The 57,671-nt window shown below is 34.4% G+C and carries 60 protein-coding genes and 1 pseudogene (1 of these 61 running past the window's edge); 16 read left to right on the top strand and 45 right to left on the bottom strand.

Annotated elements, in window-relative coordinates; translation table 11 throughout:
• The 4 genes in view from EM808_RS12925 to EM808_RS12910 are tightly spaced (at most 26 nt apart) and all read right to left on the bottom strand, a layout consistent with a single transcriptional unit that may run on beyond the window.
• Nucleotides 1–672 carry the start of an ABC transporter permease/substrate-binding protein gene (locus EM808_RS12925; RefSeq protein WP_127738615.1) on the bottom strand. Its footprint begins 846 nt before the window's first position, so 672 of the gene's 1,518 nt are visible here — the first part of the coding sequence; it begins with the start codon at nucleotides 670–672; the stop codon falls past the left edge of the window.
• On the bottom strand, nucleotides 669–1,619 hold the full coding sequence (locus tag EM808_RS12920) for an ABC transporter ATP-binding protein (RefSeq protein WP_127738614.1): 951 nt from the start codon (nucleotides 1,617–1,619) through the stop codon (nucleotides 669–671). Before EM808_RS12920 ends, EM808_RS12925 begins: the two co-directional genes overlap by 4 nt.
• A 20-nt stretch (nucleotides 1,620–1,639) precedes the next feature.
• Nucleotides 1,640–2,608, bottom strand: a complete 969-nt coding sequence (locus tag EM808_RS12915; RefSeq protein ID WP_127738613.1) for a zinc-binding alcohol dehydrogenase family protein — start codon at nucleotides 2,606–2,608, stop codon at nucleotides 1,640–1,642.
• 26 nt (nucleotides 2,609–2,634) lie between these two features.
• Nucleotides 2,635–3,885 (bottom strand): multidrug effflux MFS transporter, encoded by a 1,251-nt coding sequence (locus EM808_RS12910; protein WP_235856609.1) that lies wholly within the window; start codon nucleotides 3,883–3,885, stop codon nucleotides 2,635–2,637.
• A gap of 192 nt (nucleotides 3,886–4,077) precedes the next feature.
• On the opposite strand from EM808_RS12910, the gene EM808_RS12905 reads away from it, so the two are divergent.
• Nucleotides 4,078–4,434 carry a winged helix-turn-helix transcriptional regulator gene (locus tag EM808_RS12905; protein WP_127738781.1) on the top strand — a complete coding sequence of 119 codons (357 nt, stop codon included), beginning with the start codon at nucleotides 4,078–4,080 and terminating at the stop codon, nucleotides 4,432–4,434.
• A 218-nt stretch (nucleotides 4,435–4,652) separates the two neighbouring features.
• Here the strand turns inward: EM808_RS12905 and EM808_RS12900 are convergent, their stop codons facing one another.
• The 11 genes from EM808_RS12900 to EM808_RS12850 all read right to left on the bottom strand — a co-directional run bounded on the left by EM808_RS12900 (nucleotide 4,653) and on the right by EM808_RS12850 (nucleotide 15,488).
• Nucleotides 4,653–5,621, bottom strand: coding sequence for a transketolase family protein (locus tag EM808_RS12900; protein WP_164849658.1), 969 nt, complete (start codon nucleotides 5,619–5,621; stop codon nucleotides 4,653–4,655).
• A complete protein-coding gene (locus tag EM808_RS12895) occupies nucleotides 5,618–6,469 on the bottom strand; it encodes a transketolase (protein WP_127738612.1) in 852 nt (283 codons plus the stop codon). Before EM808_RS12895 ends, EM808_RS12900 begins: the two co-directional genes overlap by 4 nt.
• Before the next feature lie 87 nt (nucleotides 6,470–6,556).
• Nucleotides 6,557–7,933 carry a PTS ascorbate transporter subunit IIC gene (locus EM808_RS12890; RefSeq protein ID WP_127738779.1) on the bottom strand — a complete coding sequence of 459 codons (1,377 nt, stop codon included), beginning with the start codon at nucleotides 7,931–7,933 and terminating at the stop codon, nucleotides 6,557–6,559.
• 43 nt (nucleotides 7,934–7,976) lie between these two features.
• Nucleotides 7,977–8,258 carry a PTS sugar transporter subunit IIB gene (locus EM808_RS12885; protein ID WP_127738611.1) on the bottom strand — a complete coding sequence of 94 codons (282 nt, stop codon included), beginning with the start codon at nucleotides 8,256–8,258 and terminating at the stop codon, nucleotides 7,977–7,979.
• 30 nt (nucleotides 8,259–8,288) lie between these two features.
• Nucleotides 8,289–10,355: a BglG family transcription antiterminator gene (locus EM808_RS12880; RefSeq protein WP_127738610.1), complete on the bottom strand. Its 2,067-nt coding sequence runs from the start codon at nucleotides 10,353–10,355 to the stop codon at nucleotides 8,289–8,291.
• Between the two features lie 379 nt (nucleotides 10,356–10,734).
• On the bottom strand, nucleotides 10,735–11,367 hold the full coding sequence (locus EM808_RS12875; RefSeq protein WP_235856608.1) for a LysE family transporter: 633 nt from the start codon (nucleotides 11,365–11,367) through the stop codon (nucleotides 10,735–10,737).
• Between the two features lie 322 nt (nucleotides 11,368–11,689).
• On the bottom strand, nucleotides 11,690–12,439 hold the full coding sequence (locus EM808_RS12870) for an ABC transporter permease (RefSeq protein ID WP_127738609.1): 750 nt from the start codon (nucleotides 12,437–12,439) through the stop codon (nucleotides 11,690–11,692).
• A complete protein-coding gene (locus EM808_RS12865; protein ID WP_127738608.1) occupies nucleotides 12,440–13,201 on the bottom strand; it encodes an ABC transporter ATP-binding protein in 762 nt (253 codons plus the stop codon).
• Nucleotides 13,202–13,355: 154 nt separating this feature from the next.
• The gene (locus EM808_RS12860; RefSeq protein WP_127738607.1) at nucleotides 13,356–13,697 is read right to left on the bottom strand and encodes a DUF1048 domain-containing protein; all 342 of its coding nucleotides are present in this window, start codon (nucleotides 13,695–13,697) and stop codon (nucleotides 13,356–13,358) included.
• 50 nt (nucleotides 13,698–13,747) lie between these two features.
• On the bottom strand, nucleotides 13,748–14,068 hold the full coding sequence (locus EM808_RS12855) for a PadR family transcriptional regulator (protein ID WP_127738777.1): 321 nt from the start codon (nucleotides 14,066–14,068) through the stop codon (nucleotides 13,748–13,750).
• A 286-nt stretch (nucleotides 14,069–14,354) separates the two neighbouring features.
• Entirely contained in the window at nucleotides 14,355–15,488 is a 1,134-nt protein-coding gene (locus EM808_RS12850) for a polysaccharide deacetylase family protein (RefSeq protein ID WP_127738606.1), read from the bottom strand.
• A 781-nt stretch (nucleotides 15,489–16,269) separates the two neighbouring features.
• Between EM808_RS12850 and EM808_RS12845 the strand changes: the two genes are divergently transcribed.
• Nucleotides 16,270–16,746 carry a hypothetical protein gene (locus tag EM808_RS12845; RefSeq protein WP_127738605.1) on the top strand — a complete coding sequence of 159 codons (477 nt, stop codon included), beginning with the start codon at nucleotides 16,270–16,272 and terminating at the stop codon, nucleotides 16,744–16,746.
• Nucleotides 16,747–16,806: 60 nt separating this feature from the next.
• Here the strand turns inward: EM808_RS12845 and ahpF are convergent, their stop codons facing one another.
• Together ahpF and ahpC are read right to left on the bottom strand one after the other, a co-directional pair.
• Nucleotides 16,807–18,336, bottom strand: a complete 1,530-nt coding sequence (ahpF, locus tag EM808_RS12840; RefSeq protein ID WP_127738604.1) for an alkyl hydroperoxide reductase subunit F — start codon at nucleotides 18,334–18,336, stop codon at nucleotides 16,807–16,809.
• Between the two features lie 12 nt (nucleotides 18,337–18,348).
• The gene (gene ahpC / locus EM808_RS12835; RefSeq protein ID WP_127738603.1) at nucleotides 18,349–18,912 is read right to left on the bottom strand and encodes an alkyl hydroperoxide reductase subunit C; all 564 of its coding nucleotides are present in this window, start codon (nucleotides 18,910–18,912) and stop codon (nucleotides 18,349–18,351) included.
• A gap of 1,041 nt (nucleotides 18,913–19,953) precedes the next feature.
• Here ahpC and EM808_RS12830 point away from each other — a divergent pair.
• Nucleotides 19,954–20,592 (top strand): pentapeptide repeat-containing protein, encoded by a 639-nt coding sequence (locus EM808_RS12830; protein ID WP_127738602.1) that lies wholly within the window; start codon nucleotides 19,954–19,956, stop codon nucleotides 20,590–20,592.
• A 768-nt stretch (nucleotides 20,593–21,360) separates the two neighbouring features.
• On the opposite strand, the gene EM808_RS12825 is transcribed toward EM808_RS12830, so the two are convergent.
• The 5 genes from EM808_RS12825 to EM808_RS12810 all read right to left on the bottom strand — a co-directional run bounded on the left by EM808_RS12825 (nucleotide 21,361) and on the right by EM808_RS12810 (nucleotide 24,510).
• The gene (locus tag EM808_RS12825) at nucleotides 21,361–21,891 is read right to left on the bottom strand and encodes a cysteine hydrolase family protein (RefSeq protein ID WP_127738601.1); all 531 of its coding nucleotides are present in this window, start codon (nucleotides 21,889–21,891) and stop codon (nucleotides 21,361–21,363) included.
• A gap of 121 nt (nucleotides 21,892–22,012) precedes the next feature.
• A complete protein-coding gene (locus EM808_RS12820; RefSeq protein WP_127738600.1) occupies nucleotides 22,013–22,783 on the bottom strand; it encodes a class I SAM-dependent methyltransferase in 771 nt (256 codons plus the stop codon).
• A gap of 60 nt (nucleotides 22,784–22,843) precedes the next feature.
• Complete coding sequence (locus EM808_RS12815) at nucleotides 22,844–23,467, bottom strand: chloramphenicol phosphotransferase CPT family protein (RefSeq protein WP_127738599.1); 624 nt, start codon at nucleotides 23,465–23,467, stop codon at nucleotides 22,844–22,846.
• 340 nt (nucleotides 23,468–23,807) lie between these two features.
• Complete coding sequence (locus EM808_RS29530) at nucleotides 23,808–23,942, bottom strand: hypothetical protein (RefSeq protein WP_263642189.1); 135 nt, start codon at nucleotides 23,940–23,942, stop codon at nucleotides 23,808–23,810.
• A gap of 208 nt (nucleotides 23,943–24,150) precedes the next feature.
• Nucleotides 24,151–24,510, bottom strand: coding sequence for a MerR family transcriptional regulator (locus tag EM808_RS12810; protein WP_127738598.1), 360 nt, complete (start codon nucleotides 24,508–24,510; stop codon nucleotides 24,151–24,153).
• 131 nt (nucleotides 24,511–24,641) lie between these two features.
• Here EM808_RS12810 and EM808_RS12805 point away from each other — a divergent pair, with 131 nt between their 5' ends.
• A complete protein-coding gene (locus EM808_RS12805) occupies nucleotides 24,642–25,484 on the top strand; it encodes an SDR family NAD(P)-dependent oxidoreductase (protein WP_127738597.1) in 843 nt (280 codons plus the stop codon).
• A 123-nt stretch (nucleotides 25,485–25,607) separates the two neighbouring features.
• On the opposite strand, the gene EM808_RS12800 is transcribed toward EM808_RS12805, so the two are convergent.
• The gene (locus EM808_RS12800; protein WP_127738596.1) at nucleotides 25,608–26,096 is read right to left on the bottom strand and encodes a hypothetical protein; all 489 of its coding nucleotides are present in this window, start codon (nucleotides 26,094–26,096) and stop codon (nucleotides 25,608–25,610) included.
• A 341-nt stretch (nucleotides 26,097–26,437) separates the two neighbouring features.
• On the opposite strand from EM808_RS12800, the gene EM808_RS12795 reads away from it, so the two are divergent.
• Complete coding sequence (locus EM808_RS12795) at nucleotides 26,438–26,851, top strand: helix-turn-helix domain-containing protein (RefSeq protein WP_127738595.1); 414 nt, start codon at nucleotides 26,438–26,440, stop codon at nucleotides 26,849–26,851.
• Nucleotides 26,852–27,272: 421 nt separating this feature from the next.
• On the opposite strand, the gene EM808_RS12790 is transcribed toward EM808_RS12795, so the two are convergent.
• From EM808_RS12790 to EM808_RS12765, 6 genes are all read right to left on the bottom strand, one after another.
• Nucleotides 27,273–27,728, bottom strand: a complete 456-nt coding sequence (locus EM808_RS12790; protein WP_127738594.1) for a S1 domain-containing RNA-binding protein — start codon at nucleotides 27,726–27,728, stop codon at nucleotides 27,273–27,275.
• A gap of 388 nt (nucleotides 27,729–28,116) precedes the next feature.
• Nucleotides 28,117–28,539, bottom strand: a complete 423-nt coding sequence (locus tag EM808_RS12785) for a hypothetical protein (protein ID WP_127738593.1) — start codon at nucleotides 28,537–28,539, stop codon at nucleotides 28,117–28,119.
• A 404-nt stretch (nucleotides 28,540–28,943) separates the two neighbouring features.
• Nucleotides 28,944–29,891: a sensor domain-containing diguanylate cyclase gene (locus tag EM808_RS12780; RefSeq protein WP_127738592.1), complete on the bottom strand. Its 948-nt coding sequence runs from the start codon at nucleotides 29,889–29,891 to the stop codon at nucleotides 28,944–28,946.
• A 165-nt stretch (nucleotides 29,892–30,056) separates the two neighbouring features.
• The gene (locus EM808_RS12775) at nucleotides 30,057–31,247 is read right to left on the bottom strand and encodes a Ger(x)C family spore germination protein (protein ID WP_127738591.1); all 1,191 of its coding nucleotides are present in this window, start codon (nucleotides 31,245–31,247) and stop codon (nucleotides 30,057–30,059) included.
• Between the two features lie 581 nt (nucleotides 31,248–31,828).
• Entirely contained in the window at nucleotides 31,829–32,743 is a 915-nt protein-coding gene (locus EM808_RS12770) for a CPBP family intramembrane glutamic endopeptidase (protein WP_235856607.1), read from the bottom strand.
• Nucleotides 32,744–32,784: 41 nt separating this feature from the next.
• Nucleotides 32,785–33,039, bottom strand: a complete 255-nt coding sequence (locus EM808_RS12765; RefSeq protein WP_127738590.1) for a hypothetical protein — start codon at nucleotides 33,037–33,039, stop codon at nucleotides 32,785–32,787.
• A 432-nt stretch (nucleotides 33,040–33,471) separates the two neighbouring features.
• Between EM808_RS12765 and EM808_RS12760 the strand changes: the two genes are divergently transcribed.
• Nucleotides 33,472–34,482: a DUF3231 family protein gene (locus tag EM808_RS12760; protein ID WP_127738589.1), complete on the top strand. Its 1,011-nt coding sequence runs from the start codon at nucleotides 33,472–33,474 to the stop codon at nucleotides 34,480–34,482.
• A gap of 502 nt (nucleotides 34,483–34,984) precedes the next feature.
• On the opposite strand, the gene EM808_RS28590 is transcribed toward EM808_RS12760, so the two are convergent.
• Nucleotides 34,985–35,149 (bottom strand): hypothetical protein, encoded by a 165-nt coding sequence (locus EM808_RS28590; RefSeq protein WP_164849657.1) that lies wholly within the window; start codon nucleotides 35,147–35,149, stop codon nucleotides 34,985–34,987.
• 258 nt (nucleotides 35,150–35,407) lie between these two features.
• The gene (locus EM808_RS12755; RefSeq protein WP_127738588.1) at nucleotides 35,408–35,587 is read right to left on the bottom strand and encodes a hypothetical protein; all 180 of its coding nucleotides are present in this window, start codon (nucleotides 35,585–35,587) and stop codon (nucleotides 35,408–35,410) included.
• A gap of 348 nt (nucleotides 35,588–35,935) precedes the next feature.
• On the opposite strand from EM808_RS12755, the gene EM808_RS28585 reads away from it, so the two are divergent.
• On the top strand, nucleotides 35,936–36,109 hold the full coding sequence (locus tag EM808_RS28585) for a hypothetical protein (protein WP_164849656.1): 174 nt from the start codon (nucleotides 35,936–35,938) through the stop codon (nucleotides 36,107–36,109).
• Between the two features lie 79 nt (nucleotides 36,110–36,188).
• On the opposite strand, the pseudogene EM808_RS12750 reads toward EM808_RS28585, so the two are convergent.
• Nucleotides 36,189–36,587: pseudogene (locus tag EM808_RS12750) on the bottom strand (NDxxF motif lipoprotein); the annotation flags it as partial.
• 465 nt (nucleotides 36,588–37,052) lie between these two features.
• On the opposite strand from EM808_RS12750, the gene EM808_RS12745 reads away from it, so the two are divergent.
• The gene (locus tag EM808_RS12745) at nucleotides 37,053–38,456 is read left to right on the top strand and encodes an MFS transporter (protein ID WP_127738586.1); all 1,404 of its coding nucleotides are present in this window, start codon (nucleotides 37,053–37,055) and stop codon (nucleotides 38,454–38,456) included.
• 167 nt (nucleotides 38,457–38,623) lie between these two features.
• Here EM808_RS12745 and EM808_RS12740 read toward each other — a convergent pair whose 3' ends face one another.
• Nucleotides 38,624–39,232, bottom strand: a complete 609-nt coding sequence (locus EM808_RS12740) for a transglutaminase-like domain-containing protein (RefSeq protein WP_127738585.1) — start codon at nucleotides 39,230–39,232, stop codon at nucleotides 38,624–38,626.
• Between the two features lie 404 nt (nucleotides 39,233–39,636).
• Between EM808_RS12740 and EM808_RS12735 the strand changes: the two genes are divergently transcribed.
• A complete protein-coding gene (locus tag EM808_RS12735; RefSeq protein WP_127738584.1) occupies nucleotides 39,637–39,831 on the top strand; it encodes an aspartyl-phosphate phosphatase Spo0E family protein in 195 nt (64 codons plus the stop codon).
• Nucleotides 39,832–39,926: 95 nt separating this feature from the next.
• Here the strand turns inward: EM808_RS12735 and EM808_RS12730 are convergent, their stop codons facing one another.
• The 5 genes from EM808_RS12730 to EM808_RS28580 form a co-directional block, all read right to left on the bottom strand.
• Entirely contained in the window at nucleotides 39,927–40,139 is a 213-nt protein-coding gene (locus EM808_RS12730; RefSeq protein WP_127738583.1) for a hypothetical protein, read from the bottom strand.
• A 78-nt stretch (nucleotides 40,140–40,217) separates the two neighbouring features.
• Complete coding sequence (locus tag EM808_RS12725; protein ID WP_127738775.1) at nucleotides 40,218–40,712, bottom strand: hypothetical protein; 495 nt, start codon at nucleotides 40,710–40,712, stop codon at nucleotides 40,218–40,220.
• Nucleotides 40,713–40,737: 25 nt separating this feature from the next.
• Nucleotides 40,738–41,220, bottom strand: a complete 483-nt coding sequence (locus tag EM808_RS12720; RefSeq protein ID WP_127738582.1) for a hypothetical protein — start codon at nucleotides 41,218–41,220, stop codon at nucleotides 40,738–40,740.
• Nucleotides 41,221–41,434: 214 nt separating this feature from the next.
• The gene (locus EM808_RS12715; RefSeq protein ID WP_127738581.1) at nucleotides 41,435–41,911 is read right to left on the bottom strand and encodes an FUSC family protein; all 477 of its coding nucleotides are present in this window, start codon (nucleotides 41,909–41,911) and stop codon (nucleotides 41,435–41,437) included.
• Nucleotides 41,912–42,390: 479 nt separating this feature from the next.
• The gene (locus EM808_RS28580) at nucleotides 42,391–42,555 is read right to left on the bottom strand and encodes a hypothetical protein (protein ID WP_164849655.1); all 165 of its coding nucleotides are present in this window, start codon (nucleotides 42,553–42,555) and stop codon (nucleotides 42,391–42,393) included.
• 363 nt (nucleotides 42,556–42,918) lie between these two features.
• Here EM808_RS28580 and EM808_RS12710 point away from each other — a divergent pair, with 363 nt between their 5' ends.
• Nucleotides 42,919–43,599 carry a DUF421 domain-containing protein gene (locus EM808_RS12710; protein WP_191965183.1) on the top strand — a complete coding sequence of 227 codons (681 nt, stop codon included), beginning with the start codon at nucleotides 42,919–42,921 and terminating at the stop codon, nucleotides 43,597–43,599.
• Nucleotides 43,600–43,938: 339 nt separating this feature from the next.
• Here EM808_RS12710 and EM808_RS12705 read toward each other — a convergent pair whose 3' ends face one another.
• From EM808_RS12705 to istA, 5 genes are all read right to left on the bottom strand, one after another.
• Nucleotides 43,939–46,257 (bottom strand): xanthine dehydrogenase family protein molybdopterin-binding subunit, encoded by a 2,319-nt coding sequence (locus EM808_RS12705; protein ID WP_127738580.1) that lies wholly within the window; start codon nucleotides 46,255–46,257, stop codon nucleotides 43,939–43,941.
• Between the two features lie 1,181 nt (nucleotides 46,258–47,438).
• The gene (locus tag EM808_RS12700; protein ID WP_127738579.1) at nucleotides 47,439–48,530 is read right to left on the bottom strand and encodes a hypothetical protein; all 1,092 of its coding nucleotides are present in this window, start codon (nucleotides 48,528–48,530) and stop codon (nucleotides 47,439–47,441) included.
• 24 nt (nucleotides 48,531–48,554) lie between these two features.
• Nucleotides 48,555–49,028, bottom strand: coding sequence for an Hsp20/alpha crystallin family protein (locus EM808_RS12695; RefSeq protein WP_127738578.1), 474 nt, complete (start codon nucleotides 49,026–49,028; stop codon nucleotides 48,555–48,557).
• Nucleotides 49,029–49,289: 261 nt separating this feature from the next.
• Nucleotides 49,290–50,015, bottom strand: a complete 726-nt coding sequence (istB, locus tag EM808_RS12690) for an IS21-like element helper ATPase IstB (protein WP_127738577.1) — start codon at nucleotides 50,013–50,015, stop codon at nucleotides 49,290–49,292.
• Nucleotides 50,016–50,017: 2 nt separating this feature from the next.
• Nucleotides 50,018–51,427, bottom strand: a complete 1,410-nt coding sequence (istA, locus tag EM808_RS12685; RefSeq protein ID WP_127738576.1) for an IS21 family transposase — start codon at nucleotides 51,425–51,427, stop codon at nucleotides 50,018–50,020.
• A gap of 58 nt (nucleotides 51,428–51,485) precedes the next feature.
• On the opposite strand from istA, the gene EM808_RS12680 reads away from it, so the two are divergent.
• From EM808_RS12680 to EM808_RS12665, 4 genes are read left to right on the top strand one after another with little or no spacing between them, the layout of a single operon-like run.
• Nucleotides 51,486–51,806 (top strand): hypothetical protein, encoded by a 321-nt coding sequence (locus EM808_RS12680; RefSeq protein ID WP_235856606.1) that lies wholly within the window; start codon nucleotides 51,486–51,488, stop codon nucleotides 51,804–51,806.
• Between the two features lie 34 nt (nucleotides 51,807–51,840).
• Nucleotides 51,841–52,098: a hypothetical protein gene (locus EM808_RS12675; RefSeq protein ID WP_127738575.1), complete on the top strand. Its 258-nt coding sequence runs from the start codon at nucleotides 51,841–51,843 to the stop codon at nucleotides 52,096–52,098.
• 11 nt (nucleotides 52,099–52,109) lie between these two features.
• Entirely contained in the window at nucleotides 52,110–52,343 is a 234-nt protein-coding gene (locus EM808_RS12670) for a hypothetical protein (protein ID WP_235856605.1), read from the top strand.
• 22 nt (nucleotides 52,344–52,365) lie between these two features.
• Nucleotides 52,366–52,602, top strand: coding sequence for a hypothetical protein (locus EM808_RS12665; RefSeq protein WP_127738574.1), 237 nt, complete (start codon nucleotides 52,366–52,368; stop codon nucleotides 52,600–52,602).
• A gap of 575 nt (nucleotides 52,603–53,177) precedes the next feature.
• Here the strand turns inward: EM808_RS12665 and EM808_RS12660 are convergent.
• The gene (locus tag EM808_RS12660; protein WP_127738573.1) at nucleotides 53,178–54,647 is read right to left on the bottom strand and encodes a glutamate decarboxylase; all 1,470 of its coding nucleotides are present in this window, start codon (nucleotides 54,645–54,647) and stop codon (nucleotides 53,178–53,180) included.
• 576 nt (nucleotides 54,648–55,223) lie between these two features.
• Entirely contained in the window at nucleotides 55,224–55,550 is a 327-nt protein-coding gene (locus tag EM808_RS12655; RefSeq protein WP_127738572.1) for a hypothetical protein, read from the bottom strand.
• Nucleotides 55,551–55,623: 73 nt separating this feature from the next.
• Here EM808_RS12655 and EM808_RS29120 point away from each other — a divergent pair, with 73 nt between their 5' ends.
• Nucleotides 55,624–55,935 (top strand): manganese catalase family protein, encoded by a 312-nt coding sequence (locus tag EM808_RS29120; RefSeq protein WP_225314834.1) that lies wholly within the window; start codon nucleotides 55,624–55,626, stop codon nucleotides 55,933–55,935.
• Nucleotides 55,936–56,160: 225 nt separating this feature from the next.
• On the top strand, nucleotides 56,161–57,381 hold the full coding sequence (locus EM808_RS12645; RefSeq protein ID WP_127738571.1) for a Ger(x)C family spore germination protein: 1,221 nt from the start codon (nucleotides 56,161–56,163) through the stop codon (nucleotides 57,379–57,381).
• Nucleotides 57,382–57,671: the final 290 nt, after the last annotated feature.

Here is a 57,671-nt window from a genome sequence, read left to right as displayed (position 1 = left end):
GATAATTAAGAAAGCAATTACGATCACAGATACGATCGAAACAAATGCTTTCTTAAAAGAAAGCTTTTCAAATTGTCTTAATAAGAAGTCAAAAAACAGAGCTAAAAGAGCAGCTGGAATGGCACCTAATAGGATAAGACTAGTGTCATTTCTGCTAATCCCCACTGTAATTAAGTCTCCCAATCCTCCTGCACCAATAAGTGCAGCAATGGTGGCTGTACCTATGATAAGAACCATCGCTGTTCTAATCCCAGCCATAATAACTGGCATGGCAAGAGGTAGCTCTACCTTAAAAAGCAGCCTTCGGTTATTCATTCCTAACCCTTTAGCTGCCTCAATTAAATTTGGATCAACCTCTTTAATTCCTGTATAAATATTCCTTAAAATTGGAAGCAATGCGTAAATAACTAATGCAATAATTGCTGGTATTGTTCCGATTCCAACAATCGGAATTAGTAAACCTAATAAAGCTAAAGACGGTATTGTTTGAAAGACAGATGTAATGCCGATGATGATTTCGGCAGCCTTTTTCTTTCTTGTTAAATAAATCCCGAGCGGAACTGCAATAATTAATGCAAAAAAGAGCGCAATAAATGATATTTCGATATGCTGAATTAAATCCTTTAGTAACTCCCCTTTTCTTTCTAAGAAGGCTTGATATAGATTATTCACTCTTTTCCACCTTCCTTCATGCCATTTAATTGATATTGGATAAGCGATTGCCTATCTATTAAGCCAATGATTGCTCCATCCTTTTCAATTCCTATTTGATCGTTTTCAGACAGTGCTTCTAAGGTTTCTTGGAAAGAGCTTGTTACCGGAATAATCAGTCCGGCGAAATGACTGAGGGTTAATGGAGACAGAATATGTTCCAGATTAAAGGAAATATTTTCATGACTTACCCTTCCAATAAAATCTTTTACAAAATCATTCACAGGATTATTTATTAATTCCTCTGGTGTTCCAATTTGGACAATCTCCCCATCTTTCATTATGCAAATTCTATCACCTAATTTTAAGGCCTCTTGCATGTCATGTGTGACGAAAACAATCGTCTTTTTTATCGCTTTTTGCAGGCTTATAATATCATCTTGAAGCTTTTCTCTGCTTATTGGATCAAGAGCACTAAAGGGCTCATCCATAAGGATAATTTCTGGGTCTGCGGCTAATGCTCTGATTACTCCTATTCGTTGTTGTTGTCCGCCAGACAGCTCATTAGGTTTTCTGTTTTTATATGTTTGCGGCTCTAATCCGACCATCTCAAGCAATTCATCAACTCTTGCAGCTATCTTCTCTTTCGTCCACTTTTTCATTTCAGGTACTACTGCAATATTTTCTGCAATAGTCAAATGAGGAAATAAAGCAATTTGTTGCAATACATAGCCAATATTCCAGCGCAATTCATGAATATCGTATTCACTTATTTTTTTCCCATCAATGAGAATGGTTCCATTTGTTATATCTATTAACCGATTTATCATTTTTAATGTGGTCGTTTTACCACTCCCGCTTGGCCCAATCAGAACAAATAGCTCTCCTTTATTGATAGTTAGATTTATTGAATTAACAGCTGTCGTACCATCCTGGAATAGCTTTGAGACATTTTCAAATTGAATCATATGTAATCTCCTTACATTTTTTATGTATTTACTATTACAATCTTTCCATTTGCACCATTACTTTCCATTAAAAGATGTGCTTGGCTAATCTCCTCTAAAGTAAATACCCTTGCGATAGGGACTTCTATCGCAAATTGTTCGATATGTTGAAATAATTTAGTCAGCAATTGGGGTTTGAAGTTGACTCCACTGTCAAATTGGGTAAAATACGTTCCAGAAGGGATATCTACCATTGGCTCAAAGCTTTCCATTTCCCATTCACCGCCCAATATGCCAGTCATACAAAGGATTCCCTTTTCATCAAGCATCCCTAGCGAATTCTTTAATGTAACAGTGCCAACTAGCTCTAATATCTTATTAACGCCATTTGGGAAAGTACTATAAAGCTGTGGCTGTATATCGCCTTCATCTAGTAAAACGTGATCAGCACCAAGCTTGTTCAATTGTTCCACCTTTTGTTTATTTCGTGTTGTTGAAACAACTGTTACGCCAATACTTTTAGCTAACTGGAGTGCAGCTACCCCTACCGAACTTGTGCCGCCACGGATTAGAAGGGTATCCCCTGCTGTCAGCATTAAACTATCAAATAATGAAGAGTAAGCTGTATAATACATTTCGGGAATTGCCGCAAGCTTTACCCAATCCAGCTCATTGTTTATGGCATATACTTGGCCGGAAGGTATTAGTGCATATTCTGCATAACTTCCATTAAATTCACGACCCAGCCCTCCCATCAAGGAAACAACCCTTTGCCCCATTTTCATAGCACTATCAGATGGATCTGCAATCTCTCCAACACATTCGATCCCAATAATTCGTGGCAGCTTCACAGATGGTGAATGCCCTTGTCTTGTATAAATTTCCGAACGATTGATTCCGAAGGCTTTTATTTTAACTAGTACCCATCCTGGCTTCACTTTAGGCATTGGTACTTCCTTTACATATAAATCCTGTGGTGCACATGCTTTTTCTAAAACAACTGCTTTCATTCAAGCACACTCCTTTCTTTATCAATTTATGAATGAATCTGACTTTTAATAGATTTCGCCTTTATAGCATTTTTAATCAGTACGAAGTATATAAGCACAGCAACAAGGCAACTGCAGAAAATAATGGACCCAAATGGCATGGCAGAATTTTCACCGGCTATTCCTACAAGGGGGCCAAAAATGGCACCTAATAAAGTCGGACTAACACCAAGTAAGGCAGATGCACTTCCTGCAATATGACCTTGCCTTTCCATCGCTAACGTAAAAGATGCGGAGCTAATGATACCAGTTGACCCAACAAACATGAAAAGCGCGATAACTAGAACATATAAAGGGCCTTGAATAAATACTATCAACATTACTGCTGTCCCAGAGATAAATGCGACAGCTAACCCTATTAAAACAATTTGTTGTTCTGCGATTTTGCCAGCCATTTTTTTAACAAATTGAGAGCCAAGGATTAAGCTGATTCCATTTAAAGAAAATAAGAGTGAATAAAGCTGTGGAGAAATACCGTAAATCTTTTGGTAAACAAAGGGTGATCCAGAAATATAGGCAAAGACCCCCACAAATATAAACCCTTGCATTAAGGTATATCCCAAAAACGTCCGATCTTTCATCAATATGGTAAAATTACTAAAAAATTCTCTTACATTATTAGGAACACGCTTCTCGGCAGGAAGGGTTTCTGTTAATCTCCATGCTGTTAAACTTGTTAATAATATTCCCAGCACCCCTAAGAACAGAAACACACCTGTCCATAAAGAAAAAGCAAGAACTGCACTGCCTGCAAGTGGTGCAAGCAATGGAGCCAAATTGGTAAACATCATAAGCAAAGAAAAAAATTTAGTTAACTCTATTCCACTATACAAATCACTGACTATTGCGCGTGAAATTACAACACCCGCCGATGCTGCAAACCCTTGAATAAAGCGTAAAGCAATTAGCACCTCGATATTCGGCGCGAATACACAGGCAAAAGAAGAAACTAAATAAATAATCATCGAAATTAATAATGGCTTACGTCTGCCATGAATATCACTTATGGATCCCATTACAAGCATCCCAATACTCATGCCAATCATACACGCGGTCAAGCTCACCTGTATCATCGAGGCGGTTGTTCCGAAGTATCTCATCATTTGCGGAAATGCGGGAAGATAAGTATCAATAGTAAACGGCCCTAAGCTAGAAAACACAGCTAACAATATGGCAAGCCTTACTGAATTTTTTTTACTTTTATTTAGATTAGGATATTTATCGCCCATATTATTCATTTTGGATACATTCCCCTTTCGTTTTAAATGCTTAGGAAGATTTTTAATTTTAAAGAAATATACTGTATTTACATCTAAATTGACAATGCAATAGTTAAATCATAAAATCATGATAAATGTCATTGTTACTTTTGAAAAGTAGGCACCTTTAGGTTGTATAGTAACCTTTTAGTAACTATTGGAGGTCTTATGATGGAAACAAAAAAAGAACTGCCAGCTTGCCCTGTTGCAACAACAGTAGGACTGATAGGCAACAAGTGGAAGCTATTAATCTTGCGGGAATTATTAACTGGTACAAAAAGATTCGGTGAACTCAGAAGTGGCATTGAGGGAATTAGCCAAAAAGTCTTAACTCAGAATCTACGCTCTATGGAGGAAGATGGCATTATTAAACGCCAAGTTTTTGCAGAGGTTCCACCACGGGTCGAATATTCACTTAATGACTTGGGAAATAGCCTTAGACCAATAATTAGTGTTATGGAAGAATGGGGATTAGGTTATAAAGCATTGATAAACGGGGAATCAAATCAACTGATAGGCAATAAATGAAATATAGCTTGGAGCTATGTCTTAGCAATAAATGTTGGTTGATGGTTTCACTATGTAAATTGTTCAAAAAGACAAATTCCATCTGTTAGGTCGGCTTAAAACATAATAAAAATATAAAAAAACTGAACTATTAATTGATAAAATAGTTCAGTTTATCTTAAATTTAAATACCAATGACACGACCTCTTTGTTCATCCTAAATCAACTAACAGCAAATATTAATCTTTCTTTGTCCTTACAACTTCTTCAACAGCACTAGTAATATCCTTTGCGGTTAACTGATAAAATTCTTTTAAATATTCAAGCTTACCAACCTGACCGAATTGCTCTTTGACGCCAATACGTTTCATTGGTGTAGGGCAATGTTCACTTAAGACCTCTGCCACAGCACTTCCCAGTCCTCCGATGACATTATGATTTTCTGCTGTAACAATTGCTTTTGTTTTTTGAGCGTACTTCACAATTAAGTCCTTATCAATTGGTTTAATTGTGAACATATCAATAACTGCTGCTTTTATTCCTTGTTGTTGAAGTATGTCTGCTGCCTCTAATGATTCAGCCACCATAATACCGCTCGCAATAATCGTTACATCCTCCCCCTCACGAAGGACCTTCCCTTTTCCCGCTTCGAAGACTTCATTTTCCGGGTAAAGCTTTACTGCGTTCTTACGGATTGTGCGGATATAATGGATGCCATGCTCTTTTTCCACCTTTAGAAGCAGGTAGCGAAGCATAGTAGAATCACTTACTTCATAAACATGACAATTTGGGATGAGCCTAACTAGACCGAGATCTTCAAATGCCATATGTGTTCCACCGTTATGCTCTGCTGTTACTCCTGAATCAGATCCTAATATTTTTATATTTGTTTTAGCATAGGCACCTGAAATGAACAGTTGATCGAAGGCACGACGGGTAGCGAACTGACCAAATGTATGAACAAAGGGAATTCTTCCTGTTAGCGATAAACCTGCGGCAACTCCCATCATATTTGCTTCCATAATTCCTGTATTGATCAGTTGATTAGGTATTTCCTTGATAATTTTATTCGTTGAAATGGCGCTCATTAAATCTGCTTCTAAGCCAATCACCTGTGGATTTTCCTTAGCCATTTCCATTAGAGTATTGGCATATACCTGACGCATTTCCACGCTTTCTAATTCATAGTTTTTAGACGCTGTAATCATCCCTTCACCCCCTTTCCAAGTTTCGTTTCTAATTCGGCAACTGCACTTAAAATAGCTGCTTCATCTGCTTCACTAGGACGGATATGATGGTTATCGGCCTTCTCCTCTAAATAAGGAACCCCTTGCCCTTTGACTGTATCTAGTATAATCGCTATCGGCTTAGCATTTTGCGCTTTTCCCTTTTCAATTGCTTCAAAGATTTCTTGCACGGAAGCACCATCCACCTTCCTAACATAAAAGCCAAAGGCATTAAATTTCTCCACGAAATCTAGTGGATCAATAATATCCTTCGTTAACCCATCTAGCTGTTTTTTATTGTCATCAACAAGTACAACAAGCTGATTCAGCCTGTGATGTGCTGCAAATTGAAATGCCTCCCAGCACTGCCCTTCGTTTAATTCACCATCTCCCACTATACAATACGTATAGTTGTCTTTATGAGCGAGTTTATGAGAAAGTGCTACTCCAACAGCCGCTGAAATTCCTTGCCCGAGAGACCCTGTTGTCATATCGACACCAGGTGTTAAATTTTTGTCTGGATGTGAAGGCAGCTTCGTACCATTTTGATTTAATGTATACAAATGCTCTTCTGGGAAATAGCCTTTAGCCGCTAAAGTTGCATATAAACTCGGCCCACCATGACCTTTTGATAGAATAAAATAATCACGCTCTTCCCAATTTGGATTTTCCGGATCTATCCTCATCACTTCTCCATATAGTACGGCCAATGCTTCAACTATTGACAAGCTTCCGCCATAATGACCAAAACCTACGTTATATAACTCTTTTAATGTTTTTAAGCGTATCTCATCTCGGAACAGCTCTAACTTTTGTGTATCCAAACTCATACTAATTCCTCCTTTTGTAAACAAATGACCTGCTATATCAAACATCTCTTCACAAGCAGCGTTAGCGTTCCATATACATTCTTAGCATCATACACCAAGCTTTTGTGAATTATTGCTGTCTTTATTTTTCTTAAAGAAGCCAAATACCACAGCAAGTAAGACAAGACCAACAACCGTAATGGTAACACCAGTAGCTCCAAACGATTTAGCGACGTTTCCAAGAACAATTCCAGATACAGCGAAGTCTGCATCAGAAAATGTTGTGCTAACAAAGCCTAAGTCTCCAAGTACAGGCATTAAGAATACAGGCAGGAAGGTTATTAATAATCCATTAACAAATGATCCGACTGTAGCGCCTCGAACGCCACCTGTAGCATTTCCAAAAACCCCAGCTGTTGCACCAGTAAAGAAATGCGGAACTACACCTGGCAAAATGATTACGGAGCCTGTCAGTGCAAGGATTACCATGCCGACAATTCCGCCAGCAAAGCTTGAAAAGAATCCAATTAAAACTGCATTTGGTGCATATGGAAACACAATAGGGCAATCAAGGGCAGGCTTAGAATTCGGAACTAGTTTCGTAGAAATCCCTTTAAATGCTGGCACGATTTCTGCTAATACGAGACGAACTCCTGAAAGGATGATAAAAACTCCTGCAGCAAAAGTAACTCCTTGAATAATAGAGAAAACAAGATAATGACTGCCATTACTTAGTTCCTTCTCCACATAGGAAGGACCAGCAAAAAGGGCAATGATTACATAAAGAACCACCATTGTTAACGAAATAGTCACAGAACTATCACGCAAGAAGCCTAATCCTTTCGGAAAGTTTATCTCTTCTGTTGAGCGTGATCCCTTTCCAACAAGCTTTCCAATAAGACCTGACGCAACATAGCCTAAGCTCGAAAAATGGCCAAACCCAACATTATTGTTGCCTGTAATTTTCCTCATAATCGGCTGACAAATCGCAGGAAACACTGCCATGATTAAACCTAGGGCAAGGGATCCAATAATTATAAGGGGTATTCCTTTTAAACCAGAGACAACTAAGATAACAGCAAGCATACATGCCATATATAAAGTATGATGACCAGTTAAAAAGATATATTTCAACCTTGTAAATCGTGCAATTAAAATGTTGGCAATCATTCCAAAGAACATAATAAAGGCTGTGGTACTGCCAAATTCGTTAAGTGCCACTGCAACAATTGCCTCGTTATTCGGAACAACACCTGTTACATTAAAGGCGTGCTGAAACATTTTTCCGAACGGATCGAGAGACTGAGTTATGATTCCAGCGCCTGCTGAAATCACTAGAAAGCCAAGAAACGTTTTAGTTGTACCCTTTACGATTTCACTTGTTGGTTTTTTCTGTATAATAAGTCCTACTAATGAAATTAATGCAATTAAGACAGCTGGTTGGCTCAAAATATCCATCATCAATTTGAGAATTCTTTCACCCATCATATATGCCTCCCTATAGTTCACTTAATCTAGCATTTAATTCTTACAGCAAGCCCTTTTGTTGTAACACTTCTTGTAGTTTCGCTCGTAGTCCATCCATATCTATGATGCTATCAATCACAATAACCTCACCTAAATGGCCCATTCCTGTGGCAATGTCCTTTGCCGCTATAAACAGATCTGCTGAATCTGGCGTTGCTGAGCTAAGGTCACAATGATCTACCTCAATCCCGCTGATCCCAAGCTCTGACAAAATTTGCTGCACGTTCATCTCTAACATAAAACTGCTTCCTAAGCCTGTTCCACAGATTGCTAATATTTTCATCTTTATTCCTCCTAGTAATTGTTTTTTATATTAAACCGCTTCCGAATATAACTTGAATAAATGAAGAATGCTCTCCAATGACTCTGTTTCTTTTAACATTTCAATATTGTTTTTATCGCTCAGCAGCTTCGTCAATTGGGATAGTGCTTTAAGATGTGTTGTATTATCGCTAGCCGCAATACAGAAAAACAAGCGCACAGGGTACCTTTCATCATTTAAAATATATACAGGCTCATTAAGCTTAAGAAAGCTCATCCCTACTTGATTCACTCCCATTTCAGGCCGTGCATGCGGGATGGCAACTTCAGGACCAAGTACTACATATGGACCTAATGTTTTAATATTGGCAATCATCGCTTCTATATAAGAGGACTCAATTGTGCCTTTTTCTAACAACGGATTTGCTGCAAATTTTAAAGCTTCCTCCCAATCGGGCAGTTGTTCTACAACTTGAATGGTGTCTTCTTTTAATAAATCGCTTAACACAGGTTGGTTCCTCCCCCTCTGAATATCTGTTTTTCGATGAAAAGTCAGTTGACTTAAAGCACTTGTTAATCCCTTTTCATCATATATATTTGCATACCGCCCAATTGTTTGGACAAGCTCTTTCAAAGATATATCCTGGTATTGAATATTAAAAAGCTGCTGATATACTTCATTAACTAAGCTGTTTTTTTCATTTGGCGTCATTAATGGCTTAACATAATAACAAGGCAGCTTTGACTCGATCTTTACTGTCGAAAAAACAAGGTCGTATTGATTAACATCCTCTTTCTGATATCCTTGTAACGATAATGTTTTTTCTACAGTTATTTCTGAAAAAAGCGACTCGACAAGATGTCTTACCATTAACGAAGAGCTAACACCACTTGGACATACGACAATAGCTCGTTTCTTTTTCGGCATAGCCTGCTTTGGTTTTGCTAATAATGCGCCAAAATGAATCGTAATAAAGCCGATTTCTTCCTCTGGGATATTTATTCCTAATAGTAAGCCAATCGGCTGAATCAGCTCCTGCACAATGGTATAAAGCTCTTTATGCTCATTTTTAATTTGCTTGATTAACGGATTATTAATAGGAATGCGATATTTCATTCGATAATAAGCTGGCTTTAAATGTTGATACAAGGATTGAACAACTTCATCCTTTTTTTCAAAAACGATGGCCGCTTTATATTCAAAATCAAATACTAGCTGTTCACATAAGTTGAAGAGTACATCCCTCCTGCTACCTTGAGGAAAATGACTTCCTAATGAGAGACCTAATAATTGAATCGTAAAATAGCATAACTCATTTTCATCTGCCTCTAAATCAAGAAAACGACATAATTCCTCTGCGACTAACCACATAGGGTCTTTTTTTAATAATGCGATCTCATCATAATGAAAACGAATTAATTTCTGCTCTTTAAGCCGATAAGAATAAAAGATGAGAAAATAAGCAAATTGATGCAATCGTTCCTCTACAAAATGTAAATCAAACACTTTTTCTATTTGAATTAAAGCACGGTGAATCCAATCTAATTGAATTGGATCTTTTCGGTCGTTTCCCAAATATCTGATAATGGTTGAGAAATAAGGAACTTGCAGCATCTTAGCTACATGATGTTGGAGTAAAATTCTCTTATCAGACTCTGTTCCAGAAAGATGGTAGCCCTTCTGCCTGGAATAGCGAATCTCGACCAATGATGACTGATTTTTTTCATTGGCCTTCTTCACATCGGATATAACCGTATTTTTACTAACCTGTAAAAGCTGTGTTAAATGAACAGATGAAATGGCTTCTTGCCGAATAAAAAGATAAAAATAAATGAATATTAACCGTTCCTCTTCTGTTAAATAAATAGATTGTTCCTTATTTTCTGTTTGCTGTTTTTTATAATGGAACACCACCTCTTCTGGGACTTGAATATAATTAATTCCTTTGTACGTAATACTAGGCAGCTTTCTCTCTTTTAACCAATAATTGATTTTATCCATATCATAGGCAATTTGCCGTTTGGATAATTGAGTTTGTTCGATAACCTGATTCATAGTTGTACTCTTCACTTTTAAAAGGTACTCAAGTAAAAGTGCAGGTCTTTTATCAATCATCATTGGAACTACCTCCTGAAATAATCTTATAATAAAACGCTTACATTTAGAGATGTCATTGGGAACAAACAATGGTATGCACGCATTAGCAAAATTGTGATGAACCCCTGTCGAGACAAAGCTTTGTTTCCTCCTTAACCTTTGCTTGTCTCTATCTTTAAAGTACATTTGAGTATAACCATTTAATCATCCAGCCTCAAGAGGATTTTTTATTTGATGGATTAATAGCCATTTGCATTTAAATAATGTCAAAGCTTTATATAATGGAAAGGACAATTGAAAATCTTATACCCACCAAATAAAAAAGGCATTTTCCAATGAAGGAAAACACCTGTTTAAACTGCTATACAATATTTTTTAGAATTACCTTTTCATATATACCTTATAATAATGCTTGAAATCCGATATAAAACTCATATAAGAAATAGAAGCCGAATCCAAACAATAAAATACCTGCAATTATCGATGTCCATTTAATCATTTGGCGGTTCATAATTTTTCTTGTAAACGACACGATCGTTAACAACCCAATATCGTGTAATAATATGCCTGTAATAATACCTAATGCAACAATGACAAAGCTGTTTGATTCACTGCCTTTATAGGAATCTGCTAACACTGCTCCAAATACAGAAACCCAAAACACTAAATTCCCAGGTGATACCGCGACAAGCAGGCCATTACGATATGTTTTGAAAAAGGATTTGTTGACTTTTTCGCCTGCCATAGTAATATCCTTATCTGCGTTTTTAATAGAATCATAGGCAAGGAAAAATAAAAAAATGGCTCCCACAATCCATAATGGCATTTGTATAAATGGAATAGCTAATATTTTCGCTAAGCCTAAATACAGTGCTATTATCAAGATTAAATCAACAGTCATACCTCCGATACCTACTGCCCATCCATGCAAAAACCCATTCTTTAAGCCTTGCTTCGTCATCTCAACTGTAATTGCTCCAACCGGCATTGCAATCGCAAGCCCAACCATTACATAAGCAAAATACAAACTCACATAAACACTTCTTTCAAATCATAAGATTCCTTCTTACGTCCGTTTATATGAATTATTATACATTATATTTTATAAAAATGAAATATTATCCAATGATTTGTCTAGTAATTTATTAAGTCACTTATACTATTTCACTGCTATAAGAATTGAACTTGCCTGTTTTCAGCCTAATAAGGATGGGACAAAATATAAAATATAAGCTATCTACACACCAGAAAATACAAACGCACAAACCATACTATTAGTCAAAGACTTAAATATTTCGGTGCGTGATTAGACTTAATTGCTTATGTCCCAGCCTCATTTCCATCTGATAAGGTGCTTACCCTAATTTACGCTTAAACTCTTTACTAGCGAATACGTAAGCTATTATCGTTATTCCCACACACCAGGCAAGCGCAATCCAAATATCATTTCCAACAGAACCTTCATATAGGAGGGCACGTATACTGTTCACGATTGACGTTACGGGCTGATTCTCAGCGAACACACGAACAATTGCAGGCATCGTTTCTGTCGGAACAAAGGCTGAACTTATAAAGGGCAGGAATACTAGCGGGTATGAATAGGCTGTTGCCCCTTCCATTGAAACGGCTGTTAATCCAGGAATGATCGCCAGCCATGTTAATGCCAGGGTAAACAATCCTAATATCCCAGCAACCGCAAGCCACTCAACGATATGAGCGCTTGTGCGGAAACCCATTAAGAGCGCAACAAGTATAACAAGCACGACAGTAAGTGCATTCGAAACAAGTGATGTTAACACATGAGCCCATAATACTGCGGAGCGCTTGATAGGCATAGTAATAAATCTTGCCATTAGACCGCTCTTAACATCATTGAACAGCCTTACAGATGTATAAGCGACACCAGATGCAATCGCCATAAGCAAAATTCCCGGCAATAAATAATTAACGTAGTTTTCCGCGCCTGTCTTGATGGCACCTCCGAATACATAAACAAACAGCAGCATCATCATAATCGGCGTAATCGCTACTGTAATAATCGTGTCAGGGCTACGCATAATATTTCGCATTAAACGCCCAAGCAGTACCCCAGTATTTCTGTTCATTTATTTCTCCTCCTTTTTGCTAATGATTGCGAGGAAGATTTCCTCTAATGTCGGCTGCTTCTCGATATATTCCACTTCCGCTTTTGGAAACATCTTTTTAAGTTCTGTTAGAGTGCCTGTCGTAATGATATTTCCACCATGCAAAATGGAGATACGGTCTGCCAGTTGTTCAGCTTCCTCCAAGTACTGGGTTGTCAGCAATATCGTTGTGCCGCCGCCTGCAAGCTCCTTGACAGTATTCCAGACCTCAAGTCGCGCTTCAGGATCTAGACCTGTTGTCGGTTCATCGAGAAAAATGACTTCAGGGTTCCCAATCAGGCTCATGGCAATATCAAGCCGGCGCTTCATCCCGCCTGAATATTTATCTGCACGAAGGTTCGCCGCTTCTTGCAGACTGAATTTCGTAAGAAGGTTATCGGCGACTTGTGCTGGATTGGGTACTCTCCGCAGCTTGGCAATCATCAGCAGATTTTCTCTTCCTGTCAACATACCGTCTAAAGCAGAAAACTGTCCTGTCAGACTAATGCTTTTGCGAACAAGCTCAGATTGAACCATAACATTATGGCCACAAATAGTAACCTCACCACCATCAAGCTTCAGCAGCGTTGACAGGATATTTACCGTTGTCGTTTTACCAGCTCCATTTGAACCAAGCAGGGCAAAAATTTCACCACGCTGCACTTCAAAGTTCACCTCTTTTAATACCTCTTTGTCTTTAAAGGCTTTTTTTAGCCCCTTAACGGAAATTACTGGACTGCTCATTTTTTTGCCTCCTAAAGGATAATTTTAATATTCTTAAAATCAGCTATATAGTCTGACTGATATTCATTATTACTTAGTACCGAATTAAAAATATAACTGAATAACGAAGGAAAACAACAATCAGCTATTCAGTCTTTATTTAATCTATTCCATTTCACTTTTTTCCTAATTCATCCATAATACTCTTATTCAAATCTTCACGGTATTTAGCAACATAAGTTTTTGCGTTTGCGACAAGCTCATCAGCAAATGTGGAGACATCTTCACCAGTTATCTCCAGCACTTGTCTGCCTTCTGCTGCACCACCTTCAAATAGCTCTATTAATTCATATTGAATATGCAGCATATCCATTCCGTTGCCTGCAGAGAATTGCCACATATAGTTTTGGATTTTCTTAAAGACAAACTGGTAGTCCTCTGGCAATGCTTCAACACGTGCCATCATCATCTTATATTCTTTTTTATCACCAAGCATTTTTTTAAACATTTCCAACATATTATTTTCCTCCTTGTTTTAAAAACTAATCAGCAGCATCTCTCATCAAGCTATGTTGACTTTAAGACACCAATTTTCGAAGATACGAAATCCCATTTCTTCCAAAACAATTCAAGCTCCTGCCGACCAGCCTCATTAAGTGAATAAAACTTTCGCGGCGGTCCCATATCTGATGGTTTCTTTTCTATGTTGACTAGTTTTTTCTTCTCAAGTCGCACAAGAATGGTGTAGACTGTTCCTTCCACAACCTCGGTAAAACCAAGCTCATTTAAGCGACGGGTAATCTCATAGCCATAGGTTTCTTTACGACTGATGATTTCCAGTACACAGCCCTCTAAAGAACCCTTTAGCATTTCAGTTAAATTTTCGATGTTCAGCGCCTCCTCTATTTTGTGTGACTTATATTCAGTGTTACTTAGTACTATAATAAAAAGGATACCGAACAGCATTTTGTTAGCTATTCAGTATTACTGATTACAGCTATATTGTAGCACCGAGTAGCAAAGGAGTCAATGGGAGCTTTTAAATAATTAAAAAATAGTCAGCTACCCATTTTACACACCTATAAAAAACCCTTAATCACATAATGCAAACAACCACTACCTTAAAGGCAGTGGCTTTGCATAAGTATTTAATATTCAAACTGCATGAAGGATATTATTGAGCTTTGCTGCTATTATGTGGATAACAACGATCATGACACTCAAAACTATATGACTCAAGCTCGTTATCAATTATTTCTGTTTGATAGTTGTTTTTTTGTAAATAATTTAATAACTCAGGGAGTTGTGCGACAGTCCCACTTCTATCATGCATTAAAATAATCGGAGCATGTTTAGACGGATCTAACGTTTTTAATTGGTCAATTACGTCTTGGACATAATTTTTATTAGAAGCACTCCAATCATCGCTGTCCACATTCCAATCCCATAAGATAAATTTATTATCACGTAAAACCTTTCTAAATGAATCTGTTAAATAAGGGATGCTGCCATATGGTGTGCGGATTAGATTTGTTTTAACACCTGTTATGCTCAGTAATGTTTCTTGAGCAGTTTGCATTTCCTTTAAAGCAGATTCTGGTGATTGATAAAATTTGCTGACATCATGTGTAACACCATGCAAACCAACTCCATGCCCATCCTTCACAGTCCGTTTTACCGCGTCAGGAAATGCCTTCATTTCCGGCTCTAACATAAAGAATGTTGCTTTAACCTTGTACTTGTCGAGAATATCCAATATTTCTAAAGAAGAAGCGGTAGGTCCATCATCGAAAGTAAGATAAACGGTTTTTTCATTCTTTTTATTTTCTGTTGCATTGTTACTCTTATTAGTCTCAGCTGGTTTTTCAACCGCTTTGTCTTCTGTTACTTTTTCTTCCTGCTTTGTATCATTTGTAGTCTTATCTTCCTGTTTTTCTTCTGTTACCTTTTCGTCCTGTTTATTTTCTGTCGTCTTTTCATTCTGCTTATCCTCTATTGTCTTTTCTTCCTGCTTATCCTTTGTTATTTGTTCATCCTGTTTTTCTTCTGCTGTTTTTTCTTTCTGATTTTCTTCTGTGGGCTTTACATCCTCATTTTCTTCCTTTGTATTTTCAGCACTTTTATTTTCAGTCGTATTTTCAGCGTTATTAATTCCCTCTATTTGTACTTCATCGTGTTTACTTGTCATTGTGTCTTCTTCCATTTGTTTTGGCGCAGTGTCACTTGATAATATTCTATTCTTTTCGGCCATGACTAAAACTAATAATATGGCTAATATACAAAATACAATAACTTTGATTTTTTTCATTTTACTGCCCTTCTCTTTCTATCTTTTAACTTATGACAATATGTATCTTTTCTCTTTTCCCTTTCCCATTAACAAAAAACACCAAAATAAAAAAAGGCAAACAACTACTCAAAATAAGAAATTGTTTGACCTTCTTTTAAAATTAACTTTAATTTATAAAGATAAAAGTAAAAACAAACACTTCATTCTGTTTCTTGCAGCATACATTTTTTAAAATTTAATGGTACTTGCCTTAATTCTTTCTATGTATCTAAAAATAACTTAACTCCCTTATGTTTATGTAATATTTTAGCATATTTTAGAAATAATTTCTGTATCACCAATGGACTATTCTTAAACTAAAGTATTTAGTTTAACTAGTAGAAGGTTGTTGTTTGTGGAAGTAAAAAACAATTGATTACCTATTAATAGTATTTCTTGTACTGAAGTTCCATCTTTTTTTAAAAGTGTGTATATAAAAATCTACTCTTTAATAGCAATAAACGAATGAAATACTCTCCTACAATGTGTGTGATATAAGAGAGAAAAATAAATGGAATACTGCCTGTATCTATATTATAAAAAACGAGTTTTCTTAAAGAAAAGTTTCATTTTTTTTTTAAAAATTTCATTATTATATCTTTTTTAGATATGATTTCATTTAAACAATGTCTCAACAGAAAATTTTAATGTTAAGCCTCCCATTTGTATCGATATTATTTCTCATCTTACATGATCTTTCCATGCATAATAAAGGCAAAAAAAAACAATCCTAATAATAAAAAGATGTGAGGATTTAACTATGTCATTTAAGATTCAAACAATATTTAATATTTGTATGGTTACAATCTCCTGGTTGTCACTGTATTTTATTGGTATTAAAAATATAAAAAGATTTCTTCCGGCTACCATAATAATCGGTATTATGGAAATTTTGCACGCGAAGGTTGGAAAAGATCGCAAGTGGTGGGTGTTTTATAATAAGCCAAACACTTATGTTGTGGATGAATTGCCCTTTAATACTGGTCCATTTATTTTTATTAGCATGTGGACATTAAAGATTTCCTATGGGAATTTCAAGAAGTTTATGTTAATCAATGCGCTTATACATGCGTTTTTTGCATTTCCATATACTTTTGCTGCAAAAAAACTGAAATACTACACATTAGTTCGCTTTAACAATATCCAGTTTTTTATCTATTTCTTTATGAAAGCACCGCTATTGTATTTGTTACAATACCTTGTTGAAAGAAGCAAAAATAGTATACAAAAGCAGTAAAATGGGGAAAATAGCAAAAAAACTGTCGACAAACGTAATTTGTCGACAGTTTTTTATTGTTTAATTGCGGATTAGATAATCAAATGCTCCTAATGCAGCAGTAGCACCTGATCCCATGGAAATAATTATCTGCTTATATGCACTGTTTGTACAATCTCCAGCAGCAAATACTCCAGGGATGTTTGTAGATCCGTGTCTATCAACAACGATTTCACCGAATCGAGTACGTTCAATCGTGTCACCTAACCAGTCAGTATTTGGCACAAGACCAATCTGAACGAACACACCTTGAAGCTCAACATGGTGAACCTCTTCTGTATCGCGATCGATATAAGAAATGCCGTTAACTTTATCAGTACCGGTAATTTCTTTTGTTTGTACATTCTTTAATACTGTTACATTTGGTAGGCTGTATAAACGATCCTGCAATACTTGATCTGCTTTTAATTCAGGCATGAATTCAAGCACTGTAACATGCTTAACAATTCCTGCTAAATCAATTGCAGCCTCAATACCTGAGTTACCGCCGCCGATAACAGCTACGTCTTTTCCTTCGAACAATGGTCCGTCACAGTGAGGGCAGTAAGCAACACCTTTGTTTTTGAATTCAGCTTCTCCAGGCACGTTAACATTTCTCCAACGAGCTCCTGTAGATAGAATGACAGATTTACTTTGAAGAACAGCTCCATTTTCTAGCTCTAATTCAATTAAATCTTTCTTTTCTAAACGTTTAGCACGCTGTAAGTTCATAACATCGATGCCATATTCCTTCACATGCTCCTCAAGGCTTGCTACAAGCTTCGGACCTTCCGTATGCTTCACACTAATGAAGTTTTCAATGCCCAAAGTATCCATAACTTGTCCGCCAAAGCGCTCAGCTACAATACCTGTGCGTATACCTTTACGTGCTGCATAAATAGCTGCACTTGCACCAGCTGGACCGCCGCCGACAACTAATACATCATAAGGGTCTTTATTAGAAAGCTCTGAAGCATCTGGACCACTGCCGATTTTATTAAGAATTTCTTCTAATGTCATACGGCCGCTGCCGAATGGTTCGCCATTAACGAAAACAGTTGGCACTGCCATAATATCCTTGCTTTCAACTTCCTCTTTAAAAGCTCCACCGTCAATCATTGTATGTGATATTTGAGGATTAAAAATACTCATCACATTCAATGCTTGGACAACATCTGGACAGTTGTGGCAAGTTAAGCTGATATATGATTCGAAATGGTATTCGCCTTTAATGTTCTTAATTTGATCAAGCAAGCTTAGGTCTACTTTAGGAGCTCTCCCGCTCACCTGCAGCAGTGCCAAAACTAATGAAGTAAATTCATGGCCTAATGGAATCCCAGCAAAAATGACACCAGTATCTTCTCCGATACGGTTAACACTAAAGCTTGGTGTTCTTTCTAAAGTAGTATTTTCCACTTTAATTCTTGACGACATTGTAGCCAATTCATCTACTAAGGAAAGCATATCACTAGATACTTTATCAGTGCCTGCACTAACCTTTAGTAAAACGTCGCCTTCCATCAGCTGAAGATATTGTTCTAATTGTGCTTTAATCTCCCCATCTAATATCATTGATGACACTCCTTAGATTTTCCCTACAAGATCAAGGCTTGGCTTAAGTGTTTCAGAACCTTCTTGCCATTTAGCTGGGCAAACTTCACCTGGATTGTTACGAACATATTGTGCAGCTTTAATTTTGTTTACAAGTGTGCTTGCATCACGGCCAATTCCGTCTGCATTGATTTCAACTGTTTGGATAACGCCGTCTGGATCAATGATGAAAGTACCGCGATCAGCAAGGCCTTCTTCTTCATTCAACACATCAAAGATGCGAGAGATTTTTTGAGATGGGTCACCGATCATTATGTATTCGATTTTTCCGATAGCATCTGAATGATCGTGCCATGCTTTATGAGTGAAATGAGTGTCAGTAGAAACAGAATAAACTTCTACTCCAAGATCTTTCAAAGCACCATATTGATTTTGAAGGTCTTCTAATTCAGTTGGGCATACGAATGTGAAATCTGCTGGGTAGAAGCAAACTACACTCCATTGACCTTTTAAGTTTTGTTCAGAAACATCGATGAATTCACCGTTGTGGAATGCTTTTGCTGAGAATGCTGCGACTTCTTTACCGATTAATGACATAAAAAAATTTCCTCCTTAAAATAGGTTATTGAAAAGTTGATATATATTAATTTAAAAATTAATTTCCACTCAACAACACCAAGTTATAATTAGTATTATAAAATAATCACTATTTATAATCAAATAAAATATTCTTTAATAATTAATTTAATTATAAATTACTCCTAATATTACGGAGACGAGTAGCCCTCAACATAGGAAATCCCTATATTTTTAAATGATATTTCGCTCTTCTTCTTCGGCTAAAACATTTAATTACAGCAATTTAATGCCAATAATTTCTTCCGTGATTTTTTCAATTACATTGGCTTAAATAATAATGTGTTTCACACGTAAGCTGGGTTATCATTTTAGAGAACCTTTTTATTTTTCCCCTATGCAATTATTATCATTCATTCTTGATATCACTTAAGGTTATATAATAAACATAACATGCAGATATTACTATTCTTTGCATGGTAAACACAGCTCTTAAGAACGACATACTTATCATGCCATACTTAAGTACCCTCTATATGTTGTTCTTGTAAAGATAATAATACAAAAAAATAACAAACGGCTTGAACAGCGGAAAATTCAGGGTTCAAGCCGCATCAGCATACTATTTATAATGATATTCCCAAGGCAAGCAGCAAGGCTCCATCATAAAAAAAAAATTATCGTATCCGTTTCTGCTCGTTTCATCCATTAACCGCCACATTCTAGAGGCATATAGTAATATATCCATATTAAAATGAGGTGATGATACATTGAGATTGTTTAATCTTTTTTTTCGTAAATGTACCATTTGCAAACGAAACACAAAGCCATTACGAGCCTATTATAATAAAGAAGGAAAATTAATTAATGTTTGTCTCCCTTGTTCGGAATATGCTGAACGGAGAGCGTATAGACTTAAAAATTAATGGGATTTCGGGTCATAGTTACTATTATTGAAAACCTTCCCAAACAAAAATATCATTAGCTAGGTAATTTTGAATATGCTATACTTTTCGCTAGTTAACTTCTTAAATATTAATGAAGAGAAAGAAGGTTTACTTTATGAAAATTACAGCACCCAAAATTTCGTTAGAGTTATCTGATAAGAAATTTAGTGATATATTTTACGAAGAAGATCCAATCCTTGAAATGTGTACAATAACAAACTCAGAATTTACAAATGAATCCCTTTATCGCGTCCGCCTTGAGAAAGCTATCATAAAAAATTGCAAATTCAATCATACTGATTTTAGTAATATTAGCATTACCGATGTTCGTTTCGAGAATTGCGATTTCTCTAATGCTAATCTAAGTGGATCTTCTATTCACAGAGTAGAATTCATAAACTGCAAATTATTAGGCACCACATTTTCAGAATCTAGTATTGGCAATGTAAAATTTGAAAACTCGATATTAAATATGGCTGCTTTTGGACATTCAAAGCTAGAAAAAGTAGTTTTTCTAGAAGCAGTTTTAAGAAGTACTGATTTATATGAGTGCAAACTAAAGAACGTGGAATTCGAACTATGCGATCTTAATGGTGCGAATTTTGAACAAACATTGCTAAAAGGAATAGATATAAGTTCATCTAAGTTTGAATCACTTATCATTTCCATAGATAATTTAAATGGCTGTATTGTTTCAACTGAGCAAGCTATCCAGTTTGCATCCTTAATGGGACTAGTTGTTATAAAAAATTAGGATGCTTTAACCTTAAAGAGCCATAAGAAGAATACACTGGTAAAATATTTCACCTTTATAATTTACTATTAAATCCCTCTGTAAAAACGTCATACTCTTTTAATGTAGGAGCAAACGCTGGCTAGCTTTTAGAACTTGCGTGCGTTATAGCTCCTGGCAGTATGGAGGTTCTTTCCTTAATCTATTTTGTACCGTTTCTATTAAGGAATCCCATGATCCATCACTTATTACAAATCACCAAAACCGTTACCAACTATTCACAAATATAAAAGTAGACTCGACATGAACTTTCTACTATACCCACACACTAAATATTAGTGAATAATTTTTTTGGAAAATTTATCAATAATTACTTATTCTTCTCCTTCTTTTTACTAAATAAAAATACTTTTGCAAAACGAATAGGAATATGTAATTCTATTAATAAAAGAGAGAGGGAGAGTGCTCATATGCTTAAATTAGGAGAAAAGGTACTACATTGTTCCGAGAAATACGAAATTGTATACATTTATGATAGCGGTTACGTAGAGATTAAAAAGAATCCGTTTTCTATTAAATTAGTTCATGTTTCTGAAATCACTCCTAGTGGAACTTGCTAGTACATGTGTATTGTTCTTTTTTAAGGAGCTACTTACAACCATTTTTATTTACATAAAAAAAGCTGCTAAAGGCAGCTGCTGAAGGATTTAATACAAAATGCAAGGTTTCAAAAAGTTAATATCCTTTTGCCCATTTTGTTAACGCTAATCGAAAAATATATCGCACACACTAAAATTCAATCTGGTTTGTATCCATAACATTTGCAAACCAATCTTTAAACACTTTATTATGATGCATAATAATTTGCTCCGCAGCGATATTTTGACTGTCATATGTACTATGACCATCTTTAACAATAGTAACGGCAAATCCTTTACTATACGCTTGACGACAAGTTGAGTCGACACATATTTCTGTTTCAAGACCAGCAATCACAAGATGATTAATATCTTTTAACATTAACTGCGCTTCTAAGTTTGTTTGTTGAAAGGAGTCCGGATAATTCTTTTCTATAATAATTTCATCCCCCTTTAGCTCCAAAGAAGGATGAATGGACCAGCCAGGTGATCCTTTTTGACTTGGGCTGCCTAATTTACCATTATGTTTCGTTAGAAAAATAGGGATGTTTTTTTTACGGGCACTTGTTACCAATGACTTAATATTATTTTTAAAATCCTCACTTTTATATAGTGCTTCGGTTCTATTAAAGTCTACAACTTGGTAATCAATAATTAATAATGCCGTTTTGCTTTTTTCCATATGTATCACACTCTAACATCTTTTAATACCCTTATAACAATGGCTTAATGTTAGTATGTAACGAACCTTTGATGTTTATTACTGTATGAAAAGTAAAATATATCATTACATTAATACCCTTTTAATTTCTACCAATTATTATCATGGCATTACCTAATACTTTTTTGTTTAATAAGAGCTTTGGCAAGTTCATTTCATCAGCAAGTTTATAGCTTTCCCATTCAGATATACCATTTTTTCTTAAGTCATTTAAGAGCTTTTTTTGATCTCCAAATATTTTTTCATCTGCAAACAAATCTAAAAAGATAAATTCACCACTTGGTTTTAACACCCGCAACGCCTCTTTTAATACTTCCGTTTTATTGCTTTTATCTTTTACTTCATGAAATGTAAGACAACTTACGAGTAAATCAAATTCAGCATCTTTAAAAGGAAGTACTGCAGCACTTGCTTTTATAAATTCAATTCTATTATAGACCCCTTCTATTTCAGCATTCTGCTGGCATTGTGCTTTAGAATACTCCCAATTACCGCCCCAATAATCAATTCCGGTTAAACAGGATTTAGGAAAGGTCTTTGCAAGCTTAATAATTAGCGCACCACTGCCTGTTCCAATATCTAATATTTTCCCTTCTCCGTCCCAATTCACCTTGGCAACCATTAAATCATGTATTTTTGACTGATAATTTCCTCCGAACGCTGAAAATTGATATAGAGAATAAGTAAGGATAAAGGTAATATAAAAAAACGGCAAGGCTAAAATCCCTGACAGAATTCGCAAAAAAAAAGAAATAGGTAATAATGTACCCAAAAGAAAAAGAAGTGAAATAATTAAAAAAATAAGAAGCTTATAAATTCGAATCCAGGTTTGGTATTTTGCTGTTTTTTTCATGTTATCAGCTGCCTTTACAGATTTCATTTTTTTTAAGGAATAACAGCTTTATTCGATTTCTTAACAGTTCATTTCTGCAATTTTCTTAAATGCTGTTCCATTTGGATTTTTTTCCAAACACGCACCGATTGCAGAAGCACATTCTTCCGAGCTTAATATCGATGTATCCAGTTCCATATCATAAATACCAGGCACGTGAACAGAATCCTGCCATCGGTTTACCGCTTCTGGCACAGCGCCAGCTTCTGTATAACCAGTACCCCAAGTTGCCATTCTTCGTTCCATGATAACATTCACATTACATTTAACACCTATAAATAATACAGGAAGGTGCTTCAAAATCTTAGCACATTTATCCAGAATCCCTCTACTAGTTGCATAATAATCATGGTGCCCAACATCAACGACAACATTAAGCCCTAATTGGCTATGTGCAGCTATAGACTTATACATAGCTTGATACAAAGTATCAATAAGCGGCTCAAGATCAGGACGCTCTCCCCCAGGTCTTAATCCAATCCCTGGTTGATAACGCTCTGGAGTCATTTTCATGAAGTTATCAACACCCAAATTCATCCAGACTCCTTCAAAGGAGTTTTGGATAATCGCTGCTATGCTTGATTTCCCCGACCTTGGAGTTCCATTGAGTATTACGATTTTACCAAGTCTTTTTGAATTTTCCACTGACTACTACCTCCATTTTCAAAGTAATATAGTGAGCTTTTTACGGTATAACTCATAATCAGTCATGCGGATAGTTGAATTGAATAAAGGTTTACACTTCTTTAATTATATTAAATCAGTGGTACAAAGGGAAACCTTGGTTCTATAGCTATAAATTGCAATATCCTGAACCAGATGTTATATTCGCAGGTAACCTCCATTATTGTAACTGGCTGATAAAAAGGGTGTACCATTTCCGGCACACCCTTAGTTTATATAACTACATTCGTTAGCTTATTAATTGTAAAAATTGTAGAGTTAACGTCGTCACAAATTTCAACAACGGAGGTATTTAAACTTTTTAGTTCGTAACAACATCTTTAAAACATATTAAAAGTAATGGTTTATCATCACTACCATTAATAATCATGTGAATCTCAGATGTATGATACTGCTTTAATGTTTGCAGCATCGTTTTTGTATACTCTAAAGACATTTATAGTATCCCCCTTCCCGATTATAAAGGGAAGGTGACTAAGGAAAGTCTGGTAGGACCCCAAATAATATAAAATTTTCTTATTACTTTCACCTTAACATAGGACATCTTAGGAAGTAAAGCAGGTTATGTACCTATTAAGCTGGTCTTTCTAGAGATAGTTCTACTTCCAGCCAAACCACATCAAAAGTAACTTGAGGCAACAATATTATGCTTTCCTCTTAAGCCATGTTCCTTCAGCTAATTTTTCATCAATAAAATCTAAAACAGTCTGTAACTGAGCCATTTGATTTTTTACTTTTTCCTTATGCTGGTGCATTCCAGCTACCATTTCAGGACTCATATTACTAGTTTTTGCAATATCAAGATATAATTTCACTTCATCTAAACTAAGATTTGCTTTTTTCATGCAGGTAATCATTTGCAGCCGTTCAATGTCAGGTTGTATAAAGACTCGATGTTTATTAGGCAGCCGTTTTATCTTGGGAAGTAACCCGGCTTTTTCATAATATCTAATCGTATCAATGCTTAATTTGGTAAGCGTACTTGCCTGTTTAATTGTATACATACGTTTGTCTCCTTTTTATAATGCAATTATAAAACATGGAGTTGACTCCAGGTCAAGCAGAAATCTTTTTATTGACCTGAAGTTAACTCCATGTTCTATACTACATTCATTCACAAATAGGAGGCTATAAAATGATCATTTCAAAAAGAAAAACAGCACTTGTTACAGGGGCAAACAGCGGAATTGGACTTGAGCTGACGAAAAAATTAATGGAAAACGGGTGGGAGGTAGCTGCTTTAATTCGCTCCGAATTCCCACAGGAGGAGCTTAATATCCACCAAAAAATCCGCCACGGAAGCATCCGCATTTATCGTGCCGATTTATCTGATTTCGCAAAAATTAAATCTGCATTGATGCAAATTAAGAAGAATGAAGCGAAGCTAGATGCTCTCTTCAATAATGCTGGAGGCAGTTTCCCTAGTCTTCTCTTTTCCCCGCAAGGACGTGAGCTGCATTATGAAATCCAAACAGTGGTTCCCTATATCATCACAATGGAATTGCTTGATCTTTTGAAACAAGGCGAGCACGGGATAGTTATACAGACTAGTTCAGACGCATTTAAAATGAAGAAGTCCTTTGTAGCGGAGGAGTTGGCGAATCCGTCTAAATTTCAGAAATTAATTGGTCCATATGCAACTACGAAGCTAGCAATCACGTTGTGGACACATGCATTTGCACCAAAACTAAGACAAGAAGGCATAACAACTGTCAGCATTGATCCAGGAAATAACAATACCATGCGAAAAGGCAGAAATGGTGGATTGCCGCTGCTTATCCAGCCGTTCATTAAATTATTTGGTCCCCATCCAAGTGTTGGTGCAAGCCGATTATACGCCGGATTAGAAAGTTCACCTGAAGACGCGGGATTGTATTTCTCAAAAGGAAAGCCTTCGGTATTTCCATTTAAACAGCACGCAGACCAAGTACTTATGCAGGTACAATCTATATATGAAAAGGAATATTTGCCTTTATAATTAAGAAAAACAAGCTTTCTCTACAGCTTGTTTTTCTTGTTGGACGAATGTTTTACTCATAATTAACCACTAAACAAGTTCAACTGTTAATACAAGCTCTTATTATTAATCACGCTTGATTATTTAAAATACTTGATCTTCGAATGTTGAAGTCTCTTGCCAATCTTTTGTGATAACTAGTTCATTTTCATTTGAAACGGTTATTTCCCCTTTTTTCTCAACATTCTCACTGGAGGAATTCTTTATATCTGTTAATTTTAAAGATAAATTGTATGTATAGATTACTGTACCATCATCATTTTCTTTCTTTTTGCTTATATCAGCATTTGTTAACTCAATAGAATGATTAGTATTCTTTGTAAGGTCTGGAGCCAATTGAAAAGTTCTGTTTGCTTCTTGGTCTTCTAAAGCATCCTCAGTAAGATATTCTTTAACCCTTGTTGCAATTTCATCTCCTGTTGGCGTTACTTTAGGGTCTTCTATCTTGTATTGCTCTGTTTTATATTCCTTTAGTAAAGAAAGGACATCCTCATCTTTAATTTCCTCGGTTTTGCTACAGCCCACTAAACTGATAATGAATAAAACTAATATAATTCCTACCCATTTCTTCATATGTTTCACTCCCTTTCCAATTAATGTATACGATCCACTAACAAAATAGTTTCATGGATAAAAGATGGACAAAGGTCATCACTACTAGCAGTGGGACTCAAATATATAAGTAAACAATACGAGTTAACTATTATACAAATTATTCAAACGTGATCTGCCTTAGCCGTTTCAGTTTAAGATTGGACGAGAAAGTTTATCTGCTTCCACTTTTATCATAAATTCGAATAATTAACTTCAAGAAATAAATATTTAGTTCTGTGAAGCGTTAAATTATGTATGAAATTTAACCTGTTATAATATTCTAAAAAATTCTCAATTAAGAACTTTTAGAGGGGGACAACATGAAAAACAAACAATTTGCGGAAGAGCTTGTAAATCGTCTTAAAGAACTTCGGCTCAAAAGGGATTGGACTATCAAATATACAGCTGAAAAGATAGACATAGGAGCATCTATGTATTCTGGATACGAGTCTCAACTTCGTCTACCGCCAATGGAATTATTACCTAAGATGGCGGAAGTTTTTGATACTACAACTGATTATCTATTAGGATGTTCAAAAAAAGATGAAACAACAAGGTTCCCAACAGATATAGATTGGATTCTTTCACAAGAACTTATTAACTATAGAGGAGTTGAGTTAACATATAAAGATAAAGAAAACGTGAAGGTACTATTGGAAATGTTGTTAGGAAATAGAGTGGAAACAATTAATGATGTAAGTTGCCGCAAAGAAGCTAATCAACAATATGATTAGATAGATGATTAATTTACTAAGGAGTCAGGCAGCTATTCACATAAAAGTTGGTATTTGTTAACACTTGCCTATGTGGATACGGAACTTGTTCAATTTCTGATGTTTTTAGTCATTTGCAGACAATTAATTTTCGTTGACTTGAACTGATTGGATTATAAAAGTTTTTGTTTTCTTACTATGTTGTGAATCTCCATCTTATTTATTGCTCAACTCTCCCTAAAAAAGAAAAACCTTTACTTTTCCAAGCAAAAAAAGGTGTACTACCAGTCAGCGGTTGGTTATACACCTTTTCATTTCTTATTTTTACAAGTATCTAGTTTGTTTAGTAACATTTAGCAGGTTTAACTTGTTCTTAAACCTACAAAAGGCATTTAGGATGAATAGTTCACTTTAAAAGAATAGTGAATAAACCGTAACAAGCTTATCCACGTCTTCCTCCTCTTCCCCCTCTTTTACCTTCCGCATTACGTTTAATAGTTGATAAGCTCTCCTCACTACTCTTTAAGAATTGAGAAATCTTATCTTCAAATGTTTCTTTTGGTTTGAAATTCCCTTTAGAACGATCATTGCCTCTTCCGTTAGTTGGACGTGGACGTGGTTTAGAAAACGAAGTTCTTTCTGGTCTTTCAGGTCTTTCTGGTCTATCTACAGTTTGCTTAATGGATAAAGCAAGCTTTCCTTCTTTTTCACTTAAAACCTTAACTTCAACCATATCACCAATTTTAAGATGATCATTAACATCTTTTACATAGTTATCAGCAACCTCACTGATATGCACTAGACCTGTTTTTCCTCCGGGTAATTCAACGAATGCTCCAAAATTAGTGATACCAGTTACTTTACCTTGTAATTTACTACCTACTTCAATTGTTGACATTAATATAATGTGCCTCCTCCATTTATTAAAACAGTTTATTATAACAAAGAAATAGTATAACGTCAAACTCCTCGCATCATGATTAAAAATTCACTATTGCTTAAAACGTAAAAAGAATCGTTACAAAACGAGAAGTTATTTTATTTTCATAAAAAATATACCCTTTCATCGGATTTAATAATCAACTAAAACAAACATACATTAAAGACAAAAAATATTCTAGATAAAAATGCATTTTTCGCCACTTTAGATAATGCCGGTTTATTTATAATCTTGATTTGTAACTAACGCATTGAAATATACATAACAGTGAATGAGATGGAAAGCGAAAATTTTATTCATTTTCAGACCCTAACTACCTAAAAACTGCTACATAATTGCAGCTGTCTTAAGTATACATTTTATATTGATTTAATTTCACTTTAGATAACATCAATGATACATGAAAATAAATATTTGATGCAATGATTCCTATGGTAGAAAATATAATAATCTCTTTAATAAGGAAAGATTGAGTCGAAATAATGAAAAATGTTACACCAGCAAGAATACCAGCTATTGAATACATTCCAAAAGAGAGATGATATTTCACCTTTTTTGATTTGATTTCTATGTTTTTCATACCAATATCAATCAGGAGTGATATCGGTATTCCTATAAAGTAATAAATAGGACTTGCAAAAATAGAAGCAAATAAAATGGACCAAAAGAAACCAAAATCGGGTGTATAGAAAATACAAGAATATATAATTGCAAATAAGATAACAGATAGTGTTGCAGTTAAAAACCTTTTCTTTATTTCACTCTCCATGAATCAAAAACTATTACAATAAAAAATCCGATAAAAAGTTACATAACTATTGTATCAGACTAATGATTCTATAGTAAGTGGCTGTTTTAAACTCCGCCATCTATAATCCTGTCCTGTTTGTGAAAGCAGACTGGTCTTTATTTACAGGATTGCTGTCCTGTTTCAATCCGTAAGCTAGTTTTTCATTTATTATATATTGATGATACGATAGTAATACAGGTTCCTTAAAAATTTTATGTCTTACACTTACTTTAGGATTAGTCTCCCATATACTAATCTAATCAAGGGAGAAATATATGTTATACGGCTCCTCAGAAAATGACTTACGAAAAAACCCAAGCGAAATAAGCCCCCAAACAGGGACTTTTTCCGAGCAAGTCATAGAAACATTTGAATATAAAAAGTTAAAAGTACCGATATGTATTTTTACCACTTGCTTTTGCCCGATATAAAGCATTATCGGCTTTTTTTAACAGGTCATCGAGCGATTGCTTTTCCCTTGAATATGTAACTATGCCGATGCTTACGGATAAGCGGAAATCCTTTATGTGAAAATCCCAAGAGGATAAGTTCCGAATAAGCGCATTGGCTATATCTTCTACAGTTTCTTTGTTAATATTACTTAAATTAACAATAAACTCATCCCCGCCTAAACGAAAGACAGCCCCATTTAGCGTGCTCTGCTGAATGACATTTTCTATTCTTAGTGAAACTTCCTTTAAGACAAAATCGCCAGCCTCATGTCCTAGCTGATCGTTAATCTTTTTAAAACCATCTAAATCCATAAAGAAAATGGTTCCCTCTTTTTTTGTATATTGATTAAAAAATCTTTCCAGAAAATATCTGTTATAACAACCAGTTAAATGGTCTCTGTAAGCCATACTTTCTAATTCTAAGTAGTACGAAAACATTTTTGCCAGCTTTTCGATTAACTTTATGCTATTACTGTTAAACGTTGTAGCACTCTCCTGAACGGCACATATGGTTCCAAAGACTTCTCCATTTCTTAGAATTACCGGTACGCCCAAATAAGCATTTACATTTGTCGATTGATAAGTATTTTTTATATCCCCTAAACTCTCTTCTTTGCTTATATCTTCATAAACTAAAGCCTTTCCCTCGGTAAAATTAATCCTTGTACAAATTGCGGATTGGAGCGGAATAATGGCTCCTTCATTTATATGAATTTCCTCCTTATTTTCAGCAACTTTTAAGATGTGCTGTTCCTTATCTGTAAATGCACTTAAGAACAAAAACCCCTCGGGTAATATCTCTTTTGCTAATGCAAGAATGTCTATAGCAAGCTCATTAAAGCTATCGTAGAACTGATATTCTTTTAGAATTTTTTTCATGTATTTAAACTACCTCTTACCTTCACACAAAAATGAAGGGTCCTCTTTGTTTTTTTTATATACTTATCATAACTTTTGGATGAATCTTTGATAGCAATCAGAAAGTCACCCTTTCCTTCTATTAAAAACTCATGATGTAATTATTCCCCAAAAATAATATATACTTTATTTATTCTCTATATAACGTTCTTTTCTTAATCCGCTTCTTTTAATTTCTGAATTGAAATCAACATGCATTTTCGCTTTTGCATATCCATCATCCCAAGTATCTTTATATTTTTTGAAGTTTTTATAATCCTGTTCTCTTAATAAGTCACCTAATCCAAAGATATCCGCGTTAAACTCTTCTTTCGTTTTTTTTATAAATTCTTTTATCTCTTTTTCCATTGTTTTATTTATTGATAATTCAAAGCTTTCGAATGCACCTGCATTACCTAACTTTGTTAAACATTCAGTACCATCCAGTATTCCTTCTGTCTTTATCTTTATGTAAAAATTCGGTATACCTTTTACCTCTTTAGCAGTAATCTTAGTAGTAGAATGGGTTACACGATATTCAAACTTTTTTTTCTCATCTACACATTTGGCGTCAATAGATGTACTTTTTATTTTACCTTGGACAAAGAGTAAATCGCGTACTTCATATAGTGATGCATACCCTGCTAGCTTTCCATTTTTAAATGCTGCCAAAGAATTTACCTTTACTTGATTATCAGGGGCTTCACTTTTTAAATTTTCAATATTCCCCCCCTTTTTGGGATCCCCAATTAATTGGACTGCAGGTAGCACTGGAGCCTGTCCTTCTGAATTATAAATTCGAGTATAATCATTTAACTTAATATCTGGAGCTCCTCCCCAGTCCTTTTGCATTGTAGTTAATTGAGTAAATAATTTAAGCGAAGGACTTTTTTTATACATATTATTTACGTTCAAAATATCGCCTGCTTTTCCTGTTCTTGCAATAACGATAAGAAAGTCATCTCTAATTTGGCGATTTCGATCAAAAAAATCCATAAAATCTAACATTCCATCCTTGGCCAGTTCTTCACTAATAACTAAAACTCTCATATGAGAATATATTGGAATAGTTGCATTTACAACGTTAAATTTAGAAACAAGTTCCCCGATTGTATTCCCTTCTAAAGAAGCAACATTCGATGAGGCTAAACCAGTTGCTGTTAGAGCCGTCATCTCTCTTGCCTCTGTAGTTTCAATAGTAAGCTTATATTTAAATGACTCCCCTTTATCAACTGCCATGCCTGTAACAATAGAAGTCTTCGCGAGTTCATTCCTGTCCCAGCAACCAGTTAAAAGGAGTAAGAGACATAGTAGTAAAATACATTTTAAAAAGTTCATTTCCAAACTCCTCTAGGATAAATAGTAAGCTTTATACTATTATTTGAAACTTTGGTGAAGACTACTCCCTTATAAAATTACTTCTTACATAGAATCATGAGAAAATTGTTCTTCATTTGTGTCCTTATAAGTTTTTTTATATACCTGTATATAAGTTATCACCCTTTCATTAAACGAAAAGTAAGTAAAAAACCTTACTCAACTGAGTTAGGCTTTTCATTCTATTTTATTTATTCATGTCGAAAAGGGCACAGCTTTAAGGTACACCAATATTACTCCTTGATGGATCAACAATCAATAAAAGCAAAACTTATTATGCATTACCAACGCCTTAGGGTTATAAATCCTGAAAGGTATAAAATTTCTCTTAAAGCAAATTATAAAAAAAGATGCTTAAATTGGAGGTTAATCATGTTCCCTAACTACAAAGGAAAACTTATTACAATTATGCTGACCTGTTAGTGTCAAAGCCGCGTACTATGTTTTGTTTTTTTAAATTGATGGCCACACCTCATAATGAAAGCCTTATTACCTATAAATCAAGAAAAGCTAATTTCCACATACCTTTTCCAGTCTCCATATTACACTCGAATAGAGGCTTTGTTCTTTTTCCCGGAAAATAAATGAGTGCAAATAAAGCCAAAGGAGATTAATAAAGTAGCTAACAGCCCTCCTTCTAAACCAAAAGGACCACCCGTTACTATATCATTTCCCCCACTCACATCTATTGTATATACACCATATGGCGTCGTTCCGCTAACAGGAAAGCCGAAAACATTTCCTTGAAAATAGTTCCATGTAATATGATATCCAATTGGCGTCCACAAGCTCTGTGTTTTGTCATACATATAAGCAAATAGTATTCCTACTAGGAAGATATTGAAAATTCCTAGCGGAGTTACATTTTGATTAGCCAAATGGGCAATTCCAAAAATCAGGGCTGAAACAATGTAAATGGTAACCTTTCGACGACCTCTATCTGCAAGGGTAGACATGATATAGCCTCTAAATACAAGCTCTTCAAACAAACCAACCAAGATAAAAAAGATTAAGTAAGTAACTGAATAAGTTGTAAAGTTTGGGTTGGAAAGTGAGTTGATTAATTCAATATTATCGGTAAGCAGCAGAATAAAGAAAATGATTGCAATAGATACTGCTCCTAATAATAAACCAAATATTATATTTTTCAGGAATAAACCAAAACCTAAATCCTGTATTTTCTTTTTATTTAAAAATTTCCATAATAAAAGCAATGAAATTAAAGCAGCTACATAACCACAAGCATAGGAAAATACATCTAACCATGGACGACCTGACATAATATCACTTCTATCCATTTTAAATACACCTGTACTGTCTGAACTCATTGTAAATAATGCGTACATCTCAACTGGAAGCATAAAAATTGCTTGAATTATAAAAGTAACTATTAGCGTTACAAAAATGAGCCAACCTGTCCTTACCTGGCCCTTACTGTTTTTAAACAAATCTTTCACTCCTTCTCCTGTAAGCCATAGACACATTCTAGAAAACTAATCTAATAGAAATAGGCGCAAGAATTCCCTTTATCCCTTAAAGGAACATAAATGCTTCTCAACTCTTTTTTATCTAATCTTACCGATTTTTTTGTTCCATCAGTACATGCCGTAACTCCAGCAATTTCACCATTTGATATAGCTACAAAAAACTGATCTAAAATAAACATATGAGCAAAAGCCTTTGCAATAACGTTCTTATCTTTAGAAAAAAAGACAAGCCATTGTGTAAATCCCTCCGCAAAAATTCTAGACATTTGCGTTCCTACAGCTAAATCAATTTCATCAGCCTTTACAATTAGAAACTTATTACCTTAGGAATCATATAGCATAGTGAATGAATATTTCTTCTAAAAAAATTCACACTATCCATCGTCAAATTATATTCAACATTCCCGTCAAATACTCCAAAAAAGTGATATCTTTTTTCTCAAGAAGTTCTCTTCTCTTTTAGTGCACTACTTTAAAGTTGCTTTTTTGGGTTCATTTATTACAAGATTGCTGCCACCTTAGTTCCATTTTATAAAATAAGCCGGTCATTATACTGTAAACCTATTTGTTAAAGTGCCTTTTCATTTTACATTTAAGTGTATATGTGTTGGATTTTTCTGCATTAATCACTGTATTGTTTACCTTCTGTTTGCAAACATTATTAGTAATATAAGTATACATAACTGGAGGTATGACCCTTGTTTCAAAACAATTCTATAAGCGCTTCTGAAGTAGGAGCAATATGGCAAACTTACCAGGAAAAAACATTAATTATGAGGATTTTGGAGTATTTCATTGAAAAATCTGATGATTTACAAGCTAGAAATATTTTAGGTGGCCTCTGGCAAGAATTAAATTTTTATGTTTCAGAAATGGAGGAACTATTTTCCGAACAAGGAATGGTTAAACCAATAGGTTTTACCTCAGAGGATGTAAATTTAACAGCACCTAAATTGTACGATAATGGATTTGACATTATGTTTATCCGGGTACTAAAGGAAGTCAGCATGGGATTGTATACCTTAAATATGAATATGGCATACAGTAAAAGAGTCATGCAAATTTATGAGGGATTAACGACAATTACACAAAAAATATACAAATTATCAACTTGTTACTTGCTAGAAAGAGGAAATCTTGCGCTTCCACCTCAAGTTTCCTTACCGAAAAAAAACGAAATTATTGAAAGTAAAAAGTATATGGAAGGCTTTAAACTAACTGGTGATAAAAGAGCGCTTAATGATTTAGAAATTGGTATCCTTCATCATAACCTTCAATCCAATAACATTGGGCTACAACTTATTACAGGGTTCGCACAATGTGCACAAAGCAAAGAAGCTACAACATATTTTTTAAAAGGAAAAAAGCTTGCAAAGAAACAAATTAAAATGATGGAAGATATTCTTCGAGAAGGGGATGTCCGGTTTTCCAGCTCTTCAGTAGGTACTGTAACAACCTCAAATGTTTCCCCTTTTTCAGACAAACTGATGATGCACTGTATCTACATTCTTAATGGATTTGGACTTGTCGGTGCTGGGACGGGGGCATTCTTTAGTTTAAGAAATGACCTTTCTATGAAGTCCATTTTGTTAGCGAAAGATGTATATTTTTATGCTCAAGAAGGCATAAAAATTAAAATTAAAAATGGCTGGTTTGAAGAGCCTCCTCAAATGGAGGATCGCAATCAACTAATCAAGGATAAAAACTGAATATCTATAAAATTTCAGAATGTGATATAAATAAAGAAATACAAATTCAAACTACTTAAGAGGACTCCTATGAGTCCTTTTACAAAGCAGATAGAAATTATTTTGCATTAGTTCCGTACTGCTTCAACCTCAAAAACAGAACCTTGTCAGAAGATAAAAATATACAAGTCACTTATTAGTCACTAAGTATACAAACCAGGAAAAAAATCCTTTGTGCTTTAATAACAAACCTACTTTTATTATCTAAGCTAACAAACTTAATTTATACACCAGTGTTATTGATTAACACCTCAGACTACATAGTCATTAAAAAGTACAAAAAAACATTAACCATTGGATTAATGTTTTAAAAATTCCTTTATGGACTTATGTTTGAAACTAATTGTAAAAGCAGAACCAACATTCCTATCCAAGTCCCAGTTTGGTGAATCCCTCAAACATTTGATAGTATACGGAGTCCGCTTTACCATTGACAGACACCATAAAGGAAACTCTCACTACATTAATGGCCAATATTATCGTTATTACCACTAATTGGTTCAATAACTTTCCCATTGCTATCTGTTATAACACTTTCTTTTTTTTCAACGGGTTCTTTCGCAGTTGAATAATAACTAAAGGACACAATTATGATAGCAACCAATACAATAGAAATGATTTTCTTCATCGGAACTCCTTTCAAACGTTTCTTAGAAATTCACTTTTAATTTCAACTGTATTTTACGATATTTACAATAATATCTCCAATTCTAATCGTCAATAAGTCGCATCGAATTTACTATAAACTTTTCCACTCATTGGTTTTTATTACCTAGGAAAGAATAAAATTATGATAAAGAGAATTTCCACCATTAAAATGGACTAAATTAGCTGCAGCTGTTATCGGGCTCTTTTAAATAAGCCTTCTACGTAAAAATCTATTTACTTAATAATGCTTACTATCACCACCCTTTACTTCCTTATAATCTTCATCTGACCATACAAAATTACTGATAGTAAAGACATTAAAACTGTCATTCTTTAATAAATCTAACGCTTCATTTGTGAAGCTATAACCAATGGCTATTTTATTTGCGTCAGTATCTTGATCTATTCTTTTCATCATTTTTTTCACATCATTAGCTAGGATAACTTTATCTGGAAATATTAAGCCACTAACACATTCATTACTTTTAGGAATTATTTTCCTATACTCTGACGAAACCATTTTTTGTAGTTGTTTGTAGGTCTTATTTTTAAAAATCAAAGTTTTAATATGTCAACATCTGCCTTTTTTGAAAACCGGAATTTTCCTAGCTCTCACATTTTATATTTTACACTTGCACATTCCCTTTCTTGTTGCACAATTTCCGCCAATTATTTGACTGCCCCATGTCAAAACTTGAAGGTTAATTTCACTTTTCTATACTCGAGCCAACCTATATAATAGGATTAATCGAAAGGAGGAGTCATAATGAAACAATTAACTCTTCATCAATGTCACAATGAGCATAATAAACGAATAGCAGAGTTTCATAAAAACCATGAGATTGAAATTCAACGTGGTGAAAATGGGAACAGTTTGATATCTAAATGGGAAAGATTTTTTTATAACAATGTAATTTCTCCGCTAAAGAACAGGAAATAATATCTAGCCATTAAATGAACTGTCATTCTATTACAGTTCATTTTTATTTTGCATTTGATTTTTTTAGTCAGCGAAACTGCTACTTTAATTTATCTATCTCTTCCAAATGCTTTAGTCTAATATCTTTCTCATCTAGGAAATCCTCCATTTTTTTCTGTTCCCTTTCATTCACTGTTTCAGTATTGTTTATTATAGAACCTAAGTTTATTTCTGGAATTATTCCTTCTTTTAGGTCTTCTGTAATATTACTAAGCGTTTGATCTTGTCCATAAAGAATTTCATTTGAAGATGTAATATATTTACTTATCCTCTTTGTCTCTGTTTGATATCCTTCAGGTAAGGTGTTTTTTAAAATAAAGTTTGAAAAATTCTCGTCATTTTCTTTAGGAAGTTTGCTGATTTTTTCAAATTTCTTCAACTCATTTTCACTTAAATCCTCTCCTTCATTAAGAACATCTAAAAATGAGGAACTAGCATTAGTTAACTCTTCATAGCTTTATCCCAGACACTAAGTCGGCTTAATTAAACAAGCCAAAACAACCTTATCCTTCATTCCAACTTTTATATTTTTTATCTCCCCTGTTGATACATATAACTAAGAAGTTTTTTACATTATGTTTACCATTAGAATCGTACGGGTATTTAATATTAAATAAAAATTTATGGTTTTATGAATAGAACTATTGTATTGAATGATAGCAATGTCTGGATATAGTTAAATTTATTTAATAATGGGAGGGGAACACCTATTCACCTGTGTTAAATGACTTACGTAGGTTATGATTTCTAACCTGAAAAGATTTTGGCACTTTTAATTATTTATACTTAAAGTATGCTTCAGATACTTTTGCACACAATATGATACATATAAGCGGTACCATGAGTAACATTAGTTTCACTCATTTGTTCTCTTTGTATAACCACACATCACGGAGTTGAAAAAATGAAATTTAATAAGAAGAAAATTAACGTTGTTGATATCCAAACAGCGAAGAAAAGTGTGTTTGCAACAGGAGTAGGAAATGCAATGGAATGGTTTGATTTTGGTTTATATTCCTACTTAGCTGTTATTATCAGTCAGAACTTTTTTAGCGCAGTTCAAAATGACGAGTTAAAATTAGTATTTACTTTCGCAACTTTTGCCATTGCCTTTTTAATGCGTCCATTAGGCGGTATTATTTTCGGTAAAATTGGTGATAAAGCAGGAAGAAAAGTCGTCTTAACTACAACAATTATCTTAATGGCCTTTTCTACATTGTTGATTGGGTTATTGCCTACTTATGATCAAATCGGAATATGGGCACCGATACTGTTATTAGTCGCAAGAATTATTCAAGGATTTTCAACTGGAGGAGAATATGCCGGTGCAATGGTCTATATTGCCGAATCATCTCCTGATAATAAGCGCAGCATCCTTGGAAGTGGATTGGAAATTGGTACACTTACAGGATATATATTGGCTTCACTTGTAGCCAGCATACTCTTTATTACCTTATCTGATGAACAGATGGCCTCATGGGGTTGGAGAATCCCATTCTTGCTCGGTTTACCCCTTGGATTCGTTGGAATGTATTTAAGAAAAAGCTTAGAGGAATCACCTATTTTTGAGAATGAAATTTCTACAAATGATGCTGACGAGCAAATAGAAGAAGGCTTCTTCTCTATCCTAAAAAATCATAAAAAAGATATTATTGTCTGTTTCGTATCTGTAGCATTCTTTAATGTAACGAATTATATGTTACTATCTTACATGCCTTCCTATTTGAACGAGATAATTGGTTTGTCAAGCACGACAGGTACTATATTAATTACACTTGTCATGGTTATCATGGTGCCACTAACATTACTCTTCGGAAAGTTAAGTGATAACATCGGTAATAAAAATGTCTTCTTAATTGGTTTAGGGGGATTATCTCTTTTATCTGCAGTAGCTTTTTATCTCGTGAACATGAATGGCCTGCTATTTATTTCGTTGGGTATTCTAATTCTGGGCGTACTGCTTGCAACATATGAAGGCTCCATGCCCGGTTCGTTGCCAGCAATGTTCTATACCGATATACGCTACCGAACATTATCTGTAACGTTTAATGTCTCTGTTTCCATATTTGGTGGTACTACACCGTTAGTTTCGACATGGCTTGTTCACCAAACAGGCAATAACTTAGCACCTGCCTGGTATTTAACAATCGTAAGCATTATCGGATTCTTTGTAATTCTATTCTTATTTAAGAGTACAACCGGAAAGTCCTTAAAAGGATCTTATCCAACAGTTGCAACGAAATCTGAATTTAAAGAAGCTGTTGCGAATCCAGAAGATGCCTTATGGTGGAAAACTGAACAAGAATAAACCATCTAAACTTCATGTTGGTTTAAATTTTCAATTGAATAGAGCACAAGACAGCTACAGAATGCTGCTGTTAAGTTTGCTAACTAAATAAGCTGCCGTATGGCAGCTTATTTAGTTAGCGTCGATTACTCATCTATAAAACAATTCCCCTCCCCTTTGTAAAACAACTACAAACTGTCTGGTAAATGATATTTATACATTTCTAATGCATTTGTATTTTCTTTTAATACAGCAACAATTTTGGGGTGAGGCTTAACATAAATATGAGGATAATCTTTTTCATGAAATGCTTCGTTAATTGCAAATGCTAATTTCTCTTCTTCAACGGAAAATTGAGAATTAACCCCTTCTTTATTCCCACGAGCATCAACTCTAATCCATTTATTTAGTGATTTAAAAAAGATAGCATTTAATGCGTGAATACAATACCCTTTTTCTGGAGTATCAAATAACATCAATCTTTGATAACAAAATCCTGTTGGTATTCCCTGCGAACGTAATAATGAAGCTAATAGATGAGATTTTGCATAGCAAATCCCCTCTTTAAAGTCTCCTACTTCCGAAGCACTACAAGTAACTTGTTTTGATTGAATATCCCAAGAATGAGAAATTTCATCACGAACAAATTCAAAAGCTATTCTCGCCTTTTCTATTTCCGTCTGAGATAGATCAAACAGTTTTTCTGCTATCTTCTTTATAATCGGATTAGAATAATTAACTTCAGTTAATTCGAGTAAATAGTCATCTAATTTTTGCGACTCACAAATCAAAATCATAAACCCTTCCCCCTAAAACTAGTGCATATATATAACCCTAATAACATAATCATACATTTTTTGTTGATTTGGTTAAACTATATATTATTGTGCTAATCCTCCGTCAACAATCCTCTATTATTTTGAATAGAGGTACAAATATATGCATGATCCAATACTAGTGATTTATTATTGAATTCGATATGTGAATTTTTTCACTTAAACTATTCTGCTACAACTATGTCAGTGCAAAATATTACATAACCTATAACCTTCTGTTAGTTGCTTAAGAAGATTATGTTTACCCGAAATATTATTATCCTGTCATATGTTTGACTTTTTAATTTTTTAAACTTTTAAATGTATACAAATACCAATTATGGTTATATAATCTATAAGGTAATTTTTATATTAGGGAGTTACTTATGAAAAATACTGATTCTTTCAACATAATAACACCTTCTGAACTTGGTAAACATATTGAACTTCTAAAAATAAATTTGGGAAAAGTCGTACAAGAATATGGTATCAATAGTAAGGAGACACTCACTTTAAGCCAAGAGCTAGATCAATATATCATTTTATGTCAAAGAAGCTGCCCAAAAGCAGAATGTAATTAGAAAACTGTTATTTCCTTCAAATCTTCTAAAGATAAATTCTATTATAAGCACGCATTAGTTTTATAAAATAAAAAAAGCTGCAAAGCAGCTAAAACCTAACGCCTAAATGTCGGTGGAACATTAGGTCCTAAATAAGGGAAATTCATTTGTTCTCCTGGCGGTCTCGGGAGAATATTGAATTGATGTCCTGCTATCATATAATGATATGGCGATAGCCCCATCAATTTCTGGTTCCAAGCCAATAAATTGGAGTTGGAAAATTTTTTATATATGGCCCCGTTTAATCCAGCAATGATACTTGGATGCATTATGCACACACCCCTTTATTTTTATATAGTACCTATTCATATTTTTCTTTCCCATTTATAATGACATGAACAATATCACTAATTTCTTTTTATTTGATTATTTTTTTTCATTTTATTATGTAATGTATCCCAGTTATCCCCACCCAAAAAAATGAGTGCTTTTAATTTAATTTGATTTAACATAAAATCGTTCTCTCTTAGGGTATTCCTGATTCTTTGTATCAATATCATTGAGCTTGGATCTGTAATTTGAGCAGCAACCCTCTCAAATAATACTTTAGTATCGACTGAATATTTCTCCGCAAAGCTATGACACATAGTCATATTCATTTGAAGTGCTTCACTATACCCATTAGATAATGCTCTTCTAATACACCCTCTTACCCCTGCATAACCATAGGAAACTTCAGATGCTGCCCTGTAGAATAGAATCATTCCGTCAGCATGACTTGTTTCAGGCCGAACACGAAATTCTGTTATTAAAGACATTAATCTTCGTATGACATGTTTTGCCGTTTCCATTGTATTCCACCAATCCAGCAATGCGTTTCTTTGTTTATTTGATAATTCCATAACAGTCACTATGTATAACCACCTCTCATAATCGTGGTATAGCCTGAATATTTTGGACTTTCCTGATAATCTCTTCCCAATTATCTCCTATGAGTTTCTTTCCTAATCTATTTGCCTCAGTAATAGATTCTTTAATTTGTTGATGTAAAAATCGACTTATATGAACTAATTCAGTCTCCACACCCTCAACGGCAAGTTCAAAGTTAGGATTTATTTGCATTTCCGAGATCCTTAATGTATCAAGATCAAATACAAGCATCTCTAATACAAATGGAATGCTTTCTCCCTCTTGAATTCGCTTAATTGTCCCCTGAACAGCATCAAATCCGTAACCAATATCTGCTACAGATGCATGATAAGGATTAAGACCAGGTTTTGTTCGAATAGAAGGTACAGATCTAAATCCAGTTGTTATGGAACAGACCACTTCTTTTGCGATCATTCCCTTTTCAATAGCTGAATTTATTTTATCTAGATAGATAGCTGTTTGGCTATTTGAATTTCTCATAAAATAATCACCCTTAATTTCCTTAGAACTTCTTCAAACATGTTTTATTAAATGAAAAGAAAGCATTTTGGCATTGTTCATCCATATACATAAATATATTTATGTATTATTAAGTTTATAACTTTTCCGTTATCTAATTTAAATTTATATAGATAAAATTATCTGAGGAAATTTTAAAATAGTATGGATAATTACTTTTCGAAAACTTACAATGTTAATTTTTATGAGAATAAAGGAACTGGATAACAATAGCGTAAATTATCCCCACTATTGTATCTAGTACTCGATCTATAGCATATCCACTATTGTTTTGTTCAAATACAAATACACATAAAATGGTAATAGCAAGTTGATGTAAAACTACTTTATCAAATTTTAGCCACGCAGAAATAAAGCCACCTACTAGGATAAGGAGGCCAACACTCCAGCCGTTGACATGTAAATATCCCGAAACAATAACAATAAGAAGAATACCTATAATGGTTCCGATTATACGCTTTAAAGAGAGTCGAAGTGTCTGATTATAAGTGGATTGCAGACATAAAATAACAGATAATGGAGCCAAATAGGGATGTTGAGAATTCATTAATTCTGCTGTCTCCCAAGATAAAGCAGAACCAATTCCCATCATCCAAATCAATGTATATAAACTTGTTTCTTTTTTCTTTCTAGTCCGTTCAAAAGTGTTCATAAAGACCTCTTTAGCAACAGTTTTTGTTATTATTTATCTTTCCCGATTATTTATGTAAAAGTACAAATCCTGTGGAACAGCTATTTTAATAATGGCATTTTATAAATAGACGTATTTTCACCTTTATCATTAAATTTATCAGTAAATAAAATAAAGGCGATTGGGGCAGATTTCCTCTATTTTCTACTGAAAACCCCACTCAGTAATAAGACTAAATTAAAGGTATACATCTCAACAATATAAAAATATTTGTTAATAATATTTGGAATTCTCATTAATGAGGTTCAATGTGAACGTGCAATCGATATACACCATGCTTATTATGTTGGGTGTATTCTCTATGTTCTGAAATAGCATATGTCTTTTTTACATCCAAAGTAGGATTAACCAATACTTCTACGTCTTTCACCTTATTTTAGTTTCTCCCTTAATTCCTTTAATTCCATCCATATTATTCATTATTTCTGTCTTTTAGGTTTCTAACTTATCTTCATCAAATCCATCTGAAAGTTCGTGCGAAGCATCCCTGAAAATATCCAATGCTGTTTTACAAAATTAGAATTCCAAACAGGGGCTGTCACTGTCCCAATACTTACCCAGGCATCGGATATATTATCTTTCGCTGTCGACAAAACAGCACTCACTAATTCCTCTCCCTTCAACACAAATTTTTTATCATACCAAGGCAAAAAAAATCGTGTGTCTATAGCAACCTTTTCGAGAAGATTTATAAAAATAAATTTTCGTAAAATATGTTATCCTATCCGTTAAGTAAAACTTATGAAATTGCGGTAAATAACAAGCGAAATCCAGACCAATTTACAGCCTCCTCTTATTACATGTTTGAATAAACTTATTCTTCTATTAATTAATAATAATTTGCTCATGACTCTATGACATATCTCATAAATATATTCAGTTTCATTAAATAATATTTTTGGGAGAGAACATCCTAATACTACTATAGAAAATACTTGTAAATCTGGATTTAAGGTTGGTGAAATATATTGGAATTACCTAATTTGTTGTTAAGATTAACTATAAGCTTCTTTGTACTATTGTTTCTCACAAGAATTATGGGGAGAAAGGAAATAAGTGAAATGACCTTTTTTAACTTTGCCTCTGCTATCGCTATCGGCGAAATAGCGGCAAGTCTTGTAGTGGATGACCAATTAAGCATTAGTAACGGCATTTATGCCTTGTTAGGATGGAGTCTTTATACAATACTAATGAGTTATCTTGATATTAAAACTTTAAAGGGGCGACAATTACTTACAGGATCCCCAATAATATTAATTAAAGAAGGGAAAATTTTAGAACAGGCTCTTCATAAATGCCGCCTAGACCTAGATACCTTAAAGGCAATGCTTAGGCAAAAAGACGTATTCTCCATTGCAGAAGTTGATTTTGCCATTTTCGAATCAGATGGCAAACTTTCTGTTTTGAAAAAAGACTCTGGAAGTTCCATAACTAATAGAAATATGTATAAGGTAAAGAATAAATTAATTCCCTTTCCATTGGAGATAATTTTGGATGGAAATATAAAAAAAGAAAATCTAATTAATTCAGGCTTTGATAATAACTGGTTAATAGCTCAACTTCAACGTGCAGGTATTCATTCTATCTCTGAAGTTTTTTACGCAGAAGTTCAAACAGATGGTTCGCTCTACATCGATAAAAAAGTGTAATTACTATCAGAAAAATGATAACTTTCATCATGCACCTTATTCTAGGATCAGTATCCCTGATTCAAGTAAAACTGGGTCACATAACGTGACCCAAAATATCTAAACATAAAGTATATAAAAGTTTTAATGCAGCTTAGCTTTTTAACAAATATATAAGAACGAAACAAGTTAGTATTTACATGAACACATTTTATTCTAAATATAGTCTCTATTTTCCTGTCAGGAAGTAAAAAGTTTCAGATTACCAAATAAACAAAGGACCATTTCTATTCGAAGATGTACAACTATTGGATAATTAAAGTTTATTCGTAACCAATATTTAAACCTAAAAGTTAAACATCATACTTTTCCAATCTTTGTCTTCCAAATTTGTTCTGGAGTTAATGGTAAATTATGAAGTGAAACATCTGCAGCCAATGAAAGGGCATTACCCAATGCACCTGGCATACCCAGAAGTCCATGTTCACCAACTCCCCGTGCTCCATATGCTGCCTCTAAATCAGGAGTGTAGACGAAATCTACAAGATATTCTGGCTGCTCTCCATAACGTAACGGTCGGTAAGTTCGCAGCTGCGAATTTAGTACTCGGCCAAGTTCATCATAGTAAAAAGTTTCTCTGCCCGCAAAGGCTAAACCCATACTCATTGCTCCCTTTACTTGACCCAATGCAGCTTTTCTATTTAATACGGTACCAATATCTACAACTGTAGCAGCTTTCACCAATCGATAGGTGAACTCCCGACGATTATATTCAACTTCCACTGCATAAGCTGCAACCGTCCATTCTGGGCCAGGATTACCTTCCCCTGTCTCGGGATCTAAGTAGGTTAAATGACGGAGAATAAAATTACCTCTTCCCATTATTTGCCCGCCAATTGCGTTTCCATTAGGATATAGATACCCATAACAAATTTCTTTAAAATGTACACCTATCCGAGGATTGTCTCTTATAAATACATGGCTATCTGCTACTTCTAAATCTGCAACAGGAGCTCTCAAGACAATCGATGAAATACTTTTGAGCTGGGTTATAATATCATCTGCAGCTTCTAATAATGCCCTTCCCGCCATATAAACGCCTCTACTTGCAACAGTCTTCCAGTGCTCAGGTGTAGTTTGTGTATCTACAGTCATTCGTACATGAATTTTATCTACATCCATCTTCAATTTCTCAGCAAGTATTTGTGCAAGGACAGTTTTTGTCCCTGTTCCAATTTCTACAACACCTGACATCAAATTAATACTTCCATCACGGTTAAATGTCAGAATAACGCCCGAGGGTGCGTTAGGGTCAATCGTCGATGTTTTCCAACTGCAGCATATGCCTTTTACCCTTACGAATTGCTCATTAACTTCCTCCACTTGCCCATCTTCCCAGCGAATCAAATTCTTCAATTTCCTAATACACTCCTGTAGATTCCCCACGTTACTTTGATTAAGCAGAACCCTAGTTGGTGTGGTATCCCCGGGTTTAATTGCATTTTTAAAACGTAGTTCTAAAGGATCCATTTGAAGTTTTTCAGCTAATAAATCCATTGTTCGTTCAATAGCGAAGGAAAGTTCTGAATGACTAAACCCTCGATATGGTGCTGCATATGTGTGATTTGTATACATACAATATGAATCACACCAAACATTCTCTACCCTATAAGGACCTGTACAGTCGACTGCTCCTGCACGCGTTAAGTCAATTGCCTTATCGGAGTATGCTCCCCCATCCCATAAAAATGTTATTTCCATTGCTTGAATTATGCCATTTTGGTCAGCACCAATCTTGACTTTTGCATCTAATCCAATATGACATGGCGACATAATCATGTCTTGTTCTCGTTCATTAAAAATTTCTACTGGTTGACCACCAGCAGCTTTCGAACCTAAATAAGCTAGTAACTCCAGTTGTATAGATGCCTTTCCACCATAAGCTCCTCCTACGAGTGGAGTATCGACTATTACCTTACCGATATCTTCGTTAAAATACTTCGCAATTAATTGTTTTACCATAAACGGTGCCTGTGATGAGGTCATAATTTTAATTGTTCCATCCCTTGAAATCTCCGCAATGGAGCTCCTTGTTTCCATTGCGGCATGATCAGACGGAGAAAATGAATAATCTCCTTCCACTGAAACAGAGCTATTCGACCACCCGTTATCCATATTGCCTTTTCTTATTTTTACGTGATGTGCAATGTTTGTTCCAATAACAGGGTATACATCCTTTTCCCTTGCATACTCACCTAAATTCTCATGTATTAATGGGGCATTTTTTTGAAAAGCCTGTGTTGGATTATGTACAACAGGTAATAACTCAAAATTAATCTTTATTAAACTAGCTGCGAGATCTCCTTGTTCCTTTTGTTCTGAAACTATAAGCACAACTGCTTCCCCATGATAACGGACTTTACCAACCGCTAATGGAGGACGATCCTGCATTGATTCACCGGTTAGCGGTAAATTTTCACCTGTTAAGATTGCAACAATCCCATCTACTTTACTTGCTTCGCTTAAATCAATATCAACAATCCTTGCATGAGCATATGGACTAAGAACGACTCTACCGTAAAGTTTTTTTGCATTTTGGTAATCATGTGTATAATTTGCATAGCCAGACACTTTTTCCTGTGCATCTTTCCTAATAACACTTTTTCCGATAACGTGCATGATTGCCTAACCACCCTTTTATAAAAAATTAATGACACAGTATATATATATTAAAGCGATTTAATATTATAGAAGTACACTTAAAACAAGATTCATTAATTTATCTATATTTTCTTTGACCCTTTGGAAAGACAGTTTCAATTGTGGGATAGGTCCTATTGCACCAAGTAGATGCAATTACACCCCCTCTTTAAATTAATGCCATCTGCTTTTATAAAACAGAACTGCAAAAAGACTCTACTCGCAACTGTAGAATCTAGAATTAATGTGTCTAATTATAAGAAGGATAAAGGAAACAATAACAGATAATAATGATAAAAAAAGAACATTCAATATTAGACTACTAGCTTACTGCAAATGAATTAACTTGAACAACGATTCTTAAGACTAAGGAAAAAATAGATATTCTTTGTAAAGGAAGGGTAGAATTTTATAATGGGATATGTTGAAGAGTATGGAAGTCTGCTTCAACTATGAGGAAAATGATTTAGTATATTACTCGGATATATTGAATTTATATACATTTTCACCACATAGTAAACAAAAAAATATGCTAAGAAGCTAAATTAAGAGAAACCAAAACTTTAAACATGGCGCACCGCTTGTGTACCAGTTGCTTTGCCAAAGGAAAACTAGGTAGCTATGTTCGGTTTCAACATTTGAATTTACAAAAAAGCTACTTATTTTTCTAAGGCAATAATACTTTACTTTTATTAGATTTACTTTGAACTAGTAAATCTATCGTCTATATCAACACTTCATAGATATTTTATAATTGATTATGAGCTAGTGTATGATACAGGTGTTAAAAAATCATATTAATAAAGATAATGAACCTTTAAGAAACCGATACTTATAAGTTTGTCTTTTTATTAGCATCTATTTTTTAGGTATAGATGCTAATAGCAAACAACCTCTATCTACTATTTACTAACTAGTGAATTGTTCTAACACGTATGAATCAGATACTGTCTGTACTTTTATGATTTTCATACTCAGATTGTAATCAGGAAACTACTCCTATACAACAAGGATTGCTCCATCGATAACAAACGACTCTAATTATTCTAGGTACTCTTCCATTTTTGTAGCAAAAAAAAGCTATCGATCGTTATCTTTGTTCTGCATTGTTGTTTATATTCCTGATTTGTGAAGTCTATTTCTCGCATTAATATGCTGCTTCAATCTTCAATATCAACAATCGTAAAAGATTCTTCTTCTTTTGTAAAATCTTTTGTAGAGTTTTCTTTACCTTGATAATGTTTTTCTTCATCCTTTTCTTCATCTTTATCTTTATCTTTTTCTACTTCCTTTTCCGCATTATCTGGTTTTATACTTTTAAATTGTTTTTTAATATCATCACTAACTTCTTTAGGTACCACATCTTTTCCATATGTAGCTCCGATATTTAATGCTCCGCTTAATTCTCGTACTCCTATTTGGTCAATGTTATTTGCGAGTTCATATTTTTCTATATAGAGTTTATCAATATAGAAATTCTTAAGTTCTCCATGTTTCTTTTCAGTTTCTTCATCACTTACTTCTTTATACCTTTCCATCAGCATATCAATTTTTTGTTCTGCTTCTCGAATTTTATTGTCTTGATCTGCTTGTACACTCTTTAAAGTCTGGTAATTAGATAACAAGTTAATTAATTCTTTCATTTTAGAAAAAGGTATTTCATGATTTTTCTCTATGCGCTCTTCCTTCCTATCGGATAGAGAACTATCTATTCTTCTATTATTGGCAGACTTGTCTACTAATGAATAATTATCCTTTTTACTTTTTTTAATAAGTCCATCTAGAACCATAACCTCTAACTTCTTTATTCTATCTTCCATTAACTTTTCTTTAGTTTGTTGGTCTAACAGTTTTTCTTTCAAATATTTATCTATCATATTGAATAACTGTTGTTCATGTATAATTTCCCCCTTATTAGAAAGGGAATTTGAAGCAATTTGCGATTCTATGGCTCGTACAGAATCTTCTAATCTATTAATTTTCAATTTAATCTCATTTAGTTTTTTTATTTGTGTATTTTGTTGCATATTATTTATAGTAGGTATACTATTTTCTATCGAATCCGTATTTTTTTTTATACCTTCTATATCATTTTTTCCTTCTTTCATTAAAGCAACTCTAATATTACTTTCAAAAGCTAATAAATTTTTCATTTGTACTTCTAGTGTATTTAACCTTAAAATCTGCCTTTCAAAATCACTTTTACTTATTAATTGATTATCCTTTTTTAAAGATCGATTAAAAATAGACATGAATAAACCCCACATACTTTTTTATTAGTCTATCGGAACATTTTCTTCATTTGTGAAATGTCGCTTATATGAAATTAACAATTGACCATTTATAAATTTAGCTTGTATATGATTAGGATAGGTCGGTTCAGGCAGCTGAATAGTTCGTTCAAATTCACCGTAGTGCCTTTCTTGTTGGACAGTTTCACCAATAGAAACAATTTGGATATTACCTTTTATTTTTAGTTTTGTATTCGACAAAGACAGCTCTATATCGTCCTTGGAATATCCAGGTAAATCAACAATTAGTAATACTTCTGTATCCGTGAGATAAATATCGATCGCAGGAAAATTTCTTTTTTTACTTGGTTCAAATTTCGAACCATCCGCTTGATTAAAATCATAATTCCCATTCATAAATTCCTCAAACGAGGACTGTTCAAAGATATCATTCCAAAAATCGGTGGTTTGATACTTTTTAGCTAAGTCCATCCAATGTAAGATTTTGTTCATATCCATGATGAAATTCCCCTTGTATACTCAGAATATACAACCCACACAAATGTGAAAATTTTAAGAGTTATATTATCATATGTACAATTTACAAAATACATACTACAGAGATTGAATCTTTTTGCATATAAATCCTTTATGCGACATACTCTTAATGTATCAAATTAAGAAAGGTTTGTTTTGAATGCTTTTTCACTGTATTTTGCAAGATAAAAATGCAGAGTTGCGCAAGACTTTTTGCAGAGTTTTGCCACCCAATTTCATAAACTATCTGGCCTTGGACAGTGCGTTTAATAGTCTATAACTTCCTCCATTGAACGTTAAGACGTGTGCGTGGTGAATTAAACGATCTACTAAAGCAGCTGTTAATCTTGAGTCAATAAATATACGATTCCATTGACTAAATTCAAGGTTAGAAGTGATAATTAAACTTTTCTGTTCATACCATTCTGCAATTAGTTGAAACAGTAATTCTGATCCTTCCTTACTGAAGGGGAGATATCCCATTTCATCTAATATAATCAAATCAACCTTTTCAAATCTTTTTCTAAAAGAGGCCAATTTATCCTGTTTAAACGCCTGTTCTAACTGTTCGATGAGATGAGAAACGCGATAAAATCTCACCTCATATCTCATTTCACATGCTTTTCTTCCTAATCCTGTTGCTAAATGGGACTTTCCAGTCCCTGGTGACCCTATTAATACGACATTCTGCTTTTGCTTGATAAAGTCTAGACTCATTAAACTATCTTTATCAATTTGTGCTGGAAATCGGATTCTTTCGTTCCATTCATAATTACTTAAACTCTTAGAGTCTAAGAATTTAGCATTTTTTATAAGTCTCTGCACCTTAGCTTGATCACGTAAACGAAATTCTTCTTTAAATAACGCTTGTAAATATTGTGTTGGAGAGTCGAATGGAATTGTTTCATAAATTTCTGAAACGTAGGCTAACCTTAATGACTTACACATCAAACGGATAGAGTCACTCATAATTACTCACCCCTTTCTAGTGGTGCTAAGGAGTCATATTCCGACCAGTCTAGCCCGAAGGGATTCTCATTCTTTCCAGAAATTAAGTCATAAAATTCTTCATTAATCCTTTTCATATCATGTGTTATGAGTAAGTTAACTAATTCTAGTAACCTCTCTTTACGAACCACTAAATCCTCAACCATTAAGTAATCATTAACTCGTCCCGGTAGGTATTTTTGATATCTAGAATAAGGTACTACTCTTGGTTTTCGAATCCAATCTTTGAATATTGATACCCACGGAATTGCTCGTTTTTTGTTCATATATGGTCTGAAATCTTCTAGAAGAATTTCCCCGTCAGGGGAAACTGCTTTATATTTATCCCAATATAATACAAAATAGATAAATGGATGATTGGAGGCTTTGGGAATATGTATTAATGTGCTATCAATCTTAGCTTCATTAAACTTATTCACCTTTGTTTCCACTTCTTTAAAGACTGGATAGTCTTCCGTTGGCAACTCCAATAAATAATCCTTCTCTATATTCCATAGGTCCTCAATCATTACTTCTTTATCATAATGAAGTCTATGTCTGTCTTTCTGCAGCTGGATACAAAGTGTTTCGGTTAACTCTTCAAAACTATTCATGATGGGAGATGTTGTAAAGAAGTTATAACGAATATAGCCTACCTTGTTTTCAACACTACCTTTTTCATGCCCACTGCGTGGATTACATACCTGAACTTCAAAACCATAGTGATTTTGAAACTGGATAAAGGCATCAGTCAATTGTGCTTCTTCTATTTTTGTTCTTACTTTCTTAACAGCCGGAGTTAAATTATCTATTCTAATTCTCCTAGGAACTCCTCCAGATTGAGAAAATAAGAGTTTCAATCCTTGAAGAAAACATTCTTGATTTTCAGATGGTAATGGGACAGCGAATGCGGCATTACTATGGGGAAATGACATGACTAATACATGTGTATTCATAAACTCCCCATCTTTAACAACCTCCATTACTCCAAAGTCTACTTGTGCGTCACTGGGAGGATGTTCTAACCGATCATGACCTTTATCAAGTTCTTCGTTATGGCTATTCTCCCAGTCAGCTATAAAATAACAGACTGTTCGGTAAGATCCATGGAAGCCTAAATCCAATAGTTCATTAAATATCTGTTTCTTGGTTCTGCGTAACTTTTTCTTTAACTTGCTATCTTCGAAAAGCCAATCAGAAACTATTTCTCCCCATTTATCTGTATACATCATTCCATTTGATTGTTTAATCTTAAAATCGGGTAATTGATCTTCATCAGCATATTTCTTGGCTGTCCTCCAATTAATCCCTAATGTTTCTTTAATCTTTGTTATAGATAATCCTTTTGTGTTTCTTAAGTGTTTGATACAATTAACATCAGACATTGCTAGCATCCTTTCATGATCCTCCACTCTGTATTGATTCGACACCATTACAGTAGAGGGACTTGGGGTGGCTGGCAAGTCTTTTTTTATGCACTTATTAAATAAAGTGCGGAACTCTGCATTTTTACTTTGCAAAGCTCTGCACTTCTATTTTGCAATACACATTCACCCTACAAACATAAATATAAAGGGAATAAAACTAAATAATGTAGACCATCTAAGTTCTATTTCTTTTAATAATACGACCAAAAAAAACAGGAATGTAAGTGGCAAGAAGAATCAGGGCATCGGACAACAGCATGCTGATGATACATTAAGGATTTATTCAAAAGGCTTTATAATTGATAATGAAGAGGTAGACAGTTTTTCTAGCAAAGACAGAAATTAAATACTTACACTTAAAACTGCTAAGGAGGATTTTTATGGATAGCCCGGTTCCTTATATAAATATAAATATAAATATTATTAAAGTGAATTCATTTGAAAATGCATCAGCCATAAATGTTGGACAAAATCTTTTAGCAGAATGGCATAATTCCGATAAAAAAAATATGGGGTTAGGTCAAAACATGGGGGATGGCAGCAACTTTTTTGGTACTAGAAGCTATGTTGACGATCGCGATCAACTTGATTCTAATTCCTCTTTCCAGTCATCAGGTACTCTACGTGAAACACCATGAGGAGTGATTAAATGATTTTTGCACCTACTACATTAAATGTTTTGGGAATAAAAATTAATGTAATTGACCATGGAGCTGTAGTTAATCTAGGTACAAGTCAACATTTAGATTTGTTTGTCTCCTATAAAAGGAACCAAGGTATAGGTGAGCTAAACGGAGATCTATGTAATTCAATATTAACATCCTCACAGGTAATGGATGCGGACTTCATAGATAGTTCTTCAACCAAATCTAGTTTACTATAGAATGTAAGAATGGAGTGATTATATGTTTCAATCCTCACCAGCAGTAATTAATGTTTTAGGGTTTAAAATTAATACAATTGACAATGGCGGTATAGCTAATATGGGCTCTCTTCAAATTATAGACCAATTAGTAAGTTACAAAAGAAACCAAGCGTTTGGTGAACAGAATGGTGACTTATCTCCAGTCAATCTTCCTGCAAGCTACAATATTGATCCTGATGTTACAGACAGTAACACTATTAAAAATAGTCTCATTTAGCATTTATCAAAAATCCCATCTATAAATACTAATATATACTCCTCTCTATTTTTATACATCAACTAACTAGTTTTAGAAATTTCCCCAATAACAAATCTCATTTATTGTATTTATACCTAAATAAGAAGCATGTTTGAACATAACAAACATGCTTCTTAAAATTGTTCAGTTACCTTCTTTCTTAATTGGCACCTTTCTGCCCTTCTTTGTTTCATTTTAATATTTCAAGCATTTAGGGGCAGCAAAATGTTCATTTTTTTCATAATGTTATTCGTTTTAAGTCTAGAAATAAACATGTTATCGTTCTCACATACATATATAAAATGAATAGTTTATTATTCGGATTAACGTCGATAACCTTCTGAGATATGAATAAATACCAATAAATGTTTACTTTCTTATTTGTATTCACTAGGAGTTTTTGTGGAAATAAACCCTTTTTTTAATCACAGTGGTCGATTCTGTCACCTATCACTGCAAAAAAGATTCTGCTGCTTCTACATCACAATGATAAAAATCCCTCCAATATTTAATGGAGAAATTCATCTAAGATAATTAATATAAGCGGTGCTTAGTTAATGATGAAATCCATTATCACACTTTGAATCATGTGGCATAGGTCCATCCAGGGAATCCAAAAAGGCAACGGCCTGCTTCAGGTTCATTAAAAATAAATGAGCGAGATCCATGGAAAATCCATTTCGAACCACAACTCGCATAATCGTCACCTCCTCCATATCTGGAGGCAATGGATAGGCGGGTACTTGCCAGCCGAACACACGCAATTGTCTAGATAAATCATAGAGATTCCAATTTAATGTGTAACCATCTTTCAGTCGCCAAGCGAAAACAGGAATATCTGAACCATCGGATAAAAGTTCGAACGGTTCCATTTTCTGAATTTCCTTACTAAGAAAAAGAGCGACTTTCTGAGAAGCCTTTTGGACATCATAGTATCCACTTTTCCCCAAACGCAGGTAATTGTAATATTGCAGAAGCACTTGTGCTCCAGGTCGAGAGAAATTCAGGGCAAAAGTCGGCATGTTTCCACCTAAGTAGGAGACACGAAAGATGAGATCCTCAGGGAGATCTTTAGCTTCCCGCCAAATTATCCAACCCAACCCCGGGTAGACTAATCCATATTTATGTCCGGATACATTAATGGACTTCACCCTTGGTAATTGAAAATCCCAGACTAATTCTGGTTGAAGAAACGGTGCTATAAATCCCCCTGAAGCAGCATCCACATGCATGGGAATATCAAGACCCGACCTCTCCTGTAAATCGTCCAATGCTTTTGCAATGGCGGCAACTGGTTCATAAAGACCGGTATAAGTCTCACCTAGAATGGATACAACACCAATTGTATTTTCGTCTACAGCTGCTAGGACACCCTGAGCATCTAATTGGGGGTGTTCTGGGCTCAATTTTACATAGCGTGGTTCAACCTCCCAATAGTTCGCAAACTTTTCCCAGACTACTTGAACAGCGGAACTGAACACAATATTGGGTCGATCCACCGGTTTACCTTCCTCTTTACGTGCTTTTTGCCATCGTCTTTTTAACGCAAGCCCCCCGAGCATACACGCTTCCGAAGATCCAGTTGTTGAAACGCCCATAGTTGTAAGGGGCGTGGGAGAATGCCAGAGGTTGGCTAAAATGCGGACACACCTCTCCTCAATTTCGGCTGTTTGTGGATATTCATCCTTGTCAATCATGTTTTTGTCGAATGATTTGGTATATAAGTGCTCTGCGGCAGGCTCCATCCATGTGCTAACGAATGTTGCAAGATTCAACCGGGCATTGCCATCAAGAGAAATTTCATCATGGACAATTTGATATGCCGTTTCTGGTAACATACCTTTATCAGACATCTGAAAACGTGGAACATCTGACTCTCCTTCGCGGGCAAACAGAGGATTTACCGAAAATTCATGTGGTAGCTCCATTTGCACGTGACGTGATAGACTTTTTTGGCTATCTGGCATAATCTCTTCATCTTTATTTACATTATTTTGAAATTCTGTTTTTCGATCCTGTGACATATGAGTCCCCCATAAATAATTGATTAACCACTATATTATTTACTAAAAATAGTTTGTTTAACCAAGAGGAAGATTCTCATAAAAGATGCTGCCATCACTCGAATTATTACAGAAATCCTCCCCTGTTTATTCAATAAAGGATATTCTCGATTTTAAACAAATAATTTTAATTAGCTTAAGAGATTAATCAAAAAGACCAAGAGGAGATAGCTAAGTAAATGCTTGAGAAGATTTGGTGCAAAGCTATTTTCCTTGATGTTACAAACTTTTGTCCAATTCATTCAGCACATAATAAGTTAGGAAATTACGAATCCCATGATGTTTAATTAATTTGGATAGACGTTTTTTCTGAATAATCCCGGGAATTAAACAATTTAATAAGGAATTACGAAACTATGTAGGAGACAATTGCATCAAAGTTGTCTCCGAAAACAATTGCGTGATGGAATCAACATATAATATGGTTTAGTAAAAGCTTTATTAAGGGAAGTTTTTTTCCCTTAACAAATGACAAAGTATCATTTAAGATAGTAAGCTAGTTTAACAAGAATTCAATCCACCATTCTTTGTAAAAAATTAATACTTTTTTTGGTGGTGTTTTGTTTCGTCTTTTAATGCTGTTAAACCTTCAATTACTTCTTGTAGTTTGAATTCAGTAACAATTTGCGATTTAATTACTGTCCGAAGTGTTTTTTCTACACTTTCATTGACTGCTATTAAATCATATGGTGAAGGCTCAGATTTATAAGCAAAAGTAGCTGCTTGAATTTTTTCCCCTTCTGCATTTATAATGTGAGAAAGCCCAATTTCCTCTAAGGCAATGGAAATCAATACCAAAGATAATGCGTTCTCTGGTGAAATCTCAGGGATTTTTGGTATTTCCGGTATATTCGGTAAACTCATCTTCTTCCACCTCTCATTTCAATTCCCTGTAATTATATGCTGTATTCAATTTTTAGGAATGGGCAAATACCCTATGACAATAGGCATTTCTTATAAAATAAGTCTCCCCTCCCAAAAGGTGCACCAGGATATTGGTGATATTCGTTTTTTAACTACTCAACCTGACAACTTATTGTGTTTTATTTGCGAGATGGAAATTTTTTCTTTCATATATATCTATCTGAATCAATACTTGTTTCAAGCATGTGGTACAAAAAGCAATGATAAGTATCGTGAAATACTTTTAGATACTGGAACAGAAGAAATTGGTCATGTTGTTATGTTGGCAACTTTACTTTACTTTACTTTACTTGGCTTTAATAATTTAATTAAATACACAATATAAATGTTCTTTTTTCCAGAATAGTATGTCTAGAATACACATTAGAAATAACGTCTAAATATTCGTCTGAAATAATATAGGTTGAAAGAGAATTATAGAAAAAGCAGGATGCTTCTGCCTCGTATTGTTTTTTCTTTTGGATATACATTCTAAATTTAATCAAAAAGATGATTGTGGATAAATGGAATAATATGTATTCATTGTTGAGCAAACTAATTACATTAAATAATGATATTGGAGTCTAGAGTTTATATGCGAATAATTAAAATCATTATTATAGTACATATAGCAATTCTATTGTCGGGATGTTGGGATCGTATAGAATTGGCTAGACAATCTATTGTAACTGGTATGGCAGTAGATAAAGGCAAAAACTCAAAATATAGGCTAACAGTTGAAACCACAGAGGCAAGAGAAATGACACCAAAAACAACTTCTGGAAACGCTCCTTCTAATGTTTATTCAATAGAAGGAGATACCATTGCAGAACTAACTACTAAATTAAATAGAGGCATTGCTACTCACCCAATTTACTCACATATGTATATACTAGCAATTAGTGAAGAAATAGCGGAAGAAGGTCTTATAGAATTTTTAGACTTTGTAGACCGCAATAGAGAAATGCGAGATGATTTTAATATCGTAGTGGTGAAAAACGGAAGTAATGCAGGAGATATTTTACAGGTTATTAATATGTATAAGAAAAGCGCCTCTTTAAAATTGGCAAGACAATTAGATACCATGGAGAAAGATTACGGTGCAGCACCAGATTTAAAGCTAAATGATTTTGTTCGTGTATACAATGCTAAGGGGCAGTCCCCCGCTCTTCCCGCAGTCCGTTTAATTGGTAGTGCAAAAAAAGGCGGCAATGTGGAAAACTCAAAAAGTGAAGCTCCAGATACCAAGGTTGATGTAGAGTCTCTAGCTGTTTTTAAACAAGGAAAATTGGTTGGATATGCTTCCCTTCAGGAGGTGAGGTACCTGCTCTTTGTACAGAATAAAATAAAAACTACTACATTAAGTACAAATTGTAAAGATAATAAAAAGTTCACATATGAAATAACCCACTCTAAAACAGGTGTTACAGCTAAGGAAAAAAACAATGTCCCTCATTTTCATATAAAAATTAGGACAGAAGGTTATTTAGATGGGATAGAATGTTTAGAGAATTTTACTGATATTCGCTCTTCTGAAATGTTAGAAAAAAAGTTAAATTCAATGATGGAAAAAAACATTAAAGCGTTTATTCAAAAAGCAAGTACAGATTTTAAAGCAGATATATTTGGCTTAGGAGAAATCTTACGAGATCAAGATTATAAGCAGTTTAAGAAATATGAAACGGATAACACTTGGGATGAAGCATTTGCCAAATCAAAGATAGATATATCCTTTCATGCAGAAATAAAAAGAGGCGGATTAAGAACAAACCGATTTAATGAAAGTCGTTAGCAATGTGGAAAGAAAAAAGAGCAAGAGTAAGATAAACTGGTACCTGTAAATAGGACACTCATAAAAAAGTGTTTTCGTCTACTGGTACCAGTTTAAGATCCCTGCCCTTTTTTTATCCATTCATCAGATGGGTAATGAAACGGCTAACAAGAAGAGTTACTATTAAACTACAAAAATACATTGGATATAATTTCGCTAATTATACAATCAATAAAAAACGGCTAATCCCATATATATCAAAGACAAAGTATGATTTTTGATCTGCAAATATAATGATTTGCCCCCTATTG

Origin of the sequence: Niallia taxi (assembly GCF_004005475.1) — a bacterium.
Classification (GTDB): Bacteria; Bacillota; Bacilli; order Bacillales; family Cytobacillaceae; genus Niallia; species Niallia taxi.
This window is presented reverse-complemented; position numbering and strand designations above follow the sequence as displayed.

What these genes read in the sequence shown, in the direction of transcription:
- ahpC (WP_127738603.1), bottom strand. Translation starts at nt 18,912, where the DNA reads ATGTCATTAATCGGTAAAGAAGTCGCAGCATTCTCAGCAAAAGCATTC.
- EM808_RS12850 (WP_127738606.1), bottom strand. Translation starts at nt 15,488, where the DNA reads ATGAAAAAAATCAAAGTTATTGTATTTTGTATATTAGCCATATTATTA.
- ahpF (WP_127738604.1), bottom strand. Translation starts at nt 18,336, where the DNA reads ATGATATTAGATGGGGAGATTAAAGCACAATTAGAACAATATCTTCAG.
- istA (WP_127738576.1), bottom strand. Translation starts at nt 51,427, where the DNA reads ATGCTAGCAATGTCTGATGTTAATTGTATCAAACACTTAAGAAACACA.
- EM808_RS12725 (WP_127738775.1), bottom strand. Translation starts at nt 40,712, where the DNA reads ATGGAATTATCAAATAAACAAAGAAACGCATTGCTGGATTGGTGGAAT.
- istB (WP_127738577.1), bottom strand. Translation starts at nt 50,015, where the DNA reads ATGAGTGACTCTATCCGTTTGATGTGTAAGTCATTAAGGTTAGCCTAC.
- EM808_RS12800 (WP_127738596.1), bottom strand. Translation starts at nt 26,096, where the DNA reads ATGAAGAAATGGGTAGGAATTATATTAGTTTTATTCATTATCAGTTTA.
- EM808_RS12700 (WP_127738579.1), bottom strand. Translation starts at nt 48,530, where the DNA reads ATGTCTATTTTTAATCGATCTTTAAAAAAGGATAATCAATTAATAAGT.
- EM808_RS12805 (WP_127738597.1), top strand. Translation starts at nt 24,642, where the DNA reads ATGATCATTTCAAAAAGAAAAACAGCACTTGTTACAGGGGCAAACAGC.
- EM808_RS29530 (WP_263642189.1), bottom strand. Translation starts at nt 23,942, where the DNA reads ATGTCTTTAGAGTATACAAAAACGATGCTGCAAACATTAAAGCAGTAT.
- EM808_RS28585 (WP_164849656.1), top strand. Translation starts at nt 35,936, where the DNA reads ATGAAACAATTAACTCTTCATCAATGTCACAATGAGCATAATAAACGA.
- EM808_RS12705 (WP_127738580.1), bottom strand. Translation starts at nt 46,257, where the DNA reads ATGCACGTTATCGGAAAAAGTGTTATTAGGAAAGATGCACAGGAAAAA.
- EM808_RS12790 (WP_127738594.1), bottom strand. Translation starts at nt 27,728, where the DNA reads ATGTCAACAATTGAAGTAGGTAGTAAATTACAAGGTAAAGTAACTGGT.
- EM808_RS12740 (WP_127738585.1), bottom strand. Translation starts at nt 39,232, where the DNA reads ATGATTTTGATTTGTGAGTCGCAAAAATTAGATGACTATTTACTCGAA.
- EM808_RS12660 (WP_127738573.1), bottom strand. Translation starts at nt 54,647, where the DNA reads ATGTCACAGGATCGAAAAACAGAATTTCAAAATAATGTAAATAAAGAT.
- EM808_RS29120 (WP_225314834.1), top strand. Translation starts at nt 55,624, where the DNA reads ATGACAATAGGCATTTCTTATAAAATAAGTCTCCCCTCCCAAAAGGTG.
- EM808_RS12765 (WP_127738590.1), bottom strand. Translation starts at nt 33,039, where the DNA reads ATGTCTAGAATTTTTGCGGAGGGATTTACACAATGGCTTGTCTTTTTT.
- EM808_RS12645 (WP_127738571.1), top strand. Translation starts at nt 56,161, where the DNA reads ATGATATTGGAGTCTAGAGTTTATATGCGAATAATTAAAATCATTATT.
- EM808_RS12675 (WP_127738575.1), top strand. Translation starts at nt 51,841, where the DNA reads ATGGATAGCCCGGTTCCTTATATAAATATAAATATAAATATTATTAAA.
- EM808_RS12810 (WP_127738598.1), bottom strand. Translation starts at nt 24,510, where the DNA reads ATGTATACAATTAAACAGGCAAGTACGCTTACCAAATTAAGCATTGAT.
- EM808_RS12655 (WP_127738572.1), bottom strand. Translation starts at nt 55,550, where the DNA reads ATGAGTTTACCGAATATACCGGAAATACCAAAAATCCCTGAGATTTCA.
- EM808_RS12880 (WP_127738610.1), bottom strand. Translation starts at nt 10,355, where the DNA reads ATGATGATTGATAAAAGACCTGCACTTTTACTTGAGTACCTTTTAAAA.
- EM808_RS12665 (WP_127738574.1), top strand. Translation starts at nt 52,366, where the DNA reads ATGTTTCAATCCTCACCAGCAGTAATTAATGTTTTAGGGTTTAAAATT.
- EM808_RS12745 (WP_127738586.1), top strand. Translation starts at nt 37,053, where the DNA reads ATGAAATTTAATAAGAAGAAAATTAACGTTGTTGATATCCAAACAGCG.
- EM808_RS12865 (WP_127738608.1), bottom strand. Translation starts at nt 13,201, where the DNA reads ATGAGCAGTCCAGTAATTTCCGTTAAGGGGCTAAAAAAAGCCTTTAAA.
- EM808_RS12915 (WP_127738613.1), bottom strand. Translation starts at nt 2,608, where the DNA reads ATGAAAGCAGTTGTTTTAGAAAAAGCATGTGCACCACAGGATTTATAT.
- EM808_RS12905 (WP_127738781.1), top strand. Translation starts at nt 4,078, where the DNA reads ATGGAAACAAAAAAAGAACTGCCAGCTTGCCCTGTTGCAACAACAGTA.
- EM808_RS12845 (WP_127738605.1), top strand. Translation starts at nt 16,270, where the DNA reads ATGTCATTTAAGATTCAAACAATATTTAATATTTGTATGGTTACAATC.
- EM808_RS12785 (WP_127738593.1), bottom strand. Translation starts at nt 28,539, where the DNA reads ATGGAGAGTGAAATAAAGAAAAGGTTTTTAACTGCAACACTATCTGTT.
- EM808_RS12830 (WP_127738602.1), top strand. Translation starts at nt 19,954, where the DNA reads ATGAAAATTACAGCACCCAAAATTTCGTTAGAGTTATCTGATAAGAAA.
- EM808_RS12895 (WP_127738612.1), bottom strand. Translation starts at nt 6,469, where the DNA reads ATGAGTTTGGATACACAAAAGTTAGAGCTGTTCCGAGATGAGATACGC.
- EM808_RS12780 (WP_127738592.1), bottom strand. Translation starts at nt 29,891, where the DNA reads ATGAAAAAAATTCTAAAAGAATATCAGTTCTACGATAGCTTTAATGAG.
- EM808_RS12695 (WP_127738578.1), bottom strand. Translation starts at nt 49,028, where the DNA reads ATGGATATGAACAAAATCTTACATTGGATGGACTTAGCTAAAAAGTAT.
- EM808_RS12825 (WP_127738601.1), bottom strand. Translation starts at nt 21,891, where the DNA reads ATGGAAAAAAGCAAAACGGCATTATTAATTATTGATTACCAAGTTGTA.
- EM808_RS12860 (WP_127738607.1), bottom strand. Translation starts at nt 13,697, where the DNA reads ATGTTGGAAATGTTTAAAAAAATGCTTGGTGATAAAAAAGAATATAAG.
- EM808_RS12720 (WP_127738582.1), bottom strand. Translation starts at nt 41,220, where the DNA reads ATGAGAAATTCAAATAGCCAAACAGCTATCTATCTAGATAAAATAAAT.
- EM808_RS12920 (WP_127738614.1), bottom strand. Translation starts at nt 1,619, where the DNA reads ATGATTCAATTTGAAAATGTCTCAAAGCTATTCCAGGATGGTACGACA.
- EM808_RS12910 (WP_235856609.1), bottom strand. Translation starts at nt 3,885, where the DNA reads ATGAATAATATGGGCGATAAATATCCTAATCTAAATAAAAGTAAAAAA.
- EM808_RS12730 (WP_127738583.1), bottom strand. Translation starts at nt 40,139, where the DNA reads ATGCATCCAAGTATCATTGCTGGATTAAACGGGGCCATATATAAAAAA.
- EM808_RS12885 (WP_127738611.1), bottom strand. Translation starts at nt 8,258, where the DNA reads ATGAAAATATTAGCAATCTGTGGAACAGGCTTAGGAAGCAGTTTTATG.
- EM808_RS28590 (WP_164849657.1), bottom strand. Translation starts at nt 35,149, where the DNA reads ATGAAGAAAATCATTTCTATTGTATTGGTTGCTATCATAATTGTGTCC.
- EM808_RS12820 (WP_127738600.1), bottom strand. Translation starts at nt 22,783, where the DNA reads ATGAAAAAAACAGCAAAATACCAAACCTGGATTCGAATTTATAAGCTT.
- EM808_RS12870 (WP_127738609.1), bottom strand. Translation starts at nt 12,439, where the DNA reads ATGAACAGAAATACTGGGGTACTGCTTGGGCGTTTAATGCGAAATATT.
- EM808_RS12890 (WP_127738779.1), bottom strand. Translation starts at nt 7,933, where the DNA reads ATGGGTGAAAGAATTCTCAAATTGATGATGGATATTTTGAGCCAACCA.
- EM808_RS12670 (WP_235856605.1), top strand. Translation starts at nt 52,110, where the DNA reads ATGATTTTTGCACCTACTACATTAAATGTTTTGGGAATAAAAATTAAT.
- EM808_RS12900 (WP_164849658.1), bottom strand. Translation starts at nt 5,621, where the DNA reads ATGATTACAGCGTCTAAAAACTATGAATTAGAAAGCGTGGAAATGCGT.
- EM808_RS12775 (WP_127738591.1), bottom strand. Translation starts at nt 31,247, where the DNA reads ATGAACTTTTTAAAATGTATTTTACTACTATGTCTCTTACTCCTTTTA.
- EM808_RS12715 (WP_127738581.1), bottom strand. Translation starts at nt 41,911, where the DNA reads ATGAACACTTTTGAACGGACTAGAAAGAAAAAAGAAACAAGTTTATAT.
- EM808_RS12735 (WP_127738584.1), top strand. Translation starts at nt 39,637, where the DNA reads ATGAAAAATACTGATTCTTTCAACATAATAACACCTTCTGAACTTGGT.
- EM808_RS12755 (WP_127738588.1), bottom strand. Translation starts at nt 35,587, where the DNA reads ATGATGAAAAGAATAGATCAAGATACTGACGCAAATAAAATAGCCATT.
- EM808_RS12795 (WP_127738595.1), top strand. Translation starts at nt 26,438, where the DNA reads ATGAAAAACAAACAATTTGCGGAAGAGCTTGTAAATCGTCTTAAAGAA.